Origin of the sequence: Litoribrevibacter albus (assembly GCF_030159995.1) — a bacterium.
In the GTDB taxonomy this organism is placed as follows: domain Bacteria; phylum Pseudomonadota; class Gammaproteobacteria; order Pseudomonadales; family Litoribrevibacteraceae; genus Litoribrevibacter; species Litoribrevibacter albus.
This window is the reverse complement of record NZ_BSNM01000006.1, coordinates 171,599-217,774: the sequence shown is the minus strand read 5'-3', so window position 1 is coordinate 217,774 and position 46,176 is coordinate 171,599. Positions and strand designations below refer to the sequence as shown.

Here is a 46,176-nt window from a genome sequence, read left to right as displayed (position 1 = left end):
CATAAAAAATTCAAAAAAACTCAAATTAATTTTAAATCGCTCAAAGAACCATCAACACCGATCAAAAAGCACTCAAAACCACCCTATCCAAAGCACAAACCTCCGACAACAACTCAACATCTGGACAGCATTTAACCAACGGAAATTATCGTTTGGATTTTCAATATCCAGTAAAACTAATGACCAAATAACGAAGAATTGATTATTTAATTCAAAATAATCCCAAACTTGCATCCGTATAACGAGTTGAATGCCGTGGCAAACCATTATTTACCGCCTGCTTGAGATCCAAATTAATTCCACCCGTAGGAATATTTAGATAAAAGCCTTTACCGGCATGCATAATTCCTTCTACATACTCACCATCAGTTAACGGATCATTTGGATCAGCAGGAATAAAAACATCACTTCGCCAAGGGAGTTGCTCTACCTGCACTCCCAAAAACATTCCTCCTGCCTCTTCCCCATTACCAATATCCAACGTTTGATATTTATTTAGCGGAAAGCAAGTTTCAATCCCTGCTACCTGGCAATCACTTGTATACAAGTCGATATCCCCACCAGTACAACTCCCCAGCCAATTCCGACTTGTACATGTCGTTGTGGCGCCAGATTCCGGTGGCGCAAATAAATCCATGGACGTTTTCAACAGAAACCAATTTAATGTCCCCACATCACTCGCATCTACCCGAAAGTTTGTGCCATCCTCTACACCAATATGCGTTGCGCGATAATCCAACTTTTGTCCCGGATTCGGATCATCAGGGCCCTGTTGAAGAACAGCACGCGTTGAAAGCTTACTGTCCCCCAAAAGTAATGGGGCAACATATTTCAATAGAATCCCAAAGAAGCCATCTGGGTCCTGAGTCCCTAACGCCTGAGCCGTATCCTCAATGACTACATCAAGGTTTCCTGATAGCGAAGCGATATCCGTAGTAAATGCACCTGAGGCACCACCAAAGCCCAATCTAAACCCAGCAATACTTTGCACGCCATTTTCTTCTTTGAATGCAAACTCTATGTATGGATCTTTAATACTGAATGGCATCGGCGCACCCGCATCAGACATTTCATACTGCCGCCCCGTCGCAGGATTAATTGGGAATTTGGAAGGATCAGGCTTTGGATAACCATCACTGCCATAGACAATATCCCCCTGACTGTTCACCTGATAATAGTCATGCGGATTAAAGTATTTACCTAACGCAAGATCCCTCATATCAATATCAGCGCCCGAGTTTGTTATATCTCGATCATCTTGATACTTACCGAGTACCAACTCATCAGCGGTGAGAATGGCTTCAATATCCATACCTAAATTGATTCGAGTGTATTTATAGGTTGTTGTGTCCTGAACAATAGGATCTGGCTCATCAATTGTGATAAACGCTTGCCCGGACATACTGGAGAGCTCTTCATCCCCCATAGGAACAAGCTCGGCTCGGGTTAATGCAGAACAGCATATAACGCACCCACACAAGGTGAGGCGTACAGTAGAATTAGTCATCATTGATCTCTTATTTTTATTATTTTCAATCAATGCTAGAGCAAATACTCTACTTCACTTTTGAATCTAAAAGACGCTTTCATGGACTTTCTGGACACCTTCCGATTATTTCAGGAATTCGTCGCCCACAAACAAAAAAGGCGAGTCAATGACTCGCCTTTTCTTTCTATACATGACGTATTTATGAGGCCTTTCGTTTTTCCCAAACCATCATTACCGGCCCAGATGCCGCATAGATCATGAAACCAACCCACAAAACACGGGCAGGATCCAGCGCAACCAAAGCAATAATTAACACCATAGAAATAAGCGCAATGAATGGCACTTTATTCTTAAGATCAAAATCTTTAAAGCTGGTGTAGCGAACGTTGCTCACCATCAAGATTCCAGCCAATGCCACAACAGCAGCAGCAAACCAAGAAATATCCGTTCCATTTACACCGCTTTCAGCGTAGGTCCAAACCATGCCAGCAACAATCGCGGCGGCAGCCGGGCTAGCTAATCCGATGAAATACTTTTTATCAACAACATCAATTTGTGTGTTGAATCTAGCCAACCGAAGTGCAGCACAAGCAACAAAGATAAACGACGCAACCCAACCCACTTGCCCCAGAGACTGTAAGGACCAAGTAAAGGCTACTAAGGCAGGCGCCATACCAAACGCCACCATATCGGACAAGCTATCGTATTGCGCCCCAAAGTCACTTTGAGTATTCGTCAAACGAGCAACCCGTCCATCCAAGCCATCAAGAATCATTGCAACAAAGATGGCAATTGCAGCTTTTTCAAAGTGACCGTTCATTGATGCAACAACGGCATAAAATCCAGAAAACAATGCAGCCGTAGTAAACATGTTCGGTAATAAATAAACGCCTTTATGACGAGCCTTCTTAACCGATTCTTGAGATGACTCTTCAGAAGCTTCCACTTCTGCCACAACTGGCGATTCAGTTTCTTTTTGATCTTCCACTTTAGACATAATATTAATCCCAAAAAATAACAGGATAATTCTAGGGAAAATTAGATGACAAGCCAATGAAAGAAACGGCTATTTCCCTACAGGCACAAAAAAGCGCGGTCTAAACCGCGCTCTTTATTACTACAAGAAGACTTAGTTCTTCTCTTGGTCAACGATTTTATTCGCTGCAATCCAAGGCATCATCTCACGTAGCTTACCACCAACCTGCTCAATTGGGTGAGCAGCGTTGTTACGACGCCATGCAGTCATCTCAGGGTAGTTAGACTGACCTTCTAGGATGAATTTCTTAGCATAAACGCCATCTTGAATGTCTTTCAATGCAGCGCGCATTGCTTTACGAGATTCTTCGTTGATTACGCGAGGACCTGTTACGTACTCACCGTATTCAGCGTTGTTAGAAATTGAGTAGTTCATGTTCGCGATACCACCTTCGAACATTAGGTCTACGATCAATTTCAACTCGTGAAGACATTCGAAGTATGCCATTTCTGGAGCGTAACCAGCTTCAGTAAGCGTTTCGAAGCCCATTTTAACAAGCTCAACAGCACCACCACAAAGAACAGCTTGCTCACCGAACAAGTCAGTTTCAGTTTCATCTTTGAAAGTAGTTTCGATGATACCAGTACGACCACCACCAACGCCTGAAGCGTAAGAAAGAGCAACATCTTTCGCATTACCAGACGCATCTTGGAAAATAGCGATCAAATCAGGAATACCGCCGCCACGTACGAATTCAGAACGTACAGTGTGACCAGGTGCTTTAGGAGCAATCATGATTACGTCTAGATCTTTACGAGGAACGATCTGGTTGTAATGGATTGCAAAACCGTGTGCAAATGCAAGAGTTGCACCTTCTTTCAAGTTTGGCTCAATGTCTTGCTTATAAAGCTGAGACTGGAACTCGTCTGGAGTCAAAATCATAACAAGATCAGCTTGAGCTACTGCATCAGCAACGTTGTCCATAACTTTAAGACCGTGTGCTTCTGCTTTAGCGATTGAAGATGAACCTGCACGAAGAGCAACAGTTACATCTACACCTGAGTCTTTAAGGTTACAAGCGTGAGCGTGGCCTTGTGAACCGTAACCAACGATAGTTACTTTCTTACCTTTGATGATCTCGATGTTACAATCTTTATCGTAATAAACTTGCATGGTATTCCTCAATTTTTCAGTCGCCAAGCCAAATAAAGCTCGGCATTGTATAGTCTTTTTTAACTGGCGTCAGCCTACTGCTCAAAACAACGCCAAATGGAATTTATTAAAGGCCAAGTACTTTTTCGCCACGTGCAATACCAGACACACCAGAGCGAACAACTTCAAGAACCGATGCATTACCAATCGCTTGAATAAAGGCATCCAACTTATCCGAAGTTCCCACCACCTGAATGGTATAAACCGACGGCGTCATATCAATTATTTGAGCACGGAAAACATCCGCTGTACGCTTAATTTCAGCGCGCTGAGCACCGGAAGCACGTACTTTGATCAACAGCAATTCGCGCTCAACATGAGCACCTTCGGTAAGATCAACCAATTTAACCACTTCCACCAGCTTGTTTAGCTGCTTAGTGATCTGCTCGATAACCTTATCAGAGCCAATCGTGGTCACCGTCAAACGAGACAATGTCGGATCTTCTGTTGGTGCTACTGTCAGGGTCTCAATGTTGTAGTTTCTTTGAGAAAACAAACCAACAACACGAGATAGCGCACCCGGCTCATTCTCCAGTAATACTGAAATAATGTGTCTCATTAGGTACGCTCCGTCTTACTCAACATCATATCTCTCATTGATCCTGTCGGTACCTGCATTGGGTACACGTGTTCGGTCGGATCAACCATTACATCCATAAACACTAAGCGATCTTTCAACGCAAAGGCTTCTGTCATTGCGGCCTCAAGGTCACTCAGTTTTTCAACACGCATTGCAACGTGCCCATATGCTTCAATCAACTTCTGGAAGTCAGGCAAAGACTCCATGTATGAATGAGCGTGACGCGCCTCGTAGTTCAAATCCTGCCACTGTTTAACCATGCCCAACGCCTGGTTGTTCAGGTTCAAAATTTTCACAGGCAAGTTATATTGTTTACAGGTTGAAAGCTCCTGGATGTTCATCTGGAAGCTACCTTCACCAGTAACACATACTACGTCATTGTCTGGATAGTTCAGCTTGATCCCCATCGCAGCAGGTAGACCAAAGCCCATCGTTCCCAAACCACCGGAGTTAATCCAACGGTTTGGCTTATCAAACTTGTAGTATTGAGCCGCAAACATCTGGTGTTGACCTACATCCGAGGTCACATACGCATCACCATTAGTCACTTTGTAAAGCATCTCAACGGCTTGCTGTGGCTTAATGAACTCACTTTCAGTGCTATAACGCATACCATGATAAGCTTTCCACTCATCAACCTGGCGCCACCAGCTTGCCAAGGCTTCTTTCTCAATAACTTTCTTAGACGCCTTAACCAAATCAAGCATTTCATCCAATACTTGATCTACTGGACCTACAATCGGCACGTGAGCATCGATGGTTTTTGAGATGGATGCCGGATCAATATCCACATGAACGATCTTAGCGTTTGGACAGAACTTGGTCGTGTTATTGGTTACACGGTCATCGAAGCGAGCACCGATAGCAATGATCAAATCACTGTGATGCATTGTCATATTCGCTTCATACGTACCATGCATACCCAGCATGCCTACGTATTGACGATCGGTTGCCGGGTACGAACCTAAGCCCATCAAGGTATTAGTTACAGGAACATCTAACAATTTTGCCAGTTCAGTTAACTGTGGGCTGGCTTTACCCAAAATAACACCACCACCGGCATAAATAACCGGGCGCTTGGCTTCAAAGATCATATCAACGGCTTTCTTAATCTGACCGGTATGACCTTTCATGGCAGGGTTATAAGAACGAAGTTTGACTTTGCTTGGGTAACTGTACTCGTATCGTTCATTCGGCAATGTCATATTCTTAGGAATATCAACAACCACCGGGCCTGGACGGCCAGATTGAGCGATATAGAATGCTTTCTTAACAACCTCAGGAATTTCTTCCGGAGTTTTTACAGACATGCTGTGTTTTACGATTGGGCGAGAAACACCAATCATATCTGTTTCCTGGAACGCATCTTCACCAATCAAATGCGTAGGAACCTGGGCTGTCAACACAACCATTGGAATTGAATCCATATAGGCCGTTGCGATGCCCGTTACTGTATTCGTCGCACCAGGACCAGAGGTCACAAGAACAACACCCGCTTTACCGGAAGCTCGCGCATAACCGTCAGCCATATGTGTTGCAGCTTGCTCATGACGGACGAGCACGTGCTTCACATCGGACTGGCGATACAAAGCATCATAAATATGCAGGGCTGCACCGCCCGGATAACCATAAATATACTCTACGCCTTCGTCTCTAAGAGCACGAATAAGCATATCTCCGCCGGAAAGTAATTCCACCTTTGAGTCCTCTAAAAAAGAATTGTGTAAATTCACACGTATTATTTACATAATCGCCGCTAACGCCAGCAGCAGATTCATAGTGATGCACCACATTATCAAAGCAACGTAAAATAGCAGGTTCGGCCATAGTCATGTTGCTCCGGTAACGCTTTTTTGGCGTTGTATCCTAAGTTTCTAGTGGTTGACCAAAAACAGGATTGGAGACAGGTCACATAAGCCATGCGGCTACTTGCTTATGCACCAGATGAGGTTTGATTCAGGGGTTGCCCGATTATCTAGACTCATTTTAGAGCTGGATATTCTGACATCACTCGTATTAAAGTCAATAGAAGAAAGTATCTCTCTTGACTTATAAGAGATTTTTTTTAGGTTACACTTATTCAGTACTTAAATTTTTCTGAGAAAAGATCATGAAATCACTAAAACAACTCAAATTCGCTCTCATAATTAGTGGCCTTACTGCACTGACATCATTTTCTGTCGCAGACACTTTCTACAAGTGGGTAGATGAAAATGGCACTACACATTACGGAAGCCAACCCTCAGGAAAACACGATTCGACCACCATTCATACCTCAGGGAAAGCGTCTGGCCCGAACTCAAGAATGGCCCCATCACAAAAATCTGAAAAACAAAACCCAGAAGCCGCTGGCGAGGGAACAGTCGCCTACGACGCTGAAGAAATGGCCAAGTATTGTAACGACATCAAAAAGCGTCATGACCTAATGGTTTCTAAAAACCAGATCAAGCAACGTAATAAAGATGGCTCCGTGGTGATGCTCACCGAAGAGCAACGACAACAACAAATCTCGGATCTTAAGAAAAAAATGGCCGAGAATTGCAAATAGACGACAGAATTCTGGCCTTCAGTGCCTCCCACTTGAGTTTAAAACTCAAATCACTACCCTCTCTTCTCAGAAATGTGCACCGTTAGCCAATTTATGGCTAACGGAGTAATCACAAAATTCGTTATTATTTTACGCATAACAAGAATAACAGGCTGCGAAATAGGAGCCATAGCCATGATCAGACAAATACGAATAGCACTAGTCCTTCTTGCCATAATCACAGTTACAGGTTGCTCAAGCTTTGGTTCAGCAATGAAAGCCAGTCCTTCCGGCATTCATGCCATGGGCCTTGCAACCATCAGCCAGGAAGACATTGAAAAAGCCTACACTGATGAAGATTCTCAGTGGTACGCCTATAAAGGATTGCGTGTTCACTATAAAGACAAAGGTGAAGGCGAACCCATCATTCTCTTACACGGCATTATGTCATCACTGCATACCTGGGATGACTGGGCCAAAGAACTGGAAAAGAACTATCGAGTCATCCGCATGGATCTACCAGGCTTCGGCTTAACCGGTCCACTGAACGAAGACATGGAATACGACAAAGATGAGTTCATTACCTTCCTGAACAGTTTTTCTCATATGCTTGAACTGGATAAATTTGCGCTAGCCGGAAACTCCCTTGGCGGTTACATGAGCGCCCATTATGCAGCCACATACCCTGATCGTGTTTCAAAATTGATTTTGCTAGACCCCATCGCTTATCCACAAGACGTGCCTTGGGTAATTACCATGGCGAACCTACCAGGCATCTGGCACCTTTCGAAAAAAGTAGTACCACCTTTGATGGTCAGCATGAACGTAGAAGAAGTGTATGGTGATAAAAAGCGCATCAAGCCCGAACACATGAAGCGTTATGTGCAGTTAAGTATGAGAAAAGGAAACCGGGAGTCCTACGCTGAAATTCTCAAACTGATTTACGAAAAGAGCAAACCAGGTAAAGAAGCGTTTCCTTTCAACCAGATTACAGCACCAACGCTGTTGATGTGGGGTGAAGCCGATAAGTGGGTACCTACCAGCCAAATTCCTAACTGGGAACGAGACATCGCCAACACCCAAACCATTGTCTATCCGGGTGTAGGTCATGTTCCGATGGAAGAAACCCCTGAGCAGACGGTTAAAGACGCCATTAAATTCCTGAAAGAAGAAAACAAGGAAACGGTTAAAACGGCAACAAAAGAGGAAGCGGTAGAAGAAGTTGACGTTGCACCAGCAGCGTAATTAACCGCTCAATCAAGCAACAACCTAAACAAGTTCGATATAACACAATAAAAAGGCCAGACTGAATCATCAGTCTGGCCTTTTTATTTGCTGCATGCGTCCGCTTTATAAAAACATTAGCTTTAGAACGCTACTTTGAAAACACAACCTTATCGTCTTGAATATCAGCCTGAATCATTTCACCCGGCAGGAACTCCCCACCCAGCAGAGCTTCAGCCAGTGGATTTTCAAGGTAACGCTGAATCGCACGTTTCAAAGGACGCGCACCGTACACAGGATCAAAGCCCGCCTCACAAATGGTCGACATCAAGTGTTCTGATAACTCAAGCTTCATATCCCGTTCTGCCAAACGCTGATACAAGCGTTCCAACTGAATACTGGCAATGCCCGCGATCTGTTCACGACCCAAGGCATGGAACACCACCGTTTCGTCAATACGGTTAATGAACTCAGGACGGAAGTGCTGACCAACAACATCCATCACCAAGGTCTTCATTTCTTCATAGTTCACTTCATCTGTACGACCCTGAACGACTTCCGAACCTAAATTCGAGGTCATCACGATCACTGTATTGCGGAAATCTACGGTGCGACCCTGACCATCGGTCAAGCGGCCATCTTCCAATACCTGAAGCAACACATTAAATACATCAGGATGCGCCTTCTCAACTTCATCCAACAGTAGCACAGAGTAAGGTTTATGACGAACCGCTTCGGTTAGATAACCACCTTCTTCATACCCCACGTAACCAGGAGGCGCACCGATCAAACGAGCCACCGAGTGTTTCTCCATGAACTCCGACATATCGATTCGAACCATGGCCTCTTCGGTATCAAACAAGAAGGCCGCCAAAGACTTACAAAGCTCCGTTTTACCAACCCCGGTTGGCCCCAAGAACAGGAACGAACCGTTTGGACGGTTAGGATCAGAAAGTCCGGCCCGGGAACGACGTACCGCGTTTGCCACCGCAATGACCGCTTCATCCTGACCAACCAAACGCTCATGAAGCGCGTCTTCCATGCGCAGCAACTTTTCTCGCTCACCTTCCAGCATTTTGGCTACAGGAATCCCCGTCCAACGAGAAATCACTTCGGCAATCTCTTCTTCGGTAACACGGTTTCTTAACAAGGTTTTCTCTTCGGATTGGGCTTTACTGGCACGCTCCAACTCTTTTTCAAGCATTGGAATGGTGCCGTATTGCAATTCAGACATTAACGTCAGATCGCCATTGCGTCGTGCCGTCTCCAAATCAATTCGAGCTTTTTCCAAATCGGCTTTAACTTGGTGCTCACCCTGCAAAGAGGCCTTCTCTGCTAACCACACCTCTTCAAGATCGGCATAATCTTTCTGAACACTGTTGATGGTATTCATCAGCTCTTCCAAACGCTTTTTAGACGCAGGATCACTTTCCTTCTTCAAGGCTTCTGCTTCAATCTTTAGCTGAATCAAACGGCGTTCAAGACGATCCAGGTTCTCGGGTTTGGAATCAATTTCCATACGAATACGGCTCGCCGCCTCATCCACCAAATCAATGGCTTTATCTGGCAACTGACGATCAGCAATATAACGATGCGACAATTTAGATGCGGCAATGATGGCTGAATCCGTAATTTCGACCCCATGATGCACTTCATAGCGCTCTTTCAAACCGCGAAGGATGGCAATGGTATCTTCTTCGGTCGGTTCATCCACCAACACCTTCTGGAAACGACGTTCAAGTGCAGCATCTTTCTCGATGTACTGACGATATTCATCCAGCGTCGTAGCACCCACACAATGCAGCTCTCCACGCGCCAATGCCGGTTTCAGCATATTGCCGGCATCCATCGAGCCTTCGCTCTTACCTGCACCGACCATGGTATGTAGCTCATCAATGAAGAGAATGATCTGCCCTTCCTGCTTCGCTAATTCATTCAAAACGGCTTTTAAGCGTTCTTCAAACTCGCCACGATACTTTGCACCGGCCACCAACGCGCCCATATCCAACGACAGAACTCGCTTATTCTTCAAACCATCCGGCACTTCATTATTAATGATGCGCTGCGCCAGACCTTCTACAATAGCCGTCTTACCAACACCTGGCTCACCGATCAAAACGGGGTTGTTTTTACGACGACGCTGAAGCACTTGAATGGTTCGACGAATTTCATCATCACGTCCGATAACAGGATCCAATTTCCCTTCTTCGGCCTTCTCCGTTAGATCAACCGTATATTTATCAAGCGCCTGACGTTGGTCTTCTGCTTCTGGACTCTGCACGGATTCACCTCCACGAACTTCTTCAATGGCTTTTTGCAACGCATCTTTGGTTAAGCCAGCTTTTTTCAGGGCATCACCCAAACGGCCTTTGTCTTCCAATGCGGCCAACAGCACCAACTCACTGGAAATGTATTGATCTTGTTTTTGCTGAGCTAATTTGTCCGCGCGATTCAATAACCGCCCCATGTCATTGGACATATGGACATCGCCATCACTGCCCGAAATAGTCGGCAACTGCTGAAGGTGTTCTTCCAATCCGGCTTTGAGTGCAGACAGATCGCCACCTGCTTTTTGAATGACAGGAGCCAACGAATTATTCGGCTCTTGCAACAACGCCTGCATTAAATGCACAGGCTCAATAAAATTATGATCTCGTCCAATGGCAAGTGACTGGGCATCCGACAGAGCCACCTGCAACTTACTGGTCAATCGATCGATTCGCATAAAAAAATTCCTCATATCAAGTCGAGTGCGTTAGATCATTCGAATAGGACGCAGACGACTTATTGTTAACTTGAGAAATAGATAGGGGCTATTCGGAGCGGTTTCAAGAGATGAAACGCAATGAGATGGTTATTTATTGATCCAAATCATCGAAGCCATACGACCTGTGGTACCTTCCTTACGATAGGAGAAAAAGCGGTTATCGTCCCATGTGCAATAGTTTCCGCCATAAACGGCATCGACACCCGCATGATTCAATCGCATTTTTGCCAACGCGTATAAATCAGCAAAATACTTACCGCGAGACATATAATCCGGCTGAAAGGCAGCATCTGCAGCTAAATCATGTTCGATAAATTCCCGACGGACTTCCGGTCCCACTTCAAAGTAATGTCGACTGATTGCTGGCCCCATCCAAGCCATTAATGAAGCTGGCTCCAATGCCATCGCACTTATGGTTTCCTCCAGCACACCGGAAACCAACCCCCGCCAACCGGCATGCGCTACAGCCACTTTAGATCCGGCCTGATCGGTAAAGAAAACCGGAAGACAATCCGCCGTCATTACCACACACGGAAGATTTGGTTGATCGGTCATCACCGCATCGCCTTCGCGAACCTTACCATCGTCCCTGGCATCCACCACATGAATGCCATGCACTTGGTTCAGCCATTGGCCCACCGTCTTTAAGCCCGCTAAATGCAGAAATTTCGCCCGGTTTTTCACCACGCATGAAGGGTCATCACCAACATGATCGCCCATATTCAACGACTGGTACGGAACGTCGCTAAAGCCTCCATAGCGAGTACTCACACAGGCTTTAACGTGATCAGGTGCAGGCCAATTTGCCCAAATAATGCTTTCTTGTGATGTTCCCTTATCAGCCATAACCTACACCTTTTATTCCTTTAGTCTTCTTCAGAGAGACACGCCAGTAACGCTTGCATATCCTCAGGTAGATCAATTTCCCATTCTAGCTCATCGCCGGTTCTTGGATGGAAAAGCTCCAAACGTTTCGCATGCAGAGCCTGACGACCAAAACCACGCAACATATCCAGTAAAGCCTGCGATGCCCCTTTAGGCACCTTCATCCGCCCTGAATACAGCGAATCGCCAATAAGCGGGTACCCCAAATGAGACATATGAACACGAATTTGGTGCGTTCTACCCGTCTCAAGCTTCAGTCGAACATGAGTATGATGTTTAAATCGCTCCAACACACGATAATGGGTAACAGCAGGCTTTCCGGTTGACACCACCGCCTGACGTTTACGATTCACCGGGTGGCGACCAATCGGCTCATTAACAACACCACCGCCAGTCATCACACCTTGCACGACCGCTTCATACTCCCGACCCATCTCACGGGTTTGAAGCTGATCAACCAGATCATTCTGCGCCTCAATATTTTTTGCCACCACCATCAACCCGGTGGTATCCATATCCAAACGATGCACGATGCCACAACGAGGCACCACTTCAATACCAGGATAATGGTGCAATAAGGCATTCAATAAGGTGCCATCATAATGACCTGCCGCCGGGTGCACGACCAACCCAACCGGCTTATTAATAACCAGGATGTCATCATCTTCATAAACAATATCCAGCGGAATATCTTCAGCCGTCCACTGATTAACATCTTCCAGCTCCGCAGCAATCGCCAACTGCTCGCCACCCCAAAGCTTTTCTTTGGGCTTCAAGGTTTTACCATCAACGGTTAATTCACCCGATTTGATCCAGCCCTGAATGCGAGAACGCGAGTACTCATCAAACAATTGTGAAGCGATTTGATCTACCCTTTGACCTGCAAGCGATTCAGGGACAATTTGTGATTCAGAAATTTGGCGAGACATACCGTTATTAAATACCTTTGATTACGCAACTTTTACTTCCGGACAACATCTAATGATTCCATAAATTTATCAACCAAATCACTGTAACCCCTGGCTGATGTATGCTTAAATGCTTGGCCTAAAGACTCATTATATCTATTGCATGTCCATGATGTTAAAAAGATTCGCTTTCATTTTCTTAATTTTTTCTATTTTAGCTGGTTGCGCCAGTGACGATAAAAAACCAGACGAGCCAGAGAAGACAGAACTTGAGTATTACACTGACGCTCAAGAGCTGATGGATACCGAACAATACTTCCAGGCCATTAAAGAATTATCGGCATTGGAAGGCTTCTATCCTTTTGGTCGTTATGCCGAACAAGCCAAGTTGGAATTGATGTTCAACTACATGGCATTGGACGATTACACCAATGCACACGCGACAGCTGAACGTTTTCTGCGCCTACACCCACGTCATCCAAAAGTAGATTACGCCTACTATGTGAGAGGCCTATCCACCTATTTTATGACCCGTGGTTTCTTTGATTCTTTTGTATCCATCGATCGAGCAGAACGGGACATGGCGATCATGCAGGATGCCTTCCGTGAATTTAACGAACTGCTCAGTAAGTACCCTAACAGTCCATATGCGGCCGACGCCCGCCAGCGCATGATTCACCTGAGAGACTACCTTGCCCGTCATGAGGTATTTGCCGCCCGTTACCTGATTCGTCGCCAAGCCTTTGCCGCTGCAGCGAACCGAGGACAATTCATCGTTTCTCGTTATCAAGGAAGCAGTGCTGTTCCAGAAGGACTTGCTATCATGATCGAATCCTATCAGAAACTTGGGCTCGACGACTTGGCCAATGACACACTACAAATCCTGGTAAGCAATTACCCGGACTACCCAAAACTTGATCAGAACAAACAGTTAATCATTGAAGACGTACACTCCAATGATCAACGTTCCTTCTTGAACATTCTTACCTTTGGCTTGCTAGGCTGATCGATACAGCAACAATCAAGCCCAACACAGTCCAAACGTTAAAAGAGTTCATATAGAAAGAGCACATATAAAAAAAGGCCAGCAAACGCTGGCCTTTTTTATGTTCGATAAGGTTAAGATTAACCCAATCGCAATGTATCCAATGTTTTAGCTCTTACACCTCTGAGCAAGTCAGCATCAGACACTAAGTCCTGACCGTAGGAAGGAATCATTTCTTTCATCTTCGCATCCCACTCAGGCTGTGTAATACGATCTTTAAAGCAACGCTCAATCACTTCAACCATAGCCTGAACAGCAGTTGATGCACCCGGCGACGCACCTAGCAGTGCAGCCAACGAACCATCAGCCGACGCAACCATCTCGGTTCCGAATTCCAACTTGCCTTTACCGTTCTCATCTTTCTTAATGATCTGAACACGCTGTCCCGCTTTCGCCAAGGTCCAATCCTGATCTTTAGCTTCCGGGAAGTAATTACGCAATGAATCACAACGCTCACTTTGTGACTGCATTACTTCACTGATCAAATAACGCGTCAGGTCCATGTTATGAACGCCCACCGACATCATTGGTGCCAGGTTGTTACCTTTGACTGAGCCGAAAAGATCCATTTTGGAGCCTTTCTTCAAGAATTTGGTAGTAAAACCAGCAAACGGGCCAAACAACAATGCAGGCTCACCGTTAATAATACGCGTATCCAAATGAGGAACAGACATAGGCGGCGCACCAATGGCTGCCTTACCGTACACCTTAGAAGAATGCTGCTTCACGATTTCAGGCTTAGTACACACCAACCACTGACCGCTTACGGGGAAACCACCGTAACCTTTACGCTCAGGAATACCCGACTTCTGTAACAGAGGCAACGCACCACCACCTGCGCCCAAGAACACAAAGTTGGCATCGTAGGTCTGAATTTCTTTGGTTTCATTTGCTTTTGTACGAATTTTCCAAACACCGTTCTCACGCTGAGCCAGCTTCACCACGGAAGTACTAAGCTTCAGCTCAAAGTTTTCGGACTTCTTCAGGTGTTCGATCATGCTACGAGTCAATGAACCGAAGTCCACATCGCTGCCGTGCTTTACACGGGTCGCAGCAACCGGCTTATCCGCTTTACGACCATGCATTACTAACGGCATCCACTGTTCAAGAGTACGAGGGTCTTCAGAGTACTCCATCCCTTCAAACAAGTGATGCGCAGACAACTTCTGATGACGCTCACGCAAGAAAGCGACATCATCCTCACCCCATACAAAGCTCAAGTGCGGCACAGGGTTTATGAAATTTGTAGGTTCCGGTAGACAACCGTTTTGAACCAGATAAGACCAAAGCTGTAAGGAGGATTCAAACGCAGCATTGATTGATAGCGCTCGGTCGATCTCGACTGAGCCATCCGCTACTTGAGGGGTATAATTTAATTCACAGTAGCCGGCATGCCCTGTGCCCGCATTATTCCATCCATCTGTACTTTCATGAGCTACATGATCCAATCTTTCGATCATGGTAATTTTCATTGAGGGGTCCAACTGCTGAAGCATCATGCCCAGAGTTGCGCTCATTACACCGCCACCGACTAACAATACATCAGTTGTTTTTACAGCCATTGCCTTCGCCTTACCAAGAATTATTTATTCAAATAAACTTAGAAACATGCACTTCTTTTTGAGCGCTTAACAGCTTCCAAAAAGTCTCAACCAGCCAAATCTTGTAGACCCGTTAAAACCAAATAACGCACCATCTCGTTACATCACGCACCAGATTTAAACACCCCCAGCCCAGCCCTGATGCGGCCTACGAGAGCGGGCGCATTATACACAATAAATTAATTATATGCTCGATCTAGCCAACACATAAGTTCGCTAAATTGTAACTTAATGAATATTCAGGAGCTGAACTATTCTTCGTTCGCCCACGCCTCATACTCATCCGGCATAGCATCTACGAAACGAGAAAACGCCCCTTCAAATTTGATTGGCATCGAACCAATCGGGCCGTTACGTTGTTTACCAATAATAATTTCAGCACGCTCCGGCGGAGACTCTTCGTTATACACAGCGTCCCGGTAGATAAACATAATCACGTCAGCATCCTGCTCGATTGCACCCGATTCACGCAAGTCTGAGTTTACAGGGCGCTTGTTTGGTCGCTGCTCCAAACTACGGTTTAACTGAGCCAATGCCACCACAGGACATTCAAGCTCTTTTGCCAACGCTTTTAACGAGCGAGAAATTTCAGAAATCTCTTGGGTACGATTATTTTCAAAGCCCGGAACCCGCATCAACTGCAAGTAGTCCACCATAATCAATCCCAGGCCACCGTACTCCTGACACTCTCGGTGCACTCGACGGGCCCGTGCTTTCATCTCATTCGGGGTCAATCCGGCCTGATCATCAATGAACAACGGCTTATCGTTCAACATAGTGACCGCCGCACTCAACTTACTCCAACCTTCTTCATTGAGCTTACCGGTTCTTACTTCGGTTTGGTTAATCCCACCAAGCGAAGCGATCATCCTCATCACAATCTGTTCCGATGGCATCTCAAGACTGAATACCAAGGCAGGACAGCCCCCTTTATTGCGCAGCAAGGCATTTTCCACCAAGTTCATCGCAAAGGTGGTTTTCCCCATAGAAGGACGAGCCGCCACAATAATCAAATCCGAAGGCTGCATACCCGAGGTCATCTTATCGAGCTCAGTAAACCCGGTGGTCACGCCAGTAATGTCACCACCCTGCTTTACCAACATTTCGATGTTATCAAGGGTGTTCTTCAATACTGGTTTAATATGCTGAGGACCGGCATCTTTCTTATTTCTGGATTCCGCAATCTGAAGAATTCGTCGCTCTGCATCGTCCAAAATTTCATCACTGTTCGCACCTTCAGGACGATAAGCTCTGTCCGCAATACTCGACACTTCCGAAAGTAGCTGTCGAATAACAGAACGTTCCCGAACGATATCCGCATACGCCAGGATATTGGTAGAGGTTGGCGTGTTATGAGCCAGTTCAGCCAAATACGCTTGCCCGCCAATGTCATCCAACTCCCCCAAGCGCTCTAACTCATCACTTAATGTCAGAGGATCAATGGGTTTTTCTTTGATCACCAACTGGGTCATCACACTGTATATCTGGCGATGTGAAGCTTCATAGAAATCCCGTTCCATTAACTTTTCAGCCACACCATCCCATGCTTCATTATCCAGCATCAAACCGCCCAATACAGACTGTTCTGCCTCAAGGGAAAATGGCGGCTTTCTAATTAAATCCAGATCTTCAGTCTCAGACATAGTTTCTAAACGCTCGAACCTTCACAATGACTAAACAACAATGATAAAACACATACGGTAAAACAAAAAAAGCACCGGCAGTATAAACCACCGATGCCTTTTGGAGATAGTCGAGCTATCTCTGAGAGAAACGAAATTCATCATTTCTCTCAATCGCGTCACGCGCTCTTATTCAGCAACAACAGTCACTTTCAAAGTAGCTGTAACATCGCTGTGAAGTTGAACATCAATTTCAAATTCACCAACGTTACGGATTGGACCTTCTGGCATACGAACTTCAGATTTGTTCGCTTCAACACCAGCTTCAGTCATTGCTTCAGCAACGTCACGTGGACCAATAGAACCGAATAGCTTACCTTCGTCACCAGCGTTTGCTGCGATGTTCAAAGTGAAGCCATTGATTTGCTCTGCGCGCGCTTCTGCAGAAGTCAACTTGTCAGCTGCTGCTTGCTCAAGCTCAGCACGACGTGCTTCAAAATCAGCAATGTTTGCTGCAGTTGCAGGTACTGCCTTACCGAAAGGGATAAGGAAGTTACGGCCGTAGCCAGCTTTAACAGTTACCTTGTCACCAAGGTTACCAAGTTTACCAACACGTTCGAGTAGAATAATTTCCATCTCGCTGTCCTCAAAAGTTACTAATACTGATTATTTTCATTACTTGCCGCAGACAGTTTTGAACGAATATCAAAGACACTATCCAAGGCTGCTAATACAATCAGTAGTAAAAGAGTTAGAGAACTTACCAGTACTAAACTTACGTAAAAAAGTACTAACCAGTTCCCACCGAGTTTTTTGATCTCAATACTGCCATGAACCACAGATATACCAGCAATCACCAGAGGCAAAACCAACATTGGTACATAGCTGATAAAGCTATCACCCAGCACACTTAACAAAAAAGCTGCGCCAAGCAACAACGACATCACACTGTATGGAAAACGAAGCGAATGAAATTCTTTTCGAAATCCACCAGGGTTATACACCGCTGCCTGCATATATCGGGCAAACATCAAACTAATGAAAGCACCTAACACAGACCACAGCTGAATGCCTCCAGCATACAACGCCTGGGAAGGCGGCTCGATCGGCCCGGCATCTGGATTCTGAGCTGAAATTTCCTGAATCATTTGATTCACTGCAGCCGTCAACTCATTGAGTTGAGAATCCGTGAGCACAGGAACAAGCGCATGCTGAACACAGCCTGCACTCACCAACGCCACCAATACATATATCCATGACTTTGACCACCAGAGCACCACAGCGATTAACCAGGTCAAAAGAAGATGTATAAGATCAGCTCGCTGCCCATCCAATGCCAAATACAGACTCGGAATCGAAACAACGGCGAAACACATCCCACCTTCTCTGGGGCCCTTGGCTAAGGTAATCAATGCTGCAACAGCAGCCCCTAGCCAAGTAAAGAATGGCAGTAAGACAAAACCTACCGCCAGAGAAATCGCATGCAGACGGCTCTTTAAAGCTGTTTGAGCCAGCCAGAGCATGAAACTCTCCTTAAATTATTCGTGTGCGTCAGTGTATGGCAAAAGAGCCACGTAACGTGCACGCTTAATTGCAGTCGCTAGCTGACGCTGATACTTAGCTTTTGTACCAGTGATACGGCTAGGTACGATTTTGCCAGTTTCAGTGATGTAGCCTTTCAAAGTGTCTAGATCTTTGTAATCGATCTCAGCAACACCTTCAGCAGTGAAGCGACAGAATTTTCTACGACGGAAAAAACGAGCCATTGTATATCTCCTATTACCTAATCAATTATTCAGCAGCGTCTTCAGAAGCTGATGCTTCTTCAGTTGCTTCTGGAGCTTCAACTGCTTCTGGCTTAGCTTCATCACGTGGACGACGCTCTTTAGAGTCAGCAGCTTTGATTGGAGATACTTCAGTTACTGCGTCTTTACGACGGATAACCATGTTACGAAGAACAGCATCGTTATAACGGAAGCTGTTGTTCAACTCTTCCAACGCCTCATCACCACACTCAACATTCATAAGAACGTAGTGTGCTTTGTGAATTTTGTTGATTGGGTAAGCAAGTTGACGACGGCCCCAGTCTTCAAGACGGTGAATCGCACCACCAGTTGTTTCGATAGAAGAACGATAACGCTCGATCATCGCTGGTACTTGTTCGCTTTGATCTGGGTGTACCAGAAAAACGATTTCATAATGACGCATAAAATGCTCCTTATGGGTTAATAGCCTCCCACTGTTTCAAGGTGAGGCAAGGAGGAATGTTTGAACCTTTTCTGTACTTTTAATAAGCAGACAGAAAGGTGGCAGGCATTCTATAGACTGGATGAAAAACAATCAAGCAAATTAAGAAGGGGCTGATCCAGGAAAACTCTGAATGCGAGTTAGATATCCACATCGTAGCCAGCACTGGCTAATGACTGCTGAACTTTGGGAGCGATATCATCCACCAAACGGTGGATCATCTTAACGGTCGTCGTACTGACGTCCTGATGGACTTCAGTACGACTCTGAATAAACTTACGTCCCGCCTGCGATTCAAAAAATGCATTAATTTGACGAAGTTCATCTAATGAGTAGTGCTCTTTGTATATCTGATAGTACTGCTCAAAAAAGTACTCTTCAGACGTTAAACGGTCAATCTCACGAGCTACGACACTTTCAACTGTCTGATAGTGCACTTGTCGCAATCCAGAGTTGTTATGTCGCAACTTGCGGTTGATTAACACGCCAACCCGTTTTTTAACCGGCTCTACGTTAATCGCTTCCGTCAATTTGAAAAAGCGAGACACTTCCTGCCGAATCAACTGCTCTGACGCAGAGAAAGCATTAATACTGACAAACAGTAATACAGCGGAAACAAGAGACTTAAATAACATGACCCATCAACGAAACAGGAGTTAGCACAAAGAATTACATAATGTAACACATCGTATGATTTTCAATAACACACAAAGAAAAGTGCCAACCCGTTCTCAAATTAAAAACCGTCTCGAACTAACCCAAAGTTCGCTGACGCACCGCCTCAAATAAGATAACCCCGGTTGCCACAGAAACATTGAGACTACTTACCTCACCTGCCATCGGCATAAAGGTCAAGTTATCACAGGCCTCGCGCGTTAGACGACGCATCCCTTTACCTTCAGCTCCCATGACAATGGCCGTCGGCCCAGTCAGGTCGGTTTGGTAAATTGAGGTTGTCGCCTCACCTGCCGTACCCGTGATCCAAACACCGCGATCCTGTAACTTTTTCAGACACCGAGCCAAATTTGTCACAGAAACAAACGGCGTATTTTCCGCCGCCCCACACGCTACTTTCACAGCAGTAGAGTTAAGCGTTCCGGATTTATCCTTAGGTGCAATCACCGCATGAATACCAGCAGCGTCTGCTGTTCGTAAACACGCACCAATATTATGAGGATCGGTCACACCATCCAGAACCAATAAGAAAGGCGGCACATCTAAGCCTTCTAACAACTGATCCAGAAAAGCTTCATCTTTTGCGTAATTAACCTGAGTTTCAGCCATTACCCCCTGATGAACACCATCAGGTACTTTCAGATCAAAAAATTCCGCACCAACGCGATCAACTCGTATATGTAACTTACGTGCAACATCCATCAGATCGTTGACCCGCTGATTTCGCTTGCCCGAAAGCACATACAGGACACCTATGTCCTTTGCGCTCTTCTTCAACAAGGAAGATACCGCATTAATGCCAAACACCAGATTAGAACTGTCCGCAGACTCGCCTTTAGCCATTCTTTTTCTCTACTACTCGAACTTTCACTTATCGGGCAAGCTTGCGCCCGAACAATCAACAACCTGAACAGCTTTACTGTTCAGGCCAACTAGCCGACATAACAGCCAGCATTACTTTTTCTTGCGCGCTTTTGAGGTGGTCTTTACAGACGCACGCTTGGATTTTTTCGCGCTCTTTTTCTTCTTGGGAGAAGCATCCGATTCTCTGGTCGGACGATGTTTCGCTCCGCTTTTACCTCGACCTTTCTTTTTCGGCCCAAGAGACTCGTTGAGATTGGCTTTCTTCTTAGATCTTCTGGTTTTAACCGACTGCCGGTGATCCACCAACTCCAGATCAATTTTTCGCTCATCCAGATCTACACGAACAATCCGAACATCAACAGCGTCACCCAATGCATAAGTGGTTCCCGAGCGCTCGCCAATCAACATGTGTCGTGACTGATCAAACTCAAAATACTCTTTAGTGAGGTTACTTACATGTATCAACCCCTCAACATAAACATCGGTCAATTCAACAAACAACCCAAAGCCCGTCACTGCTGACACAATTCCAGGGAATACCTCGCCCACATGTTCCTGCATGTACTCACATTTCAGGAAGGCCATCACGTCCCGAGAGGCCTCATCAGCACGACGTTCAGCCATCGAACACTGTTCACCCAACGCCAGCAACGCCGCCATATCGTATGGGTAAATAGCCTCCCTCGGTAATATCTGAGCTTCCGGAACACGTTGCACATTGGAACTTTCTTTGTGCTCTTTCTTTTCAGAACGAAGTACGCTGCGAATCGCACGGTGTACCAACAAATCAGGGTAACGACGGATCGGAGACGTAAAGTGCGTATACTCAGGGTACGCCAAGCCAAAGTGCCCCTGATTATCCGGTTGATAGACCGCCTGACTCAAAGACCTCAACATCATGGTCTGAATTAGATGTCTATCCGGCCGCTCTTCAATGTCTTGAGCTAACTGCAAGTAATCACCCGGGGTCGGTTTCATTCCCCCTTCAAGCATCAAACTACGCTCAAACAGAAACTCTTTTAAGTTAATCAGCTTCTGTTCCTTAGGCCCTTCGTGAACGCGATACAAGCCTTCTAACTGATGCTTTCTCAAGAAACGAGCGGCCGCTACGTTAGCACACAACATACACTCTTCAATGACTCGATGCGCATCATTGCGTATAACCGGCACAATGGTTTCAATTTTTCGATCAGGCGAAAACACGATACGTGTTTCAGTGGTATCAAAATCAATCGCACCACGCTCTTCACGGCATGAAACCAACTGCTGATACAATCGATGCAATTCCTGAACATAAGGTACGATTGTTGGAAACTCAGCCTTAAAGTGTTGCGCCTCTTTCGACTCTGGCGCCTCAATCAAAGCCGCCACACGGTTATAGGTCAGACGGGCATGAGATCGAATAACCGCTTCATAAAACTTGAAACGACTCATGCGCCCTGACGCACTGATGCTCATTTCGCAGACCATCGCCAAACGATCCACATTCGGATTCAATGAACACAGGCCATTCGAAAGCACTTCAGGAAGCATAGGCACCACATGCCCAGGAAAATACACAGACGTCGCTCTATTCTGTGCTTCTTTATCCAGCTCCGTCCGCAATTTCACGTAATGAGAAACATCAGCAATCGCGACAATCAATCGCCAGCCGCCGGACTTTTTCCTCTCACAGTAAACCGCATCATCAAAGTCTTTGGCGTCTTCACCATCAATCGTCACCAGAGGCAAGGCTCTTAAATCTACTCGAAGAGTTTTGTCTTCCTCGGCAACACTTTCAGTAAAGTGCGCCACTTCACTCAATACACCTTCCGGCCACTCATGCGGCACATCGTAGGTATGCAAAGCAACGTCGATTTCCATTCCCGGCGCCAAGTGGTCACCAAGTATTTTAATCACTCGCCCTGACGCTTTTTCACGTCGTGACGGTTGTCGTTCAATTTCAACAACTACATACTGCCCAGACGATGCACCACCATCTGCCTCTGGAGAAACAGATACCTCCTGAGACATACGACGGCTGTCAGGCACCACAAAACCACCTTTGCCTTCCGCATAATAGCGCCCGACCAACTGAACGGTTTTATGCTCTAAGACCTGGATAATCCGGGCCTCCCGACGACCTTTATGATCAATACCACTGACCATCACTCGCACAAGATCACCATCAAAGACCTTGTTCATTTCTCGTGCATTTAGGTATAAATCAGGGGACTTATCATCCGGCTGAACAAATCCATAACCATCACGATGTCCAATTACTCGACCGTCAATGGTAGGAATAGCGGAAATAGGTTTGTATCGTTGTTGCTTATCAGTTATTAGTTGGCCATCACGGGACATCGCGATTAAGCGTCGACGCATGGCTTCAATACGTTCGTCATCGAAGATTTGCATCGCTGAACATAATTGAGAATGGGTTAAAGCTTTGCCCGCCTCTTCCAAAAATGAGGTAATTAATTCTCGGCTCGGCACCGGATTCTCATATTTATCAGCTTCTCGCTGACCAAAGGGATCTTTCAAATTCATATCCTATATTGAAAGTTTACTTGTAATACTTTTGACTATCTCATCAGCAAGTGTATTACAAAACTTATTATCTTGTTTAAAACAACCATTTCATTTAATGGTCACATTAAAAAAGGGGCTTATCGCCCCTTTTTCGTTATTAAGCGTTGAATGGATCACGCTTAATGATCGTTTCTGCTCGATCAGGCCCGGTTGAGATAATGTCGATTGGGGCACCAATGGCCTTTTCAACATACTCAATGTACGCCTTAGCGTTTGCAGGAAGATCCTCGATGGACTTCGCACCTACGGTAGACTCTTTCCAGCCTGGCAAGCTTTCATATACTGGCTCAAGACCTTCATAGTCGTCAGAGTGCATTGGTGTAGTGCAATCTGCACCTGCTTTCTTATAACCAACACAGACTTTTACTTCGTCCATGCCGTCCAACACGTCCAACTTGGTCAAACAAATACCAGACACACTGTTAACTTGGATCGCATGCTTAAGAGCAACAGCGTCGAACCAGCCACAACGACGTGCACGACCAGTCGTCGAACCGAACTCATGACCACGCTCTGCCAGACCCGCACCTACATCATCAAACAACTCCGTTGGGAAAGGACCGGAACCAACACGAGTAGTATATGCTTTGGTAATACCTAGAATGTAATCCAGATACAAAGGACCAAAACCGCTACCCGTTGCTGTGCCGCCAGCGGTGGTGTTGGAAGACGTCACGAATGGATAAGTACCATGGTCAATGTCTAGCAATGAACCTTGAGCACCTTCGAACATAATGTTCGCACCCTGCTCACGTAATCCATGCAACAAGCAAGTTACATCCGCAACCATTGGTGCCAATTGCTCACCCATCTCTAGTGCTTCAGCCAGCACCTGATCAAAATCCAACGCATCTGCTTTGAAATAATTGGTCAGTACGAAGTTATGATACTCAAGTACTTCTTTTAGTTTTTCAGCGAACTTATCTTTGTTAAGAAGATCACCCAAACGCAAACCACGACGAGCAACTTTGTCTTCGTAAGCAGGACCAATACCACGACCAGTAGTACCGATTTTTTGCTTACCACGAGCTACTTCACGCGCCTGATCCAACGCCACGTGATATGGAAGAATCAATGGACAAGCAGGGCTGATTTTCAGACGCTCGCGAACAGGAACGCCTTGCTCTTCAAGCTTTGCAATTTCTTTCAACAAGGCTTCAGGAGATAGCACAACACCATTACCGATCATGCAGGTAACATTCTCACGAAGTATGCCTGACGGGATCAGGTGAAGCACGGTTTTTTCACCGTTCACTACCAATGTATGACCCGCATTATGACCGCCTTGATAGCGAACAACGGCTGCCGTCTGCTCGGTTAACAAGTCAACGATCTTACCCTTACCTTCGTCACCCCATTGGGTGCCTAGAACCACAACGTTCTTGCCCATAGTATTCTTCTCTAGACCACGCTAAACACTGAGTTTAAAAACACTTTGCCAATCCAAAGACCGGCTAAAAATTAAATTCTTTGGATCGCTAGCGATCCTGAACCATCCATTTGCCATCAACCTGAGTCAAGACAGCATCACATAGTTCTACATCTGAGTCCGTCAACTGACGAATCACTCTATGCCCTTTGGCACGAAGCTCATCAATCAACACATTTAAATCACCTTCACTCTGCTCAGGCGCCAAAATCAGCTTAGACTTAGCAACCTCCAGAGAAGTTACATCCGCAACTTTCAATAAATTCAGACTGAAACCGGTTGCCGGTCTGGCGCGACCAAACACTTTACCCGTTTCATCGTATCGACCACCAGATGCCAACGGTTGACTACCACCGGTTTTAAAGGCCGAGAACACAACACCCGTATGGTAGTTATAGCCTCGTAATTCACTTAAATCGATGTAGATGTTTACATCAGAAAATTGAGTCTGAATACGACCAACCAACTGTTTCAACGCATCCACCGCTTCGACAGCATCCGCCGACAACGGTGCAACCAATTCTCTGATGGTATTTAGGATTTCAGGACCACCGCATAAGTACGCCAACTGACGTACAGCTTCACCCAGAGATTGGTTTTTGAAATATTTCGGGATATAAGCTTCTAATTCAGGCAACGCTTTACGGCGCAGGATATCAAACAGCCCACGCTCCTGATCCGAATCTAAAGCCGCTTTTTGCATTAAGCTTCGGAAAACACCCACATGCCCTAGATCCAAGGTAATCGCTTCAATTTTTGAGAGTTTCAGAGACTCCAGCATCAATGCAATTACTTCAAAATCACTGGCGATACCAGCGTGTCCATATACTTCCGCACCCAATTGAATCGGATTACGAGTATCCATGGTATGAGCTGGCTTGGTATGCAGAACCTGTCCTGCATAACAGAAACGAGACACACCTTCACGAGCAAGTGAGTGCGCATCAATACGAGCCACTTGAGGGGTAATATCAGCTCTTACACCCATCAAACGACCATTCAATTGGTCTGTAACTTTGAACGTTTGAGTATCCAGATCATGACCAACACCGGTAAGCAATGACTCAAGATACTCCATCATAGGCGGCATCACTTGGTCATACCCCCATGACTTATATAAGTCCAACAACTTTGATCGTAATGTTTCAATCTGCTCTGCCTTTGGAGGTAGGATATCTTCCACCCCATCTGGCAACAACCAACGATCCGCAATCGTCATAAAGCGACTCTCACTTCTATCCTAAAGAAGAAATTTCCACAGGTATTCAGACTAGTAAATAAAGAAGCACTAAACCTGCAATCATGGAACATAACCCGACTTTCCGGATCGACCGATCATTCATCTGTGCGATTTTGGTGACGGTCTCTCGCCACTGTTGTGGCACTAGAAAGGGAAGTACACCTTCAAAGACCAACATCAAACAAAAACCAGCGATCAGACTGTTCAGAAATTCATCCGACATAAAAAATCAGGCTTTATACAAACACAAAAAAACCGGGTCTTTGACCCGGTGCGGTATCATAACACGAACTTAGTAAATAACCCCAACAAATTGCGGGCTCATTTATCTATTTTCCTTACTGCTTCGTTTTAGGCGCGCCTAAGTATTTAAAGAAGTCGCTATCCGAGTCCAGAATCATGACATCACTATCTGCACTAAAGGTCTCTTGATAAGCCTTCAGGCTGCGAACAAACGAGTAAAACTCAGGATCTTTACTAAACGCTTCCGCATAAATGCGAGCAGACTGAGCATCGCCATCACCTCGAATCTTTTCAGCTTCACGGTAAGCATTTGCTTCAATAATAGTACGACGACGATCAGCATCAGCACGAATACCTTCCGCCAACTCACGACCACGAGAACGATACTCACGCGCTTCACGTTCACGCTCAGATCTCATACGCTTGTATACATCTTCGTTCACACGCTCAGGCAGCTCAATACCCTTCACACGGATATCCAGTAACTCAACACCAATGTCAGTCAGCACTACTTGATTCAACTTCACGGTTAAGTCATCCATCAGCTCATCACGCTGACCAGAAATTACTTCATGAACTGTACGCTGAGCAAATTGCTTACGAAGCCCGTCATCCACACGGGATGCCAACAAACGAGAGGCAGCTATTTCATCCCCAGAGGTTGCAGTGTAGAACTTGGATACATCCTTGATTCGCCATTTTACAAACGAATCAACAATCAAAGGCTTCTTATCTTGTGTTAAATAAGACTGCGGCGTGTAATCCAAGGTCAAAACACGAGCATCAAATTTACGAACCTGATGCATCACAGGCATTTTGACATGAATACCCGGTTTAAGATCCGCATCAACCACCTCACCAAAGCGCAACAAAACGCCTCTTTCAGTTTCCTTAACGATGTACAACACATTGGAGGCAATCGCCAAGGAAAGCAAAATCACGATAGAAACAAATAAACTTCTAGATGACATTATCTTAGCTCCCTGGTGCGGCGATTACTTGATTGGCGTTGGCGAAGTTCATCAATCACTTGACGAGTCACCTTATCCAGATCAGAAGCATTCAGACTCTGACCTCCTGTCTGCGCAACTGATTCAGTCACACGATTGCCAACGATTTTATCCAAGGGTAAGTACATCATGTTATTGCCACCTTCAACATCAACCAACACCTTTGGTGTTTCAGCCAATACCTTCTGAATGGTGTCAATGTACAAACGCTCACGAGTTACTTCTGGTGCACGCTTGTATTCCACAAGTAATTGATTAAAGCGATCAGCCTCACCCACCGCTTTAGCAACCACCTGCTCTTTATATGCATTTGCTTCTTCCATTTGACGCTGAGCCTGACCACGCGCTTCAGGAATAATACCGTTTGCATAAGTTTCCGCTTCGTTACGAAGACGAACCTCGTCTTCTTTAGCTTTAGTCACATCAAGAAACGCATCTTGTACTTCAGCCGGTGCCTGAGCGCCTTCCAGGTTCACTTTGCTTACGGTCAAACCAGTTCCATACGCATCCAGATAGCTCTGAATACGGACTTGCACTTCTGAAGCCAGTGTTTCACGACCTTCCGTCAATACAAAATGCATCTCAGAGGAACCGACTTCATGTCGCAACGCACTCTCAGCCGCCTGACTCAAGCTATTCTGTGGATTACGAACATTCAGCACATAGCTCTTAATATCACTGATGACGTACTGAACCGAAATAGTGACCTCGACGATATTCTCGTCTTCCGTCAGCATTTTATTGTTGAACGACTTCGATTGTACTTTCGTCACATTCTCTTTAGTGACTGAATCCACCAAAGGAAATTTCCACTGCAAACCTGGGCCCCAGGTCTCATGATATTTACCTAAGCGTAAAACAACGGCTTGCTCACGTTGATCGATAATATGAATCGAGTCATACACCGCAGCGATAAGCAGAGCAATAAAGACAATCACAGCGATCGGGCCAAAGCCACCACTCGAGCTACCACCGGCAGGAGGCTTACTTCCAAACAAGCCCCCCATTTTGTCCATTGCTTTCTTTATTACTTCATCTAAATCTGGCGGGCCGTCATTTCCACGGCGACCACCCCAAGGGTCCTGGTTGTTACCACCCGGCTCATTCCAAGCCATCTTGATACTCCATTCTGGTTTCAAAATTCCAAAAGCTGCACAAAAGTTTATCCAATTGTGCTCCAAAAATGTAGGTAATTCTTACATTTACTCCCAATCTTCCTTATCCGGCTTAGGAAGATATAAATATGGATCAACCCCTGCTTTAGACAGGACTTGAAGCAAATCCGCTGTCGGTCCCAGTACATCCAACACATACCGACCTTGCTCATCAAACTCTTCATGCTCCAATAAATCTAGCTCATAGAGTCTAGCTCGGACAGATGCATGTGCATGATCCAGCACCCATTGACCTTTATAAAGATCTTCAGACAACAATTCTGACAAAGATTCCAACAATCCATCGAAACCTAACTTATCCTTGGCCGACAACCAAACCCGAATAGGACGACCATGATCATCCCGTTCGACTCTTGGTTCAGTATTGCTCAAGCAGTCAATTTTATTAAAGACATGCAAACACGGAATCTCATGCGCACCAATCTCCTGCAACACAGAGTTAACCTGTTCGATGTTATCATAGCGCTGCTCATCACTGGCATCTGTCACATGAAGCAACAAATCAGCCTCACAGGTTTCTTCCAATGTTGCCCGAAACGCCTGCACTAACTTATGAGGTAAGTGACGAATGAACCCCACAGTATCAGCCAAGACGACAGGCCCACTATTTGGCAGGGTAATCTTACGAAGCGTAGGATCCAAGGTCGCAAACAACTGATCAGCTGCATAGACATCCGAGTCAGTCAACGCATTAAATAACGTCGATTTGCCCGCATTGGTATAACCAACAATAGAGACGGTAGGCGTTGACGAACGGCGTCTTGCCTTGCGCCCCTGATCACGTTGTTTCTTAACTTTTTCCAAGCGCTTTTGAATATTCTTTACACGCTCGCGTAATAATCGACGGTCGGATTCCAATTGCGTTTCACCCGGACCACGCAAGCCAATCCCACCCTTTTGGCGTTCCAAGTGAGTCCAACCACGAATCAATCGAGTCGACATATGCTGCAACTGAGCCAACTCAACCTGTAATTTACCTTCGTGCGTTCTCGCTCGTTGAGCAAAGATATCCAAAATAAGAGTTGTACGATCCAATACCCGACATTGAAGCACATGCTCCAGGTTCTTCTCCTGGCCAGGTGCCAACGCATGATTAAAGATCACAACTTCAGCTTCATGCAGCTCAACCGCCTGACGAATCTCATCAAGCTTGCCGGTACCCACAAAATATTTTGAATTAGGATGATTTCTTGTACCTCGAATCAAACACACAGGCTCAGCACCTGCAGAGGTCACAAGATCTTGAAACTCATCTACGTCTTCAGAGTTTTGGTCGGAAGTGAAGTCAATGTGAACCAGGACAGCCAGTTCACCACCTTCAGGACGTTCGAAAAACAATCGGCCTCCCAATAGACACACAAAAAGGCACTCTCAATAATGACAGACAAAACAATCGTTATCGAGGAAAGTGCCTTAATTTAAAACGCTCTTAATTGGAAAACAGTCCCTGTAGCCTTTCGAAGAGCAGATCGGAGCTTGTTACAACAAACAAGCAAATACCAAGTAAAACTTAGTCGTCTTCACCGTCTTTTGTAACAGCATCTTGCTGTGGCAAACGAACACTACGTGAAGGCACGATCGTAGAAATTGCGTGCTTATATACCATCTGACTCACGGTATTTTTTAGCAAAATTACGAATTGATCGAACGACTCGATTTGACCTTGAAGTTTAATCCCGTTAACTAAAAAGATAGACACTGGAATGCGTTCTTTACGAAGCACATTCAAATAAGGGTCTTGTAAAGAGTGCCCTTTTGACATTACGAATTCTCCTTAAGAGGTTTGTAATAATTATTGCATTCAATCCATTAGGTACTGACTGCGTTGAATATAGACCAACTAGTCTAGACAGTTCAGACCAAATTAAAAAAAATGACAACTTTACGAGCGAAATTGCTCTATTGTTCAATAAAATTCTGCACTTGCCGGACAGTTTCAGGGATTAAATTCGGGTTTAATGAATCCAACCACTCCAAATCATCCCAGCTTCGCAGCCAGGTTATTTGCCGTTTTGCTAATTGCCTGGTAGCGTAAATTCCGCGATTAACCATGTCATCATAGTCATATTCGCCATCCAAATACTGCCACACTTGGCGATAACCCACAGAACGCATAGACGGCATATTCAAATTAAGATCACCACGCTCTTTGAGAGCTTTGACCTCATCCAAGAAGCCTTGTTCCAGCATGATACGAAATCTTTGTTCTATCCGTTCATGAAGAACTTTTCGTTCCTTCGGCGCCACAGCTAAACTGAGCACCCGGTAAGGGAAATTACACTGCACATCCCGTTTTTGTTCGGCCCACAAATCGGTCAGTGTTTTACCTGTGAGTTCATAAACCTCTAAAGCTCTCTGCAAACGCTGAGGATCATTAGGATGTATGCGCTCTGCAGAAACAGGATCAATCGACTTTAATCGATCATGCAAACATTGCCACCCCAACGTTTCCGCTTCATTTAACAACTTTTGACGTACTGCTTCGTTAGCCTCAGGAAGATTAGCAATCCCCTCCTTTAACACCTTGTAGTACATCATTGTGCCACCAACCAGAAGTGGCACCTTGCCTGCACTTCGGATTTCTGCCATAGCATCCAAAGCATCCACTCGAAACTCAGCAGCAGAATAACTTTCCGCTGGATCACAAATATCGATTAATCGGTGTGGCGCTTTTGTTAGGACATCTGCTTCTGGTTTAGCAGTACCTATGTCCATTTTTCGATAAATCAAGGCTGAGTCGACACTAATTATTTCACAATTACATCGCTGAACCAGCTCTACCGCCAAATCGGTCTTGCCCGCAGCGGTTGGCCCCATCAACCAAATCGAAGGGTATTTATCCACAGACTGCAATTAACAAACACCTATCACACTATCGATCATTAAATCGATATTTGTTTGAATAAACATACTAATGACTGACAGCCTAAATACCATTCGACTTGAGTCTAAGCCCAATACTGACAGTGAAATTTTCTGAATACTAACGGCCACGCAAGAATAGCTTATCAAGTTCAGACATTGATAGACTGGTCCAGGTTGGTCGACCGTGATTACACTGACCGCTTCGTTCAGTGGCTTCCATATCACGCAAAAGCGCATTCATTTCAGGAATCGTCAATTGTCGATTGGCTCGAACGGCACCATGACAAGCCATGGTTGCCAACACCTCATTAGCTTGGGCGGCCATTCTATCACTAATTCCGTATTCAATCACATCCGACAACACATCTCTAACCAATTGATCAATTTTTGCATTTCTTAACAAAACCGGGACCTGTCGAATGACCAAAGTTTCAGGCCCAATTCGTTCCAGAGACAAACCAAATGACTGAAACACGGCTTCATTTTGCTCTGCACAATCCGCTTCTTTGGTACTGACCGCCATAGAAATTGGCACCAATAGCGGTTGAGCCTGAATACCTTGTTCCTGATAAGCCAATTTCATGCGTTCATAGGTAATACGCTCATGAGCCGCATGCATATCCACTATCACCATCCCCTCTTTATTTTGAGCAAGGATGTAAATACCGTGCAACTGTGCCACAGCAAAGCCCAAGGGCGGCACATCTTGATCGGACTCAGGCAAAGCAGGCCTCGATACAGAGCCTTGGTCAACAGTTCCCCGATTAAAGGTGCCGGAGAAACCAGAGCCTTCAGAGCGAATGTCATTTCCTTCATCCATAGAAAACGGCGGAGCACTCTCCATCTGTGCAGAAGACTGATGTAAGTCGCCATACACCTGCATGTGTTCCCGAACTTCTCCGTGCGAAGGAGCGCTATTAAAGTTCATCGCGTTTTGCCCGCCAAACACACCGGCAGCCTGCCCTGACACCGGCATACTTTGAGGCGACTGCAAAGAAACCGACTCAACACCTAACGATTCCGTAGACGCTGTTGGCTTCTGCATATCCGGCGTTACCTCTGCCAACGCACGATGCAAACTACGGAATAAGAAATCATGTACCATGCGAGAATCACGGAAACGCACTTCATGTTTGGTTGGATGTACATTTACATCCACGGTTGCAGGATCTAATTCCAAGTACAAAACAAACGCAGGGTGCCGACCATGATAAAGAACATCACGATACGCCTGACGAATTGCGTGCGCCACCAACTTATCCCGAATCACCCGACCATTCACAAAGAAATACTGTAAATCAGCCTGACTCCGCGAGAAGGTAGGTAACCCTACCCATCCCCAAAGTTTTAATTCCCCAACCTCAACATTGACCGTCACAGCATTCTGAATAAAGTTGGGGCCACAAACAGAAGTCACTCGACGAGCCTGCTCTTGCTCAGTCGTGGCCGGCCGGAAGTTATGAATAATTCTCTGATTGTGTTTAAGAGAAATACCAATATCAAACCGGCTTAAAGCAATTCGCTTAACCACTTCTTCCAAATGGCCAAACTCGGTCTTTTCCTTGCGAAGAAACTTACGACGTGCCGGCGTATTGAAAAACAGGTCCCGCACCTCAAGAGTTGTTCCCACGTTGTGAGCGGCCGGCTTGACCGTTGCTGTCATTTCTTGCCCTTCGACAGACACCTGCCAGCCTTGATCACTCTCAACATGACGAGAACTTAGCGTTAACCGGGAGACGGAACTGATACTTGCAAGCGCCTCGCCTCGGAACCCCAAAGTTCCTACCGCTTCCAAGTCATCTAACTCGATAATCTTACTGGTGGCATGACGGGACAATGCCAACGCCAGATCGTCTTTTACAATCCCCTGCCCATCATCACGAATGCGAATCAGCTTTACACCGCCTTGCTCGACATCGATATCCACACGCTTAGCGCCTGCATCCAGGCTATTTTCTAACAACTCTTTTACCACCGATGAAGGGCGCTCTACCACTTCACCTGCGGCGATCTGATTCGATAATCTTGGAGAAAGCTGATGAATACGTGTCATGAATGATTACTTTATAGACAAAAGAATATGAAATGGAATCCGTTTAAATGGAAGTCTACGACTTACCACCAGGCACTTTTAATGTTTGTCCCACATGGATAATACTGCTTTTAAGGCCATTAATTTCTTTAAGCTCATTAACCGTCACACTGAACTTACGAGCCACACGACTCAAGCTATCTCCATGCTGCACCTTATACTTGGTAACAGCACCAGTGCTTTGGGTAGGCGAAGGCGCACGGGAAATTGTCTGGCTCTTGGCATTTTCAAGGCGTAAACCACTCGAAGCCTGCGTTTTTTCTAACGATGGACGTCCCGCTTTCACCCACGCCAGGTAGGTTCCTACCGGCGGTTTATCATTGAAGTACCGCTTCACGCCCTGTGCCAAACGCTTAGCCATTTTCTTACGATAATTAAGACTACCCAAGTTCTTGGCTTCCGTAGGATTCGAAATAAACCCCGTTTCAACCAGAATGGAAGGAATGTCCGGCGACTTCAACACCACGAAACCGGCTTGCTCCACATGCTTTTTATGAAGTTTGGCCACTTGCCCCATTTCACCCAACACCAAGCTACCCACATCCAAACTGGATTTAAGACTGCTGGTCATTGATAGATCGAGCAACACTTCTTTAAGCACATCAGATTTATCGTCCAACGACACATTCCCCACACCACCAATTAAGTCAGCGTCGTTTTCTTTTTGCGCCAACCAGCGACCCATTTCACTGGTTGCACCACGTTCGGATAACGCCCACACCGAAGCACCGCGTGCAGATTTTTTATGGAAGGCATCCGCATGAATAGAAACAAACAAGTCTGCCTTTTGCTTCCGAGCCAAGCGCGTACGCCCACGCAGACTGATGTAATAATCACCTTCTCGCGTCAATTGGGCTTTAAAGCCATCAAGCGCATCGATTTCGCGTTTCAATTCCTGAGCAATCGAGAGAACGACATTTTTCTCCATTAAACGACCTGGACCAATGGCCCCCGGATCCTCACCACCGTGCCCCGCATCAATCGTCACGATAATGTCTCGTTTCCCGTTGGCGACAATAGACTTGGCACTTTGAACAACCTCACGTTGAGGCGCGGACTTACTGTATGGGTAGACATCCACCACCAAACGATCCCCATAATGATCATTTGGTTTTAATAAAAAGCTCTTGGGTTTAACGGATTCTTTCAGGTCAAGCACGAAGCGAACATCACCTTGAGCGCGCTTTGCGTGGCGAATACCATTGATTGGACTGCCGGAAAAATCCAGATTGGATAAAGATTTTGGCGTGACGGTATTCGATAGATCAAGCACCAAACGATCAGGCCCCTTTAACATGAACACCTGATGATCCACCGCTCCGGTCAGATCAAATACCACCCGAGTATATTCAGGCGCCTTCCAGACACGAATACTTTTTACCTTCTCCTCCGCCTGTACACTAAGACACACAGAGAACAGCAAATATAACGCGATAATGAAGCGTGATAACAACATACGATCCTTATTCTTGCGTCTCACTTAAAAAGTTTTCCAGATCCACCAACACGTTTCGCCCATAGTCAGAACTAGATTCTATTTCAAGAAAACGTCCGCCTTCGTCAGCCTGTAGACGAACGTGCAAATCTGGATCAGGCAAGACACCTTCTCCCTGAGACGGCCACTCCACCAAACACAAGGCTTGATCCTCGAAATAGTCACGTATTCCCATGTATTCCAATTCTTCCGGGTCTGACAAACGATACAGGTCAAAGTGGTAGACCTGATAACCACCCACTTTGTACGGCTCCACCAAGGTATAAGTAGGACTCTTTACTGCGCCAGAATGTCCATACGCAGACAGCACACCGCGACAAAAGGTGGTCTTGCCTGCTCCCAGGTGCCCGTGTAAATAAACAACACCTGTCCCCTTCAAGACAGTGGCAAACTGTCCTGCTAACCAAAGCGTTTCCGTTTCGTTGTCTAAATAGCGACTAAATAACATAGGAGTTTCTGTTTTGTTCTCAACCAGATTGGTGCAAAATACACAGTCTACTCAAGATGAGCAGAATTTTCACTGATCAGATGCCTTCAGATACCCCTACTCCTTCACATTCAATGCGAGAACTGGCCAACCGAATCAAACAACTCGGTACGGAACTGGGATTTCAGGACGTTCGCATCACCTCAACCGATGTATCCAAACACTCTGAACATTTAAAAAACTGGCTCGCCAGTAAGTTTCATGGTGACATGGGCTGGATGGAAAATCACAGAGAACTCAGGGCACACCCGGAACACCTCCAGGAAGGCACGTTACGAATCATCAGTGTTCGTCTCGAATACATGCAGAATCAAACCCAGGCCACTGAGATTCTGGAGCAACCCAGCAAAGCTTATGTCTCACGTTACGCATTAGGACGGGATTACCACAAACTCATGCGCAAACGTTTAACCCAACTGGGAAAAGAGGTCACACAATACGCAGAGTCCCACGGGTTTCGTGCCTTTGTAGATAGTGCACCGGTGCTTGAACGAGGCATTGCAGAAAACGCAGGCATGGGCTGGATCGGTAAAAACACCATGCTGATCAATGCGAAAGCGGGTTCTTACTTCTTTCTCGGCGAGTTATTCACCAACTTACCTCTGCCTGTCGATCCGCCTCAGGAAACCATGCATTGTGGCAGCTGTTCTTCTTGCCTCGACCTTTGTCCCACCAATGCATTTGTAGCCCCTCATGTGTTGGATGCCAGAAAATGTATTTCGTACTTAACCATTGAGTATGACGGAATCATTGATGAAGAGCTGCGACCATTAATGGGCAACCGTATCTATGGCTGCGATGATTGCCAAATGGTCTGCCCTTGGAACAAATTCACTCAAGAATCCAGCGAACAGGACTTTGCTCCCAGACATCAACTGGACAACATCGAATTGCTTGAACTTTTCCTGTGGACCGAAGATGAGTTTTTGAAGAACACGGAAGGCTCACCTATCCGCCGGGCAGGCTATCAAAAATGGCAACGCAACATTGCAATTGCACTAGGTAACGCACCAGCACAAACAAAGATATTAGATACATTAAAAGAAAAACTTGATCAGTCGTCAGAGATGGTCGCCCCTCATATCGAGTGGGCGATCCAGCAACAGACCACCAAAGCACAGCTGATTACACTCAAACAAGAATAATCAACGCTGTGCCATCAGAAGACTTAAATTAACTGATAGAAAGGAAGGTCTTACGATAGTGCTCTAGTTCGGCAATGGACTCACGAATGTCATCCAACGCTTTATGAGTACCGGCTTTATTAAAGCCATTAAGTGCATCAGGGTTCCAACGCTTCGCTAATTCTTTCAGAGTACTCACGTCAATGATGCGGTAATGCAGGTAGGATTCCAGCTTAGGCATGTATCGGTACATAAAACGACGATCCTGACCGACGCTGTTGCCGCACAAAGGTGATTCACCTTCAACAACATGCAGAGCAAGAAACTCCAGCGTTTGACGCTCCGCTTCCTCAACCGAAATCGTACTTTTCTTAACACGATCCGTCAGGCCACTATCGCCATGCGTTTTAGTGCACCAGTCATCCATTGCATCAAGAACATCGTCCGGTTGATGCACTGCAAGCACAGGCCCTTCTGCAATCAAATTCAAGTTAGAATCGGTAACTATGGTGGCAATTTCCAAAATACGATCCGAGTCTGGATCCAATCCGGTCATTTCCATATCAATCCAAACCAAATTACTGTTATCTGCCATTCCCAAATTACCTGTTAACTCAATCATTTTTCAATTCTAGCAACTAGAATCAAGATAGACGAGCCTCAAATTCATTTGACTTTTAGTAGACAGATCGCAATCCTGCCATCTATTCGAACGGCATCACACAAGATTCCTGAAAAACACGAACGAGAACAAAGGTGTTATCTCTTTTATGGCTAAACGCAAGCTCACTCGCCAACAATCCTGGCGAATCAAGAAAATCCAGGACGAACGCACCAAACGTGCCGAGCAACGGGATGCTAAAGTAGAGCAAGCTTTAAATGAGAGCGATTTAGGAACCGAACAAACCGGTCGAGTGGTGTCGCATTTTGGCGTGCAGGTTGATGTTGAAGCCTTTCCCTACGACCACACTCAACCAGAGATCATTCGCTGTCACAAGCGCAGCAATCTAGGCGACATTGTTACTGGAGATCTCGTCACCTGGCGACAAGGTCAGGACGACATGGGCGTGATTGTTGCCGTTAACGAACGTCAGAATCAGCTATCTCGCCCAGGCTTCCGAGGCGAAATGAAACTGATTGCGGCCAACATCGACCAGATGATGGTTGTGATTGCCCCGGAACCCGAACCCCACCAAGGGTTAGTCGATCGCTACTTTATTGCCGCCGAATACTGGGCCATTGAGCCTATCCTGGTGATCAACAAAGCCGACTTATTTGAAAGCAGCCCGTACAAAGAGCGACTGGAACGACTAAACCAGCTATACACCAGTCTTGGATATAAGGTCATTACCGCATCCAGCCAAACAGAAGCGGGATTAAACGACCTTTATAGTTCCCTTAAAGACAAGACAAGCGTATTCGTAGGACAGTCAGGGGTGGGGAAATCATCGCTCATCAATGTACTCCTGCCTGGTTCTGACATTCAGACCGGAGAACTCTCCGAAACATCCAGAAAAGGTAAACACACCACCACGACCGCTCGTCTATACCACTTCCCTACCGGCGGCGATTTAATCGACTCACCGGGAATTCGCGAGCTGTCGCTCACGAACTTAGACAAGGACACCATTTTGGAAGGGTTTAAAGAACTGCACCCTTTCATTGGCAATTGTAAGTTCAGGAACTGCAATCACGAGTCGGAGCCACAATGCGCCATTCGTGAAGCCTATGACAGTGGAGCGATTTCGGAAGAACGCTACACCAGCTTGTGGCGCATCATTGATTCATTAGAAGAAGAATAGAGAATCTGGATGATTTCTAGTTTCACTTAGAAATCATCCAGATTCCAGATTTGTTCATTGTCTTCAGCTTCTTTAAAACGATCAGGAGACGGTAACTCATCGGGCTTAATGTTACCCAAGTCATCTGACAGTTTCTTAGTCGCTTCTTGCATTTCAGACTTTGTGAAAGGTTGGGAACGAGGCCTTACCGGCTCAATAACCTTAGGCTCATTATTCTGAACCTTACCACCAGCGTTCGTACGAATTTGCTCCGCTGATTTCTTATTCAAAACAATCATCGCGATTCGGCGATTCACCGGATCAAACGGACGCTTCTCATCAAATAACACGGTATCCGCCAAGCCCACCACTTCAGCCACTTTGGCCGCTGGCATACCACCTTCAATCAAGGTTCTTCTCGCGGCATTGGCTCGATTGGAAGACAACTCCCAGTTGCCAAAGTCATCATCGTCGGCGTATTTTGCGGAGTCGGTATGACCGGTGAGTTTCACCTTATTAGGCACTTGCGACAAGAAATTACCCAATTCAAGCAGAATATCCCGCGTGTAATATTTAAGGCGGGCACCACCGGGATCAAACATAGGTCGCTTGGTTTGATCAATGATCTGAATCCTCAAACCTTCCTTGGTGATATCAAGCACCAACTGGTTCTTAAACGGACGCATGGTTTCACTTTCTTCGATTTTTTGCGTTAATTCCTGCATCAGATCTTTGAGACGCTCACGTTCAATTTTTTCCGCCAGCGTTTCAATATCCGCAGCAGACATCACCCCTTGAGGGTCAATGTAATCACTGTCGTAGCCGCGCGTTTCATTGTTGGCATCGAGGGTTTGAGGACTGCCCCCCAAATCAATCACATACCGACTGCCACCACTTTGGCTGACCCCTGCTGGGTCTTTAAAGTAGCCTTCAATGGCTTTCTTCTGGGTTTCCGTAGTGCTGTTCAAAATCCACATTAAAAAGAAAAACGCCATCATCGCGACAGCAAAATCCGCAAAGGCTACCTTCCAAGAACCGCCATGATGCCCTTCTTTTCGGATGGACTTTTTAACGATAATGGGTTGAAACTCTTCCACTCTGGCACCTTTGCAACAGATTCGAAAAAGCGTGCAACATCATAAGCACGCTCAAGATTACTAACGGTTTCTTACTCGCTTATCTAACTCAGCGAAAGTTGGACGGTAATAGGTAGGAATGGTTTTCCGGCCGAATTCAACGGCCAGCTGAGGCGGCATACCATTTTGTGAAGCGACAATACACGCTTTAATGCACTGGAACACATCCATCTCCTGATGAACACGGTTTTCAATGGCGTTACTAGCCGGCCCGATGATGCCATAGGCCAATAAGATACCAGTAAAGGTACCCACCAGAGCCGCCGCCACTTTTCCACCCAATACTTCGGGCGGTTCAGCAATCGCAGCCATACTCAAAACAATCCCCATAACCGCAGCCACGATACCAAATCCAGGCAAGGCATCAGCGACTCGAGCCAACCCGATGGCTGGGGCTTCCTGTTCATGGCGCAAGGTATCCATTTCAAGATCCATTAAATTATCTAACTCGTGAGACGCCATATTGCCCGAGGTAACCAGTCGCAAATAATCACAAATAAAGGTAGTCATCTGCGGATTAACCAGAACAGAGGGGTATTTAGAAAAAATAGCGCTTTTGGTAGGTTCTTCGTAGTCGGCTTCAATCGACATCATGCCTTCACGTCGACTCTTGGCAAATAAGTCAAACAACAAACTCAAGATGTCCATGTAATATTTTTTATTCACTTTTGAGGGCATCATCAAACGCCCGAACCACATTAACGCTGTTCTGGCTGTATGCCCGGTATTCGCAACCACAAATGCGCCTGCTGCACCACCACCAATAATCAAGAGTTCATGCGGATGCCATAATGCATATAACTCACCGCCAGCAAGAATAAAACCGCCACCGATGGAGCAAATTACAACAAGCCAACCTAGTAGTACGAGCATCGAAACTCCATGTAACAAAAAAACACGTTAATTGCGCATCCAACATGCAATGCTTTGTTCACTAAATTTACTGGTTTGTGAATGCAACTTTCAAATATTGTTGGATTTTTTTTATATCGACCAGTATTTAATAAATCTTAGACAAATTTTATAAGCTACTATAAAACACGTCTGTAGAATCATTGTAAATCAACAGTTTTTTAGCGATCCTCTCTCGTCAGAAAGCAAAAGGTTTTAAAAATATAGCCGATAATAACCAAGACTAAACAGATCACGATGAATCAATGGAAATAAGTAAACGTCCAAGCAATGCCGAAGAATGGGCCAACCTGATAAAGGATCAAGCACTTCCTCTGCTCCCCAATACCAGCGCACAATTAATTACCGCGCTTAAACAGGCGGACCTTGCTTTTAGCAAGCTAGCGGCATTAATTCATCGAGACCCCATTGCCTGCTTATATTTAATTAAGTTCGCCAATCAGCAAAATAAGAATCCCAACACAGAGATTCATTCGCCCGATCACGCCATCAGTATGTTAGGTGTGGATAAAGTGCGGACCATTATGAAAAAGCTTCCGACACTGAAGCTTAATCCGAGAAACATCGCTCACAGAGAATATTTACAATCGCTGTGCAACAGTTTGCATGCTGCAGCTCAAGCAGATGCCATGGCACAATATAAGCCGCTGCTTCCAAGAGAAAACCTATACTGGTCAACACTCTTTGCAGGAACCGGCTACTGGCTTATGTGGTCAGCCGCCCCGCATGAAATGCGTATTGTTCAGTACCTTACTTTTGAAGAACGTATGCCCATGGAGCAAGCTCAGAGAAAAGTACTGGGTTGTACCATTCTGGACATCAGTCAATACCTAGGCAATCTCTGGCAGCTACCAACATTCACCAAAGCCAGCATGATGGAAGGGTTAAAGCCAACCCGTCGACAGCTCGTAGAAATCAGTCAAGCCTGCCCTGAAACCGCAGGAGTCACCCCTAACGTCAAACGTGAAACCAAGTTTCTGTTAAACAGCCCGATGTTCCCTACCTTTCTGGGTAATCTGCTAGCACTTGAAAGTTACAAAAACTGGCATGGTCGAAATTTCCATCGCGCGGTTGCGATTTATGGCACATATATGGCGATCAATCATCAGACCGCCTATGAGCGAATTCGTGATGCAGCCATTCAGGTTTCACGAGAACACCCTATTCCATACATTCTGCTGCCGGCAAAACATCTGCTTCAGATTCCGTCAGACATCACCCGCGTAAGCAAACCAAGCTGGGCTCAAGATGAAATCCCGGACAAACCACGCCCTAAGCGCTCAACGACTGCTCGAGCCGAAGCAGATGCAAGCGGCCAATCGAAACAAAGCATGGCGGGTGATGTGGACTTCATTCCAAAACAGGCAGGCCCGAGAAAAGAGAAATCCAACCCAGCTCTAGGTTTGGCCAGTAACAACGTAGCTAAAATCAAGGACAAACGAAATCTTGAGATGTTCAGCGAGTTGACCAACAACATGCTGAAACACCCTGAACGCTTTCAGGATGTCCATGAACTAATGAACGCGGCTGTTCAATGCATAAAATACGGACTCAGCTTGGATCGGGCATCGGCCTCACTTATTAACAGTTCCGGCACTAAGTTGGTCACTTACTATACCGCTGGTATGATGGATACCCCTAAACTGGCGGACTTGGTTATTGATCTGACGAAACCGGGCTTATTCCAAAAACTGGCCCAAAAACCGCTGGGAGCCTGGATCAATCAAACCAACTTCCCCAAAATGCGAGCTATGATCCCAGGTGCACTGGTCAATGCATCCCAGTCTCATCATTTCTTTGTTCAATCCATTTTCGCTAAGAACAAGCCTGTTGCGATTGTCTATGCCGATAGCGGTGCACGAGGGGCAAATCTCACAGAAGAAGACTACAAATACTTCAAGGTCTTATGCCGTGCGTTAGGGCATTGTGTTGAGCACTTTTCAGACCGGAAAGCGACGCTTAAAAAAAGCCAGCAAATTCCGACCTAGTCGCCATCTGCAACGAATAGCCATGACAACCCCTTTCCTCAGATCCGTTTTTCGTTAGAATAAAGATCAAATATCTTGCATCAACGAACACATGGACTAAGTACTGTGGCCGACGCACAACCGTTATTACCCCTTATCCTTGATCCCAAGGATTTAAATGAAGCGATACAAACACCAGCGCTTGCAAGCAAGCTCATCATTGTTGACCTTTCCACTCAGGAGCTATACGACCTAGGGCATATTCCCGGCGCCGTGTACATTGATCACAAGCGCTTAACCTGCGCTCAACCACCAGCTCCCGGACGACTGCCAAGCCTCGAGCAACTTTCTCAACTGATGTCAGACATTGGTCTGACAGACGAGAGTCATGTCGTTGTGTACGATCATGAAGGCGGACCTTGGGCTGGTCGTTTTATCTGGACATTGGATTTATTGGGCCACCCTAACAGCTCTTTCCTAAACGGTGGCCGTGATGCATGGATGGCCGAAAAATTTGATCTGAGCAATGACACACCAGACACTACCCCATCAAATTACACTGCTGAATTAGTCAATCCTGACTGCCGCGCGACTAAAGAAGAAATTCTGTCTGAGCTGGATAATATTCCAAACAGCTGGGCCATCTGGGATGCCCGCTCACAGGATGAACACAACGGCACTAAAGTCCTCGCTGCTCGTGGCGGACACATTCCTAATGCCACCCATCTTGAATGGACAGACACTCTAAATAAGAGCGATAACAACAAACTACTCCCTCTTCCAGAATTAGAAAAACTTCTGAACAAAAAGGGACTAACCAAAGACAAAACCATTGTTTCCCACTGTCAAACCCATCGTCGATCAGGGCTGACTTACCTTGTGGCAAAAGCATTAGGTTACCAGAACAATAAAGCGTATGATGGCTCCTGGTCGGAATGGGGCAATGATCCGGACACCCCGATTGAGCCTGCATAAACCCAACAAGACATCGATAATTTAGGGTTTATACGCCTTATTGAACCATGAATGACTGCCTTGATTTTCGAAGCAGTCATGATTCAGTCATAGCCTTAGGTCAAACTCCTGAAGCACAGCACATTAATGAGTAAGTGATACCCAACATGAAAGACCGTTTATTTGCGCTTTCCCAACACTTTATGCCTCAACACGCACTCTCTCGTTTAACACGATTGGTTGCAGAATCTCAGGCAAGCACAATCAAAACGCCTTTTATTAATACCTTTATCAAGCAATATGGTATTGATATGTCGGAAGCGGCGAACCCTGATCCTGCCAGCTACGCCAGCTTTAACGATTTTTTCACTCGCGCTCTTAAGCCAGGAGCACGCACCATTGCAGAAGGTGAAAAAACTGTAGCATGTCCAGCCGATGGCGCTGTCAGTCAATTAGGCGACATCCAGTCTGGCCGTATCTTTCAAGCGAAAGGCCATGACTTTGGACTGAAAGAGCTTTTGGGTGGCGATTCGTCCTTAGAGGATGAATTCCAACAGGGGAAATTCTCAACTATTTACCTGTCACCCAAAGATTACCATCGCGTTCACATGCCATTTACCGGCACATTACGCTCCATGACGTATATTCCAGGCAAGCTTTTCTCGGTAAACCCTGCAACGGTAAACAATGTGGATAACCTGTTCGCCCGAAATGAACGAGTTTCCTGCATTTTTGATACTGAATTTGGCCCTATGGCGGTAGTTATGGTGGGCGCTATGATCGTAGCCAGCATTGAAACTGTGTGGGCCGGCTTGGTTACGCCTCCTAGAGGGAAGCTAACAACCTGGACCTACCCAAGTGAAGGCGAGAAGGCGATTCACCTGAACAAAGGTGATGAGCTGGGCCGATTCAAGCTAGGGTCTACCGTTATTCTGTGTTTTCCGAAAGACAGTATTGAATGGGAAGCCTCATTGAAAGAAGGGTCTACCACCCGAATGGGGCAATTAATCGCTGATTACAGCTAACCCACTCGCGACAATGAAGGATTTCCTTCTTCATTCCGTTTGATGCCTCAACCCCAGAGGCATCAATCACAAGAAGCATCAACTTCTGTCATACGGGAACGCAAGAACATCCGCAATGTTCTTATAACCGTATCGCACCATCAATAACCGCTCGATTCCCAGCGCCACACCGCAACATGCTGGCAATCCTGCAGCTAAAGCAGCCACCAGTTTTCGATCCCACGGTAATTCAGGCTTTCCATACACCGCCCGTTTGACATTATCAGACTCAAAGCGTTGTTGCTGCTCATCGGCGTCCAACAACTCATCGTAGCCGTTGGCTATTTCAGCACCAGAAACATACAACTCAAAACGTTTCGCCACCAGAACTCCATCCACTTCAGCCACTTTAGACAGCGCCGCTTGCCCAGCAGGGAAGTCATAGACAAAGGTTAATTCACCTTGTCCAAGGGAAGGTTCAATAGCATGGCTCATCAAAAGATCCAGGCAGGACTCAAGAGACTCTCTATCCATATCGCAACCGGTTTGTTGCTTACAACACTGCCGAAGCTGTTCCAGAGATGAAGTGAACGGATCTAGCCCCAAATACTGTTGAAAGAGTGTTCGATAAGAGTGAAAACTCACCGCCTCAACAGACAACAATGGGCCCACAAGTGCCGCCACTTCATCCATTAATTGCTGAAGAGTGAACCCCGGCCGATACCATTCCAGCATGGTAAATTCAGGATTATGACGAGAACCCGCCTCACCGTTTCGAAATGCTTTGGCAATTTGATAGATGCTTTTGCGGTGCGTAGCCAGTAAACGCTTCAAAGCAAATTCGGGAGACGTTTGAAAATATAAAGTCTCACGCTGCCCCATAACATCAACTTCGGCAGAAATTGAGTCCAAGTACAAATCTGTCGTCGCACCCCGCATCAAAACTGGGGTATCAACCTCCAACACATTTCTGTCAGCAAAAAACTGCCGAATTTCAGATAAGGTTTTCGCTCTTTGCTGCAACCCCTCCCAAGAGGCGCTCGCCTGCCATGTATTTTCGACCATTGTTTGTTCCAAACTTTCATCCTGTAGAAACAAAAAAGGCGGCCTAAGCCGCCTTCTCTGGATCAAGATGTAAAACTACATCTCATAACCCCAAACTATGCACGTGAAACGTATTCGCCAGTTCGAGTATCAACTTTTAGCTTATCGCCAATATTTACAAATAGCGGGACTTTAACCACGGCACCGGTGGTCAGGGTCGCAGGCTTGCTACCACCTTCAGCGGTATTACCCTTCAAACCAGGATCAGTTTCAGTCACTTCAAGCTCAACAAAGTTTGGTGGCGACACGTTCAATGGCTCACCGTTGTACAAAGTCACCGTGTAGATGTCCTGCTCTTTTAACCATTTGATGGTTTCACCTACGGCTTTTTCGTCAGCGGCATGCTGCTCAAAGGAACCATCGGTCAACATGAAGTGCCAGAACTCACCGTCGGTGTACAGATATTCCATATCGATATCCATTACATCCGCAGCTTCCAGAGACTCACCTGATTTAAAGGTACGTTCCCATACGCGACCAGTTTTTAGGTTACGAAGCTTAACTCGGTTGAAAGCCTGACCTTTACCCGGCTTTACGTATTCGTTGTCAAGGACAGCACATGGATCGCCATCCAACATTACTTTAAGACCCGAACGAAAATCATTGGTAGAATAAGACGCCATACTTACTCGCTCTTTTAATTGTATTTGGTTGTAACAATGAAACTGATCCAATCGGAATTTGACCCTCGTCCTCAATGGAAACACGAATTATCCAATGCGATCGAGTCTGTTCATCAATTGCTGCATATTCTAGAGTTAGATCCGGCGAAATTAAACCTCAGTGACGCAGCAAATCGTCAATTTCCGTTAAGAGTGCCACAATCCTTCGTAGATAGAATGCAGAAAGGTGTCGCTAATGACCCACTTTTGTTGCAAGTTTTACCCATCACCGAAGAAGAAACACTGAGTCCCGAGTATTCACAAGACCCTCTCGAAGAAAGGAATGCTAACCCCGTTCCCGGA

Annotated in this window: 42 protein-coding genes (1 of these 42 running past the window's edge); 9 read left to right on the top strand and 33 right to left on the bottom strand. The window is 45.8% G+C overall.

Translation table 11 applies throughout. The annotated features are described in order from the left end of the window. Nucleotides 1–211: 211 nt before the first annotated feature. The 5 genes from QQL66_RS05765 to QQL66_RS05745 all read right to left on the bottom strand — a co-directional run bounded on the left by QQL66_RS05765 (nucleotide 212) and on the right by QQL66_RS05745 (nucleotide 5,954). Nucleotides 212–1,510, bottom strand: coding sequence for a hypothetical protein (locus QQL66_RS05765; RefSeq protein ID WP_284379818.1), 1,299 nt, complete (start codon nucleotides 1,508–1,510; stop codon nucleotides 212–214). A 178-nt stretch (nucleotides 1,511–1,688) separates the two neighbouring features. After that, a complete protein-coding gene (gene pssA / locus QQL66_RS05760; protein WP_284379816.1) occupies nucleotides 1,689–2,486 on the bottom strand; it encodes a CDP-diacylglycerol--serine O-phosphatidyltransferase in 798 nt (265 codons plus the stop codon). Between the two features lie 132 nt (nucleotides 2,487–2,618). Continuing rightward, nucleotides 2,619–3,638: a ketol-acid reductoisomerase gene (gene ilvC / locus QQL66_RS05755; protein WP_284379814.1), complete on the bottom strand. Its 1,020-nt coding sequence runs from the start codon at nucleotides 3,636–3,638 to the stop codon at nucleotides 2,619–2,621. Nucleotides 3,639–3,744: 106 nt separating this feature from the next. Then, a complete protein-coding gene (ilvN, locus tag QQL66_RS05750; RefSeq protein ID WP_284379812.1) occupies nucleotides 3,745–4,236 on the bottom strand; it encodes an acetolactate synthase small subunit in 492 nt (163 codons plus the stop codon). Continuing rightward, the gene (locus QQL66_RS05745) at nucleotides 4,236–5,954 is read right to left on the bottom strand and encodes an acetolactate synthase 3 large subunit (protein ID WP_284379810.1); all 1,719 of its coding nucleotides are present in this window, start codon (nucleotides 5,952–5,954) and stop codon (nucleotides 4,236–4,238) included. Before QQL66_RS05745 ends, ilvN begins: the two co-directional genes overlap by 1 nt. Before the next feature lie 413 nt (nucleotides 5,955–6,367). On the opposite strand from QQL66_RS05745, the gene QQL66_RS05740 reads away from it, so the two are divergent. Then, the gene (locus tag QQL66_RS05740) at nucleotides 6,368–6,805 is read left to right on the top strand and encodes a DUF4124 domain-containing protein (RefSeq protein WP_284379809.1); all 438 of its coding nucleotides are present in this window, start codon (nucleotides 6,368–6,370) and stop codon (nucleotides 6,803–6,805) included. A 174-nt stretch (nucleotides 6,806–6,979) separates the two neighbouring features. Then, nucleotides 6,980–8,029, top strand: coding sequence for an alpha/beta fold hydrolase (locus tag QQL66_RS05735; protein ID WP_284379807.1), 1,050 nt, complete (start codon nucleotides 6,980–6,982; stop codon nucleotides 8,027–8,029). A gap of 130 nt (nucleotides 8,030–8,159) precedes the next feature. Here the strand turns inward: QQL66_RS05735 and clpB are convergent, their stop codons facing one another. The 3 genes from clpB to rluD form a co-directional block, all read right to left on the bottom strand. Beyond that, nucleotides 8,160–10,733 (bottom strand): ATP-dependent chaperone ClpB, encoded by a 2,574-nt coding sequence (gene clpB, locus QQL66_RS05730; RefSeq protein ID WP_284379805.1) that lies wholly within the window; start codon nucleotides 10,731–10,733, stop codon nucleotides 8,160–8,162. Nucleotides 10,734–10,862: 129 nt separating this feature from the next. Further along, nucleotides 10,863–11,621: a peptidoglycan editing factor PgeF gene (pgeF, locus tag QQL66_RS05725; protein WP_284379804.1), complete on the bottom strand. Its 759-nt coding sequence runs from the start codon at nucleotides 11,619–11,621 to the stop codon at nucleotides 10,863–10,865. Between the two features lie 20 nt (nucleotides 11,622–11,641). Continuing rightward, complete coding sequence (rluD, locus tag QQL66_RS05720) at nucleotides 11,642–12,589, bottom strand: 23S rRNA pseudouridine(1911/1915/1917) synthase RluD (RefSeq protein ID WP_284379802.1); 948 nt, start codon at nucleotides 12,587–12,589, stop codon at nucleotides 11,642–11,644. 148 nt (nucleotides 12,590–12,737) lie between these two features. Between rluD and QQL66_RS05715 the strand changes: the two genes are divergently transcribed. After that, nucleotides 12,738–13,574, top strand: a complete 837-nt coding sequence (locus QQL66_RS05715) for an outer membrane protein assembly factor BamD (protein WP_284379800.1) — start codon at nucleotides 12,738–12,740, stop codon at nucleotides 13,572–13,574. 119 nt (nucleotides 13,575–13,693) lie between these two features. On the opposite strand, the gene mqo is transcribed toward QQL66_RS05715, so the two are convergent. The 20 genes from mqo to tsaE all read right to left on the bottom strand — a co-directional run bounded on the left by mqo (nucleotide 13,694) and on the right by tsaE (nucleotide 35,190). Next, nucleotides 13,694–15,175 (bottom strand): malate dehydrogenase (quinone), encoded by a 1,482-nt coding sequence (gene mqo, locus QQL66_RS05710; RefSeq protein WP_431356890.1) that lies wholly within the window; start codon nucleotides 15,173–15,175, stop codon nucleotides 13,694–13,696. A gap of 290 nt (nucleotides 15,176–15,465) precedes the next feature. Further along, nucleotides 15,466–16,857, bottom strand: coding sequence for a replicative DNA helicase (dnaB, locus tag QQL66_RS05705; RefSeq protein WP_284379799.1), 1,392 nt, complete (start codon nucleotides 16,855–16,857; stop codon nucleotides 15,466–15,468). A gap of 168 nt (nucleotides 16,858–17,025) precedes the next feature. After that, nucleotides 17,026–17,472, bottom strand: coding sequence for a 50S ribosomal protein L9 (gene rplI / locus QQL66_RS05700; protein ID WP_284379797.1), 447 nt, complete (start codon nucleotides 17,470–17,472; stop codon nucleotides 17,026–17,028). A 20-nt stretch (nucleotides 17,473–17,492) separates the two neighbouring features. Then, nucleotides 17,493–18,359: a hypothetical protein gene (locus QQL66_RS05695; protein ID WP_284379795.1), complete on the bottom strand. Its 867-nt coding sequence runs from the start codon at nucleotides 18,357–18,359 to the stop codon at nucleotides 17,493–17,495. Nucleotides 18,360–18,374: 15 nt separating this feature from the next. Beyond that, nucleotides 18,375–18,602, bottom strand: coding sequence for a 30S ribosomal protein S18 (rpsR, locus tag QQL66_RS05690; RefSeq protein WP_284379794.1), 228 nt, complete (start codon nucleotides 18,600–18,602; stop codon nucleotides 18,375–18,377). Nucleotides 18,603–18,627: 25 nt separating this feature from the next. Beyond that, nucleotides 18,628–19,044: a 30S ribosomal protein S6 gene (gene rpsF, locus QQL66_RS05685; RefSeq protein ID WP_284379792.1), complete on the bottom strand. Its 417-nt coding sequence runs from the start codon at nucleotides 19,042–19,044 to the stop codon at nucleotides 18,628–18,630. Nucleotides 19,045–19,223: 179 nt separating this feature from the next. After that, nucleotides 19,224–19,718 carry a DUF2059 domain-containing protein gene (locus QQL66_RS05680; protein WP_284379790.1) on the bottom strand — a complete coding sequence of 165 codons (495 nt, stop codon included), beginning with the start codon at nucleotides 19,716–19,718 and terminating at the stop codon, nucleotides 19,224–19,226. Nucleotides 19,719–19,836: 118 nt separating this feature from the next. Beyond that, nucleotides 19,837–20,601, bottom strand: coding sequence for a 23S rRNA (guanosine(2251)-2'-O)-methyltransferase RlmB (gene rlmB, locus QQL66_RS05675; protein ID WP_284379787.1), 765 nt, complete (start codon nucleotides 20,599–20,601; stop codon nucleotides 19,837–19,839). A gap of 111 nt (nucleotides 20,602–20,712) precedes the next feature. Then, nucleotides 20,713–23,151: a ribonuclease R gene (gene rnr / locus QQL66_RS05670; RefSeq protein ID WP_431356889.1), complete on the bottom strand. Its 2,439-nt coding sequence runs from the start codon at nucleotides 23,149–23,151 to the stop codon at nucleotides 20,713–20,715. A 139-nt stretch (nucleotides 23,152–23,290) separates the two neighbouring features. Then, nucleotides 23,291–24,583, bottom strand: coding sequence for an adenylosuccinate synthase (locus QQL66_RS05665; protein WP_284379784.1), 1,293 nt, complete (start codon nucleotides 24,581–24,583; stop codon nucleotides 23,291–23,293). Between the two features lie 88 nt (nucleotides 24,584–24,671). Beyond that, nucleotides 24,672–25,841 carry an ATP phosphoribosyltransferase regulatory subunit gene (locus tag QQL66_RS05660; RefSeq protein ID WP_284379782.1) on the bottom strand — a complete coding sequence of 390 codons (1,170 nt, stop codon included), beginning with the start codon at nucleotides 25,839–25,841 and terminating at the stop codon, nucleotides 24,672–24,674. A gap of 46 nt (nucleotides 25,842–25,887) precedes the next feature. Further along, complete coding sequence (locus QQL66_RS05655) at nucleotides 25,888–26,085, bottom strand: DUF2065 domain-containing protein (protein ID WP_284379780.1); 198 nt, start codon at nucleotides 26,083–26,085, stop codon at nucleotides 25,888–25,890. Between the two features lie 115 nt (nucleotides 26,086–26,200). Continuing rightward, on the bottom strand, nucleotides 26,201–27,076 hold the full coding sequence (gene hflC, locus QQL66_RS05650; RefSeq protein ID WP_284379778.1) for a protease modulator HflC: 876 nt from the start codon (nucleotides 27,074–27,076) through the stop codon (nucleotides 26,201–26,203). Then, a complete protein-coding gene (hflK, locus tag QQL66_RS05645) occupies nucleotides 27,076–28,230 on the bottom strand; it encodes an FtsH protease activity modulator HflK (protein WP_284379776.1) in 1,155 nt (384 codons plus the stop codon). The genes hflC and hflK overlap by 1 nt, the downstream gene beginning before the upstream one ends. A gap of 87 nt (nucleotides 28,231–28,317) precedes the next feature. Next, a complete protein-coding gene (gene hflX / locus QQL66_RS05640) occupies nucleotides 28,318–29,628 on the bottom strand; it encodes a ribosome rescue GTPase HflX (protein WP_284379775.1) in 1,311 nt (436 codons plus the stop codon). 172 nt (nucleotides 29,629–29,800) lie between these two features. Beyond that, nucleotides 29,801–30,052, bottom strand: a complete 252-nt coding sequence (gene hfq / locus QQL66_RS05635) for an RNA chaperone Hfq (protein WP_284379772.1) — start codon at nucleotides 30,050–30,052, stop codon at nucleotides 29,801–29,803. Nucleotides 30,053–30,189: 137 nt separating this feature from the next. Continuing rightward, a complete protein-coding gene (miaA, locus tag QQL66_RS05630; protein ID WP_284379831.1) occupies nucleotides 30,190–31,107 on the bottom strand; it encodes a tRNA (adenosine(37)-N6)-dimethylallyltransferase MiaA in 918 nt (305 codons plus the stop codon). 166 nt (nucleotides 31,108–31,273) lie between these two features. After that, on the bottom strand, nucleotides 31,274–33,208 hold the full coding sequence (mutL, locus tag QQL66_RS05625) for a DNA mismatch repair endonuclease MutL (protein ID WP_284379769.1): 1,935 nt from the start codon (nucleotides 33,206–33,208) through the stop codon (nucleotides 31,274–31,276). A gap of 55 nt (nucleotides 33,209–33,263) precedes the next feature. Further along, a complete protein-coding gene (locus QQL66_RS05620; protein ID WP_284379767.1) occupies nucleotides 33,264–34,703 on the bottom strand; it encodes an N-acetylmuramoyl-L-alanine amidase in 1,440 nt (479 codons plus the stop codon). Nucleotides 34,704–34,710: 7 nt separating this feature from the next. Then, a complete protein-coding gene (gene tsaE / locus QQL66_RS05615; protein WP_284379765.1) occupies nucleotides 34,711–35,190 on the bottom strand; it encodes a tRNA (adenosine(37)-N6)-threonylcarbamoyltransferase complex ATPase subunit type 1 TsaE in 480 nt (159 codons plus the stop codon). Between the two features lie 56 nt (nucleotides 35,191–35,246). Here tsaE and queG point away from each other — a divergent pair, with 56 nt between their 5' ends. After that, nucleotides 35,247–36,374: a tRNA epoxyqueuosine(34) reductase QueG gene (gene queG / locus QQL66_RS05610; RefSeq protein ID WP_284379764.1), complete on the top strand. Its 1,128-nt coding sequence runs from the start codon at nucleotides 35,247–35,249 to the stop codon at nucleotides 36,372–36,374. A 28-nt stretch (nucleotides 36,375–36,402) separates the two neighbouring features. On the opposite strand, the gene orn is transcribed toward queG, so the two are convergent. Then, a complete protein-coding gene (orn, locus tag QQL66_RS05605) occupies nucleotides 36,403–36,975 on the bottom strand; it encodes an oligoribonuclease (protein WP_431356888.1) in 573 nt (190 codons plus the stop codon). 148 nt (nucleotides 36,976–37,123) lie between these two features. On the opposite strand from orn, the gene rsgA reads away from it, so the two are divergent. After that, on the top strand, nucleotides 37,124–38,155 hold the full coding sequence (gene rsgA, locus QQL66_RS05600; RefSeq protein WP_284379760.1) for a small ribosomal subunit biogenesis GTPase RsgA: 1,032 nt from the start codon (nucleotides 37,124–37,126) through the stop codon (nucleotides 38,153–38,155). 26 nt (nucleotides 38,156–38,181) lie between these two features. Here rsgA and motB read toward each other — a convergent pair whose 3' ends face one another. Both motB and motA read right to left on the bottom strand, forming a co-directional pair. Further along, a complete protein-coding gene (gene motB, locus QQL66_RS05595; RefSeq protein ID WP_284379757.1) occupies nucleotides 38,182–39,231 on the bottom strand; it encodes a flagellar motor protein MotB in 1,050 nt (349 codons plus the stop codon). Nucleotides 39,232–39,291: 60 nt separating this feature from the next. Continuing rightward, the gene (gene motA / locus QQL66_RS05590) at nucleotides 39,292–40,143 is read right to left on the bottom strand and encodes a flagellar motor stator protein MotA (protein WP_284379754.1); all 852 of its coding nucleotides are present in this window, start codon (nucleotides 40,141–40,143) and stop codon (nucleotides 39,292–39,294) included. A 284-nt stretch (nucleotides 40,144–40,427) separates the two neighbouring features. On the opposite strand from motA, the gene QQL66_RS05585 reads away from it, so the two are divergent. The 3 genes from QQL66_RS05585 to asd all read left to right on the top strand — a co-directional run bounded on the left by QQL66_RS05585 (nucleotide 40,428) and on the right by asd (nucleotide 44,128). Further along, complete coding sequence (locus tag QQL66_RS05585; RefSeq protein WP_284379751.1) at nucleotides 40,428–42,170, top strand: HDOD domain-containing protein; 1,743 nt, start codon at nucleotides 40,428–40,430, stop codon at nucleotides 42,168–42,170. A 105-nt stretch (nucleotides 42,171–42,275) separates the two neighbouring features. After that, complete coding sequence (locus tag QQL66_RS05580) at nucleotides 42,276–43,124, top strand: sulfurtransferase (protein WP_284379748.1); 849 nt, start codon at nucleotides 42,276–42,278, stop codon at nucleotides 43,122–43,124. 146 nt (nucleotides 43,125–43,270) lie between these two features. After that, on the top strand, nucleotides 43,271–44,128 hold the full coding sequence (asd, locus tag QQL66_RS05575; RefSeq protein ID WP_284379745.1) for an archaetidylserine decarboxylase: 858 nt from the start codon (nucleotides 43,271–43,273) through the stop codon (nucleotides 44,126–44,128). Between the two features lie 78 nt (nucleotides 44,129–44,206). Here the strand turns inward: asd and epmA are convergent, their stop codons facing one another. Then, a complete protein-coding gene (gene epmA, locus QQL66_RS05570) occupies nucleotides 44,207–45,184 on the bottom strand; it encodes an EF-P lysine aminoacylase EpmA (protein WP_284379744.1) in 978 nt (325 codons plus the stop codon). An 83-nt stretch (nucleotides 45,185–45,267) separates the two neighbouring features. Further along, on the bottom strand, nucleotides 45,268–45,834 hold the full coding sequence (efp, locus tag QQL66_RS05565; RefSeq protein WP_284379742.1) for an elongation factor P: 567 nt from the start codon (nucleotides 45,832–45,834) through the stop codon (nucleotides 45,268–45,270). A 36-nt stretch (nucleotides 45,835–45,870) separates the two neighbouring features. Here efp and epmB point away from each other — a divergent pair, with 36 nt between their 5' ends. Next, nucleotides 45,871–46,176, top strand: partial view of an EF-P beta-lysylation protein EpmB gene (gene epmB / locus QQL66_RS05560; RefSeq protein ID WP_284379740.1) — the 5' end (the start) only. The gene runs 702 nt beyond the window's last position; 306 of the gene's 1,008 nt are visible here — the first part of the coding sequence; the start codon lies at nucleotides 45,871–45,873; its stop codon lies beyond the right edge, outside the window.

Coding starts and splice junctions, on each gene's coding strand:
- QQL66_RS05765 (WP_284379818.1), bottom strand. CDS start 1,510: ATGATGACTAATTCTACTGTACGCCTCACCTTGTGTGGGTGCGTTATA.
- pssA (WP_284379816.1), bottom strand. CDS start 2,486: ATGTCTAAAGTGGAAGATCAAAAAGAAACTGAATCGCCAGTTGTGGCA.
- ilvC (WP_284379814.1), bottom strand. CDS start 3,638: ATGCAAGTTTATTACGATAAAGATTGTAACATCGAGATCATCAAAGGT.
- ilvN (WP_284379812.1), bottom strand. CDS start 4,236: ATGAGACACATTATTTCAGTATTACTGGAGAATGAGCCGGGTGCGCTA.
- QQL66_RS05740 (WP_284379809.1), top strand. CDS start 6,368: ATGAAATCACTAAAACAACTCAAATTCGCTCTCATAATTAGTGGCCTT.
- QQL66_RS05735 (WP_284379807.1), top strand. CDS start 6,980: ATGATCAGACAAATACGAATAGCACTAGTCCTTCTTGCCATAATCACA.
- clpB (WP_284379805.1), bottom strand. CDS start 10,733: ATGCGAATCGATCGATTGACCAGTAAGTTGCAGGTGGCTCTGTCGGAT.
- pgeF (WP_284379804.1), bottom strand. CDS start 11,621: ATGGCTGATAAGGGAACATCACAAGAAAGCATTATTTGGGCAAATTGG.
- rluD (WP_284379802.1), bottom strand. CDS start 12,589: ATGTCTCGCCAAATTTCTGAATCACAAATTGTCCCTGAATCGCTTGCA.
- QQL66_RS05715 (WP_284379800.1), top strand. CDS start 12,738: ATGATGTTAAAAAGATTCGCTTTCATTTTCTTAATTTTTTCTATTTTA.
- mqo (WP_431356890.1), bottom strand. CDS start 15,175: ATGGCTGTAAAAACAACTGATGTATTGTTAGTCGGTGGCGGTGTAATG.
- dnaB (WP_284379799.1), bottom strand. CDS start 16,857: ATGTCTGAGACTGAAGATCTGGATTTAATTAGAAAGCCGCCATTTTCC.
- rplI (WP_284379797.1), bottom strand. CDS start 17,472: ATGGAAATTATTCTACTCGAACGTGTTGGTAAACTTGGTAACCTTGGT.
- QQL66_RS05695 (WP_284379795.1), bottom strand. CDS start 18,359: ATGCTCTGGCTGGCTCAAACAGCTTTAAAGAGCCGTCTGCATGCGATT.
- rpsR (WP_284379794.1), bottom strand. CDS start 18,602: ATGGCTCGTTTTTTCCGTCGTAGAAAATTCTGTCGCTTCACTGCTGAA.
- rpsF (WP_284379792.1), bottom strand. CDS start 19,044: ATGCGTCATTATGAAATCGTTTTTCTGGTACACCCAGATCAAAGCGAA.
- QQL66_RS05680 (WP_284379790.1), bottom strand. CDS start 19,718: ATGTTATTTAAGTCTCTTGTTTCCGCTGTATTACTGTTTGTCAGTATT.
- rlmB (WP_284379787.1), bottom strand. CDS start 20,601: ATGGCTAAAGGCGAGTCTGCGGACAGTTCTAATCTGGTGTTTGGCATT.
- rnr (WP_431356889.1), bottom strand. CDS start 23,151: ATGAATTTGAAAGATCCCTTTGGTCAGCGAGAAGCTGATAAATATGAG.
- QQL66_RS05665 (WP_284379784.1), bottom strand. CDS start 24,583: ATGGGCAAGAACGTTGTGGTTCTAGGCACCCAATGGGGTGACGAAGGT.
- QQL66_RS05660 (WP_284379782.1), bottom strand. CDS start 25,841: ATGACGATTGCGGATCGTTGGTTGTTGCCAGATGGGGTGGAAGATATC.
- QQL66_RS05655 (WP_284379780.1), bottom strand. CDS start 26,085: ATGTCGGATGAATTTCTGAACAGTCTGATCGCTGGTTTTTGTTTGATG.
- hflC (WP_284379778.1), bottom strand. CDS start 27,076: ATGTCATCTAGAAGTTTATTTGTTTCTATCGTGATTTTGCTTTCCTTG.
- hflK (WP_284379776.1), bottom strand. CDS start 28,230: ATGGCTTGGAATGAGCCGGGTGGTAACAACCAGGACCCTTGGGGTGGT.
- hfq (WP_284379772.1), bottom strand. CDS start 30,052: ATGTCAAAAGGGCACTCTTTACAAGACCCTTATTTGAATGTGCTTCGT.
- miaA (WP_284379831.1), bottom strand. CDS start 31,107: ATGGGGCCAACCGCTGCGGGCAAGACCGATTTGGCGGTAGAGCTGGTT.
- mutL (WP_284379769.1), bottom strand. CDS start 33,208: ATGACACGTATTCATCAGCTTTCTCCAAGATTATCGAATCAGATCGCC.
- QQL66_RS05620 (WP_284379767.1), bottom strand. CDS start 34,703: ATGTTGTTATCACGCTTCATTATCGCGTTATATTTGCTGTTCTCTGTG.
- tsaE (WP_284379765.1), bottom strand. CDS start 35,190: ATGTTATTTAGTCGCTATTTAGACAACGAAACGGAAACGCTTTGGTTA.
- queG (WP_284379764.1), top strand. CDS start 35,247: ATGAGCAGAATTTTCACTGATCAGATGCCTTCAGATACCCCTACTCCT.
- orn (WP_431356888.1), bottom strand. CDS start 36,975: ATGATTGAGTTAACAGGTAATTTGGGAATGGCAGATAACAGTAATTTG.
- rsgA (WP_284379760.1), top strand. CDS start 37,124: ATGGCTAAACGCAAGCTCACTCGCCAACAATCCTGGCGAATCAAGAAA.
- motA (WP_284379754.1), bottom strand. CDS start 40,143: ATGCTCGTACTACTAGGTTGGCTTGTTGTAATTTGCTCCATCGGTGGC.
- QQL66_RS05585 (WP_284379751.1), top strand. CDS start 40,428: ATGGAAATAAGTAAACGTCCAAGCAATGCCGAAGAATGGGCCAACCTG.
- asd (WP_284379745.1), top strand. CDS start 43,271: ATGAAAGACCGTTTATTTGCGCTTTCCCAACACTTTATGCCTCAACAC.
- efp (WP_284379742.1), bottom strand. CDS start 45,834: ATGGCGTCTTATTCTACCAATGATTTTCGTTCGGGTCTTAAAGTAATG.